The organism is Nocardia sp. N2S4-5 (assembly GCF_044628355.1).
GTDB lineage: Bacteria > Actinomycetota > Actinomycetes > Mycobacteriales > Mycobacteriaceae > Nocardia > Nocardia wallacei_B.
In genome coordinates this window covers 6,934,327-6,991,997 of the sequence record NZ_JBIUPM010000001.1, presented here as the reverse complement: position 1 = coordinate 6,991,997, position 57,671 = coordinate 6,934,327, and the positions used below count along the sequence as shown (strand labels likewise).

54 protein-coding genes (2 of these 54 only partly in view) are annotated in these 57,671 nt (G+C 68.6%); 25 read left to right on the top strand and 29 right to left on the bottom strand.

Translation table 11 applies throughout. From position 1 onward, the window contains the following. The 4 genes from ACFMRZ_RS32365 to ACFMRZ_RS32350 all read right to left on the bottom strand — a co-directional run. Positions 1 to 168, bottom strand: partial view of a tyrosine-type recombinase/integrase gene (locus tag ACFMRZ_RS32365; protein WP_400182028.1) — the 5' end (the start) only. 1,134 nt of this gene lie to the left of the window's left edge; 168 of the gene's 1,302 nt are visible here — the first part of the coding sequence; the start codon lies at positions 166 to 168; the stop codon falls past the left edge of the window. Positions 169 to 194: 26 nt separating this feature from the next. Then, the gene (locus ACFMRZ_RS32360) at positions 195 to 467 is read right to left on the bottom strand and encodes a helix-turn-helix transcriptional regulator (protein WP_400183021.1); all 273 of its coding nucleotides are present in this window, start codon (positions 465 to 467) and stop codon (positions 195 to 197) included. Between the two features lie 461 nt (positions 468 to 928). Continuing rightward, on the bottom strand, positions 929 to 1,699 hold the full coding sequence (locus ACFMRZ_RS32355) for a TRM11 family SAM-dependent methyltransferase (protein ID WP_400182027.1): 771 nt from the start codon (positions 1,697 to 1,699) through the stop codon (positions 929 to 931). A 274-nt stretch (positions 1,700 to 1,973) separates the two neighbouring features. Next, the gene (locus ACFMRZ_RS32350; protein WP_400182026.1) at positions 1,974 to 2,636 is read right to left on the bottom strand and encodes a hypothetical protein; all 663 of its coding nucleotides are present in this window, start codon (positions 2,634 to 2,636) and stop codon (positions 1,974 to 1,976) included. 472 nt (positions 2,637 to 3,108) lie between these two features. Here ACFMRZ_RS32350 and ACFMRZ_RS32345 point away from each other — a divergent pair, with 472 nt between their 5' ends. The 12 genes from ACFMRZ_RS32345 to ACFMRZ_RS32290 all read left to right on the top strand — a co-directional run bounded on the left by ACFMRZ_RS32345 (position 3,109) and on the right by ACFMRZ_RS32290 (position 18,709). Then, on the top strand, positions 3,109 to 4,032 hold the full coding sequence (locus tag ACFMRZ_RS32345; protein WP_400182025.1) for a hypothetical protein: 924 nt from the start codon (positions 3,109 to 3,111) through the stop codon (positions 4,030 to 4,032). Beyond that, complete coding sequence (locus ACFMRZ_RS32340) at positions 4,023 to 4,439, top strand: pilin (RefSeq protein ID WP_400182023.1); 417 nt, start codon at positions 4,023 to 4,025, stop codon at positions 4,437 to 4,439. The genes ACFMRZ_RS32345 and ACFMRZ_RS32340 overlap by 10 nt, the downstream gene beginning before the upstream one ends. A 3-nt stretch (positions 4,440 to 4,442) precedes the next feature. Then, the gene (locus ACFMRZ_RS32335; RefSeq protein WP_400182021.1) at positions 4,443 to 6,353 is read left to right on the top strand and encodes a hypothetical protein; all 1,911 of its coding nucleotides are present in this window, start codon (positions 4,443 to 4,445) and stop codon (positions 6,351 to 6,353) included. After that, the gene (locus ACFMRZ_RS32330; RefSeq protein ID WP_400182020.1) at positions 6,350 to 9,454 is read left to right on the top strand and encodes a PrgI family mobile element protein; all 3,105 of its coding nucleotides are present in this window, start codon (positions 6,350 to 6,352) and stop codon (positions 9,452 to 9,454) included. Before ACFMRZ_RS32335 ends, ACFMRZ_RS32330 begins: the two co-directional genes overlap by 4 nt. Next, the gene (locus tag ACFMRZ_RS32325) at positions 9,454 to 12,012 is read left to right on the top strand and encodes a type IV secretory system conjugative DNA transfer family protein (RefSeq protein ID WP_400182019.1); all 2,559 of its coding nucleotides are present in this window, start codon (positions 9,454 to 9,456) and stop codon (positions 12,010 to 12,012) included. The genes ACFMRZ_RS32330 and ACFMRZ_RS32325 overlap by 1 nt, the downstream gene beginning before the upstream one ends. A gap of 63 nt (positions 12,013 to 12,075) precedes the next feature. Further along, positions 12,076 to 13,095 carry a replication-relaxation family protein gene (locus ACFMRZ_RS32320; protein ID WP_400182017.1) on the top strand — a complete coding sequence of 340 codons (1,020 nt, stop codon included), beginning with the start codon at positions 12,076 to 12,078 and terminating at the stop codon, positions 13,093 to 13,095. After that, positions 13,095 to 14,108, top strand: a complete 1,014-nt coding sequence (locus ACFMRZ_RS32315; protein WP_400182016.1) for an NlpC/P60 family protein — start codon at positions 13,095 to 13,097, stop codon at positions 14,106 to 14,108. Before ACFMRZ_RS32320 ends, ACFMRZ_RS32315 begins: the two co-directional genes overlap by 1 nt. Before the next feature lie 339 nt (positions 14,109 to 14,447). Further along, the gene (locus ACFMRZ_RS32310; protein ID WP_400182015.1) at positions 14,448 to 15,029 is read left to right on the top strand and encodes a hypothetical protein; all 582 of its coding nucleotides are present in this window, start codon (positions 14,448 to 14,450) and stop codon (positions 15,027 to 15,029) included. A 128-nt stretch (positions 15,030 to 15,157) separates the two neighbouring features. Continuing rightward, positions 15,158 to 15,931, top strand: coding sequence for a hypothetical protein (locus tag ACFMRZ_RS32305; protein WP_400182014.1), 774 nt, complete (start codon positions 15,158 to 15,160; stop codon positions 15,929 to 15,931). A 75-nt stretch (positions 15,932 to 16,006) separates the two neighbouring features. Next, positions 16,007 to 16,393, top strand: coding sequence for a hypothetical protein (locus ACFMRZ_RS32300; RefSeq protein WP_400182013.1), 387 nt, complete (start codon positions 16,007 to 16,009; stop codon positions 16,391 to 16,393). A 334-nt stretch (positions 16,394 to 16,727) separates the two neighbouring features. Beyond that, complete coding sequence (locus ACFMRZ_RS32295; protein ID WP_400182012.1) at positions 16,728 to 18,227, top strand: cutinase family protein; 1,500 nt, start codon at positions 16,728 to 16,730, stop codon at positions 18,225 to 18,227. Between the two features lie 80 nt (positions 18,228 to 18,307). Then, a complete protein-coding gene (locus ACFMRZ_RS32290) occupies positions 18,308 to 18,709 on the top strand; it encodes a DUF6924 domain-containing protein (protein WP_400182011.1) in 402 nt (133 codons plus the stop codon). A gap of 336 nt (positions 18,710 to 19,045) precedes the next feature. Here the strand turns inward: ACFMRZ_RS32290 and ACFMRZ_RS32285 are convergent, their stop codons facing one another. The 9 genes from ACFMRZ_RS32285 to ACFMRZ_RS32245 form a co-directional block, all read right to left on the bottom strand. After that, the gene (locus ACFMRZ_RS32285; protein ID WP_400182010.1) at positions 19,046 to 19,552 is read right to left on the bottom strand and encodes a hypothetical protein; all 507 of its coding nucleotides are present in this window, start codon (positions 19,550 to 19,552) and stop codon (positions 19,046 to 19,048) included. A 138-nt stretch (positions 19,553 to 19,690) separates the two neighbouring features. Next, positions 19,691 to 20,305 (bottom strand): hypothetical protein, encoded by a 615-nt coding sequence (locus tag ACFMRZ_RS32280; RefSeq protein ID WP_400182009.1) that lies wholly within the window; start codon positions 20,303 to 20,305, stop codon positions 19,691 to 19,693. Positions 20,306 to 20,412: 107 nt separating this feature from the next. Beyond that, positions 20,413 to 21,804: a hypothetical protein gene (locus ACFMRZ_RS32275; RefSeq protein ID WP_400182008.1), complete on the bottom strand. Its 1,392-nt coding sequence runs from the start codon at positions 21,802 to 21,804 to the stop codon at positions 20,413 to 20,415. 733 nt (positions 21,805 to 22,537) lie between these two features. Then, positions 22,538 to 24,568 (bottom strand): winged helix-turn-helix domain-containing protein, encoded by a 2,031-nt coding sequence (locus tag ACFMRZ_RS32270; RefSeq protein ID WP_400182006.1) that lies wholly within the window; start codon positions 24,566 to 24,568, stop codon positions 22,538 to 22,540. A 70-nt stretch (positions 24,569 to 24,638) separates the two neighbouring features. Then, on the bottom strand, positions 24,639 to 25,376 hold the full coding sequence (locus tag ACFMRZ_RS32265) for a hypothetical protein (protein ID WP_400182005.1): 738 nt from the start codon (positions 25,374 to 25,376) through the stop codon (positions 24,639 to 24,641). Between the two features lie 105 nt (positions 25,377 to 25,481). Further along, on the bottom strand, positions 25,482 to 26,627 hold the full coding sequence (locus ACFMRZ_RS32260) for a lipase family protein (protein WP_400182003.1): 1,146 nt from the start codon (positions 26,625 to 26,627) through the stop codon (positions 25,482 to 25,484). A 102-nt stretch (positions 26,628 to 26,729) separates the two neighbouring features. Continuing rightward, entirely contained in the window at positions 26,730 to 27,917 is a 1,188-nt protein-coding gene (locus ACFMRZ_RS32255; RefSeq protein ID WP_400182002.1) for a lipase family protein, read from the bottom strand. Beyond that, on the bottom strand, positions 27,914 to 29,155 hold the full coding sequence (locus ACFMRZ_RS32250; protein WP_400182001.1) for a cutinase family protein: 1,242 nt from the start codon (positions 29,153 to 29,155) through the stop codon (positions 27,914 to 27,916). Before ACFMRZ_RS32250 ends, ACFMRZ_RS32255 begins: the two co-directional genes overlap by 4 nt. Beyond that, the gene (locus ACFMRZ_RS32245) at positions 29,152 to 29,916 is read right to left on the bottom strand and encodes a hypothetical protein (RefSeq protein WP_400182000.1); all 765 of its coding nucleotides are present in this window, start codon (positions 29,914 to 29,916) and stop codon (positions 29,152 to 29,154) included. The genes ACFMRZ_RS32250 and ACFMRZ_RS32245 overlap by 4 nt, the downstream gene beginning before the upstream one ends. Positions 29,917 to 30,704: 788 nt before the next feature. Here ACFMRZ_RS32245 and ACFMRZ_RS32240 point away from each other — a divergent pair. After that, complete coding sequence (locus tag ACFMRZ_RS32240) at positions 30,705 to 31,565, top strand: helix-turn-helix domain-containing protein (protein WP_400181999.1); 861 nt, start codon at positions 30,705 to 30,707, stop codon at positions 31,563 to 31,565. Between the two features lie 88 nt (positions 31,566 to 31,653). On the opposite strand, the gene ACFMRZ_RS32235 is transcribed toward ACFMRZ_RS32240, so the two are convergent. The 14 genes from ACFMRZ_RS32235 to ACFMRZ_RS32170 form a co-directional block, all read right to left on the bottom strand. Next, positions 31,654 to 32,184 carry a class IV adenylate cyclase gene (locus ACFMRZ_RS32235; protein WP_400181998.1) on the bottom strand — a complete coding sequence of 177 codons (531 nt, stop codon included), beginning with the start codon at positions 32,182 to 32,184 and terminating at the stop codon, positions 31,654 to 31,656. Positions 32,185 to 32,223: 39 nt separating this feature from the next. Continuing rightward, a complete protein-coding gene (locus ACFMRZ_RS32230; RefSeq protein WP_400181997.1) occupies positions 32,224 to 33,198 on the bottom strand; it encodes a radical SAM protein in 975 nt (324 codons plus the stop codon). Positions 33,199 to 33,268: 70 nt separating this feature from the next. After that, positions 33,269 to 33,508 (bottom strand): hypothetical protein, encoded by a 240-nt coding sequence (locus tag ACFMRZ_RS32225; RefSeq protein WP_400181996.1) that lies wholly within the window; start codon positions 33,506 to 33,508, stop codon positions 33,269 to 33,271. 190 nt (positions 33,509 to 33,698) lie between these two features. Continuing rightward, on the bottom strand, positions 33,699 to 34,139 hold the full coding sequence (locus ACFMRZ_RS32220; protein WP_400181995.1) for an HIT family protein: 441 nt from the start codon (positions 34,137 to 34,139) through the stop codon (positions 33,699 to 33,701). After that, the gene (locus tag ACFMRZ_RS32215) at positions 34,136 to 34,414 is read right to left on the bottom strand and encodes a hypothetical protein (RefSeq protein ID WP_400181994.1); all 279 of its coding nucleotides are present in this window, start codon (positions 34,412 to 34,414) and stop codon (positions 34,136 to 34,138) included. Before ACFMRZ_RS32215 ends, ACFMRZ_RS32220 begins: the two co-directional genes overlap by 4 nt. A 12-nt stretch (positions 34,415 to 34,426) precedes the next feature. Beyond that, a complete protein-coding gene (locus ACFMRZ_RS32210; RefSeq protein WP_400181993.1) occupies positions 34,427 to 34,672 on the bottom strand; it encodes a hypothetical protein in 246 nt (81 codons plus the stop codon). 233 nt (positions 34,673 to 34,905) lie between these two features. Then, complete coding sequence (locus ACFMRZ_RS32205; protein WP_400181992.1) at positions 34,906 to 35,862, bottom strand: nucleoside hydrolase; 957 nt, start codon at positions 35,860 to 35,862, stop codon at positions 34,906 to 34,908. Continuing rightward, the gene (locus ACFMRZ_RS32200; RefSeq protein WP_400181991.1) at positions 35,859 to 36,119 is read right to left on the bottom strand and encodes a hypothetical protein; all 261 of its coding nucleotides are present in this window, start codon (positions 36,117 to 36,119) and stop codon (positions 35,859 to 35,861) included. Before ACFMRZ_RS32200 ends, ACFMRZ_RS32205 begins: the two co-directional genes overlap by 4 nt. Before the next feature lie 43 nt (positions 36,120 to 36,162). Beyond that, positions 36,163 to 36,669, bottom strand: coding sequence for a hypothetical protein (locus ACFMRZ_RS32195; protein ID WP_400181990.1), 507 nt, complete (start codon positions 36,667 to 36,669; stop codon positions 36,163 to 36,165). Continuing rightward, a complete protein-coding gene (locus ACFMRZ_RS32190) occupies positions 36,666 to 37,904 on the bottom strand; it encodes a cytochrome P450 (protein ID WP_400181988.1) in 1,239 nt (412 codons plus the stop codon). Before ACFMRZ_RS32190 ends, ACFMRZ_RS32195 begins: the two co-directional genes overlap by 4 nt. A gap of 24 nt (positions 37,905 to 37,928) precedes the next feature. After that, complete coding sequence (locus ACFMRZ_RS32185) at positions 37,929 to 39,155, bottom strand: cytochrome P450 (protein WP_400181986.1); 1,227 nt, start codon at positions 39,153 to 39,155, stop codon at positions 37,929 to 37,931. A gap of 534 nt (positions 39,156 to 39,689) precedes the next feature. Beyond that, entirely contained in the window at positions 39,690 to 40,496 is an 807-nt protein-coding gene (locus tag ACFMRZ_RS32180) for an SAM-dependent methyltransferase (RefSeq protein WP_400181985.1), read from the bottom strand. Positions 40,497 to 40,686: 190 nt separating this feature from the next. Further along, complete coding sequence (locus ACFMRZ_RS32175) at positions 40,687 to 40,965, bottom strand: hypothetical protein (protein ID WP_400181984.1); 279 nt, start codon at positions 40,963 to 40,965, stop codon at positions 40,687 to 40,689. An 11-nt stretch (positions 40,966 to 40,976) separates the two neighbouring features. Then, the gene (locus ACFMRZ_RS32170) at positions 40,977 to 41,552 is read right to left on the bottom strand and encodes a hypothetical protein (RefSeq protein WP_400181983.1); all 576 of its coding nucleotides are present in this window, start codon (positions 41,550 to 41,552) and stop codon (positions 40,977 to 40,979) included. Between the two features lie 610 nt (positions 41,553 to 42,162). Between ACFMRZ_RS32170 and ACFMRZ_RS32165 the strand changes: the two genes are divergently transcribed. After that, positions 42,163 to 43,176 (top strand): hypothetical protein, encoded by a 1,014-nt coding sequence (locus ACFMRZ_RS32165; protein WP_400181982.1) that lies wholly within the window; start codon positions 42,163 to 42,165, stop codon positions 43,174 to 43,176. An 11-nt stretch (positions 43,177 to 43,187) separates the two neighbouring features. Here the strand turns inward: ACFMRZ_RS32165 and ACFMRZ_RS32160 are convergent, their stop codons facing one another. Beyond that, complete coding sequence (locus ACFMRZ_RS32160) at positions 43,188 to 44,225, bottom strand: NAD-dependent epimerase/dehydratase family protein (RefSeq protein ID WP_400181980.1); 1,038 nt, start codon at positions 44,223 to 44,225, stop codon at positions 43,188 to 43,190. Between the two features lie 197 nt (positions 44,226 to 44,422). Here ACFMRZ_RS32160 and istA point away from each other — a divergent pair, with 197 nt between their 5' ends. Together istA and istB are read left to right on the top strand one after the other, a co-directional pair. Then, entirely contained in the window at positions 44,423 to 45,664 is a 1,242-nt protein-coding gene (gene istA / locus ACFMRZ_RS32155; RefSeq protein ID WP_400178804.1) for an IS21 family transposase, read from the top strand. Continuing rightward, positions 45,664 to 46,479: an IS21-like element helper ATPase IstB gene (gene istB / locus ACFMRZ_RS32150; RefSeq protein ID WP_400178805.1), complete on the top strand. Its 816-nt coding sequence runs from the start codon at positions 45,664 to 45,666 to the stop codon at positions 46,477 to 46,479. The genes istA and istB overlap by 1 nt, the downstream gene beginning before the upstream one ends. 41 nt (positions 46,480 to 46,520) lie before the next feature. Here istB and ACFMRZ_RS32145 read toward each other — a convergent pair whose 3' ends face one another. Next, positions 46,521 to 47,612, bottom strand: a complete 1,092-nt coding sequence (locus ACFMRZ_RS32145) for a M20/M25/M40 family metallo-hydrolase (RefSeq protein WP_400181979.1) — start codon at positions 47,610 to 47,612, stop codon at positions 46,521 to 46,523. A gap of 292 nt (positions 47,613 to 47,904) precedes the next feature. Between ACFMRZ_RS32145 and ACFMRZ_RS32140 the strand changes: the two genes are divergently transcribed. The 9 genes from ACFMRZ_RS32140 to ACFMRZ_RS32100 form a co-directional block, all read left to right on the top strand. Next, positions 47,905 to 48,843: a TauD/TfdA family dioxygenase gene (locus tag ACFMRZ_RS32140; RefSeq protein WP_400181978.1), complete on the top strand. Its 939-nt coding sequence runs from the start codon at positions 47,905 to 47,907 to the stop codon at positions 48,841 to 48,843. 69 nt (positions 48,844 to 48,912) lie between these two features. Next, the gene (locus ACFMRZ_RS32135) at positions 48,913 to 51,009 is read left to right on the top strand and encodes a B12-binding domain-containing radical SAM protein (protein ID WP_400181977.1); all 2,097 of its coding nucleotides are present in this window, start codon (positions 48,913 to 48,915) and stop codon (positions 51,007 to 51,009) included. Positions 51,010 to 51,034: 25 nt separating this feature from the next. Further along, positions 51,035 to 52,249 (top strand): UDP-N-acetylglucosamine--N-acetylmuramyl-(pentapeptide) pyrophosphoryl-undecaprenol N-acetylglucosamine transferase, encoded by a 1,215-nt coding sequence (locus ACFMRZ_RS32130; RefSeq protein ID WP_400181976.1) that lies wholly within the window; start codon positions 51,035 to 51,037, stop codon positions 52,247 to 52,249. A gap of 26 nt (positions 52,250 to 52,275) precedes the next feature. Next, positions 52,276 to 53,076, top strand: coding sequence for a hypothetical protein (locus ACFMRZ_RS32125; RefSeq protein ID WP_400181975.1), 801 nt, complete (start codon positions 52,276 to 52,278; stop codon positions 53,074 to 53,076). After that, a complete protein-coding gene (locus tag ACFMRZ_RS32120; RefSeq protein WP_400181974.1) occupies positions 53,061 to 54,674 on the top strand; it encodes a B12-binding domain-containing radical SAM protein in 1,614 nt (537 codons plus the stop codon). The genes ACFMRZ_RS32125 and ACFMRZ_RS32120 overlap by 16 nt, the downstream gene beginning before the upstream one ends. Before the next feature lie 390 nt (positions 54,675 to 55,064). Continuing rightward, entirely contained in the window at positions 55,065 to 55,298 is a 234-nt protein-coding gene (locus tag ACFMRZ_RS32115; protein ID WP_400181973.1) for a hypothetical protein, read from the top strand. Beyond that, positions 55,299 to 56,045: a hypothetical protein gene (locus tag ACFMRZ_RS32110; protein WP_400181972.1), complete on the top strand. Its 747-nt coding sequence runs from the start codon at positions 55,299 to 55,301 to the stop codon at positions 56,043 to 56,045. 357 nt (positions 56,046 to 56,402) lie between these two features. Next, the gene (locus ACFMRZ_RS32105; RefSeq protein ID WP_400181971.1) at positions 56,403 to 57,560 is read left to right on the top strand and encodes a hypothetical protein; all 1,158 of its coding nucleotides are present in this window, start codon (positions 56,403 to 56,405) and stop codon (positions 57,558 to 57,560) included. A 32-nt stretch (positions 57,561 to 57,592) separates the two neighbouring features. Then, a protein-coding gene (locus tag ACFMRZ_RS32100; protein ID WP_400181970.1) for an SDR family oxidoreductase crosses the window boundary here: on the top strand, positions 57,593 to 57,671 show its 5' portion. It continues 386 nt past the right edge of the window; the window shows 79 of its 465 coding nt (coding positions 1–79); its start codon is at positions 57,593 to 57,595; its stop codon lies off the right edge, out of view.

The following is a 57,671-nucleotide window of genomic DNA, read 5'->3' as shown; positions in this document are numbered from 1 at the left end:
CTTCCTCAGCCCGTTCTTGGCCTTGTTCTCTGTCGACCCGAAGGCGTCCACGAGACGGTTTCTGCCGTCGTAGTCTCGGAACGTGGCCCACGCCCTCCAATTCCCGTCGTCCTGTTCCTTGGTGCCGATATCGCCGTAGGTGCCGAGTTCGGTGGCTGCTCTTGGCATTGGACTTCCCCTTTCTTCGGCGTGGTTTACGCGGCCTCGGGCTGTTCTTCGGTGTGGACCATGTGGGCCGCGAGATAGGCGTCCAGATCCGTTATCTGGTACATGCACGCGGTACCGGACGGCTTCGAGTAGCGGGGACCATGCCCCTTGGCAGCCCAGTTCGCCAAGGTTCGAGGGTGGACGCCTAGATAGTCGCCCGCTTCCTCCCGTGTGAGCCACCGTTTGCCGTCGATATCGCCCGACCGCGAACCGACACATCGGCGCGATCGACGGGATTCTTCTCGGCCGTGTATCGGCATAATCGTTCCTCCTAAGGCTTTTTCGTTCATCGCCACTCCTTCTTCCGGCGGTACCTTCCCGACTTCGGGCGGGAATGGTTCCCGGGCTTCTTTCGCGTCGCCATCGGATATCGGAGACGTCACTCATTCCGTGAAACGGGTGTGCCGATTCCGATATCGGTGAAATGTCGGCGCGGATCGTAATGGACGCTCCGTGAACCCGAATTTGTCAAGCGGAATCTTTTGCCGCGCCGCTGTCGGCCACCGATCCCCGGGACCGTATTCGTATTCGGAAACCATCGACGACACGCGCAGCGGGCAATCCTGGGCACCACAAAGGGCCACCGGCTCCCCGGCTACCGCGCCGGGCCCGCCGGGGCCGAACGGTTCGGTCGGCCGGGGCGTCGTCTGGCGTTACGAAGATCCGTTGACCCCGGGGGGCGGAGCGTCTCTCCGCTCCCCCGGGACCAGATCGTTGGAGATTAAGCTGCCAGGTCTCCGGCTTGTCCCGTCTCCTGCGACGGGATGGCTCGTAGCGTCGAGTGTGGTCGGAAGCGGCTGGCTTCAGGCGTGGTCCGGTGAGTTGCCTCGGCGCGAAAGACCAGGACGTCTTCGTGTGCGATGAGTGCCAGGGGCAGGCCCGCGGAACGATTTTTGCGGACGAAATCGCGTTGGAAGAAGCTGGGGTGCGCGACGATGTCGTTGTTGGTCAGCCGCCCCAGCAGCGCGACGGCGCGGTCGACGGGCACCAGCCCGGCGGTGGCGGCGCAGCGGGTGAGCAGCGAGGGCAGATCGACCAGCTCCGCGTGCTGCCGCCAGGGGCGGGCGGTGACCACGACGTGACCACCGGGTGTGAGGTAGTCGGCGGCGGCGGTGAGGATGCGGGTGAATCCGGACAGTAGGCGGGGCACGCCGACGTTGGCGAGGTTGCCGCGATCGAGGGTGTTGCCGTAGCGGTGGTTATGTTTGCGGACTCCTTCCCCGGCACGGACCCGCACGTGCCCGTGAATCGAGTCGCCGTACGGGGGCGAGGTGACGATCAGGTCGACGGCGCCGCGCAGCTCCTCGGGCAGCACGATGGCGAGTTTGCGGGCGTCGCCGGTGTAGACGACTGCGTCGGTGTCGTGCCCGGCGTCGGCGGCGAGGGCGAGGTTGTCGCGGGCGATCGCGGCCCAGCGGTTCTCGTACTCGATGCCGATGGCGCGGCGGCCGGCGTGGACGGCCTCGACCAGGGTGGTGCCGATGCCGCACATGGGTCCATCACCAGGTCGCCGGGATTGCTGTAGCGAGTGATGGCCTCGGCGGCGATGCGCGGCAGCATTTTCGCCGGGTGCGCCGACGAGTCGCGGGTGTAGCGGGAACCGCGCTGGGCAGCGGGGCTGGCCTGGGCGGTCGCCCACACCGACACCGGCGTCGGGGTGGTGTCCGGAGTGTGGCTGGGCGTGGTGTCGGGGGCAGACATGTGCGGATCACCTTTCAGTAGCGAGCAATGGTGCGCTGGGGGCGCGGACGGGCGGGGTCCGGGTCTCATGCGGTGGCGGTGAGGTCGTGGGGTTGGAGGAAGACCAGGACATCGATGTGCACTGGTTCGGTGGCGGCCACCTCGGCCGGGCCGGTCTCACCGGGGTCGCCCGGGTCGCCGGAACCGGCCGGACTCTCGGCGGGGCCGGGGTGTGCGGGGGTGGGGACGATCTCGTCGTCGTGGACGGGGGCGGCGACGAGGTGTTGCAGATAGAGCAGGTCGGTGTTCTGGGCGGCGGTGACCAGGTCGCCGGTCAGGTCGTGGAACACACCGTCGTGGTCGTGGTGGCTGCGGGTCAGGACCACCAGCAGTCCTCCTGCCCGGAGCCGGGATGCGGCCACGTCGGCCACCATCCAGGGGCGAAGGCCGGGCGCGCCCGGCAGGGTCGCGGCGATGATCAGGTCGGTGTCGGCGAGCTGGGTCTGCCCGGGTGCGGGTGCGAGGATGCGGCCGAGGTCACCGACTAGGCGCTCGGCGGCGGGTGTGCGGGGCATCAGCAGGGCGCGGTCGTCGGGGGCGCTGTATTCGAGCAGACTCCGGGCCAGGACGCGGGGCGGCCAGGAGTCGGCCACCTCGATCGGGGTGGGCCCGCACGCCCACAGCGTCGAGTGGGTCAATGTGGTCGCGGTGCGGGGTCGGCTCGTGCGGGCGGGCTTGCGTGCGGTCATCGGATGTACCTCGTTCCGGTCGGCGAGTGAACAGGGGTGGTTCAGCGGGAGGACTCTGTTCCGCGACCGGTTTCCGGACATCCATCGAGAGAAATTCTTTCGACCATCCCGAGCGCAGCAGCATCGGCAGTCGGCAAGGAGATCCGCGACGGCAAGGTGCCCGCTGCGGTTCGGCGTCCGGTCAAAGATTTTCGAGGCTGGGTGACACGGGTTCGTGTGGCACTGGTGTGACAGTCGCGCGCGGTGCCACACCGGCGCAACACGACACATTCACCGCAGGTAGCAGCCATTTCATGACCCGAGGTCCGACAGGGCGTGCGCCGCTGCCTCACCCGGGTTTATCAGTGCCTGAATCTGGTGGTGAATTCGCTCGGAGCTTCTTTTGAATTCGTTGTGAGGTTCTTCTGACACGGTTGTGTGGACGCCGTCACATTTCCTTGCCCGGTCGAGTTCACCGAGCACAGGAGTTGCGATGTCGAATTCACCAAGCCCGGAAGGCGGTATGGCGCCGAGGCCGCTGACAGTGATCCGGAAACGGTTCAGTGAGCTGGCGGATCGGCCGGTTGGGGGCCTGCCGCCGGGCTGGGACCGGATGAAAGCCGGGCGGCTGGCCGGGCGGCTGTTGTCTCCGCGCGTTCCGGCCGGGGAGGTCGATGCGGTCTGGGTACAGCTGATCGAGCAGGCGCGGACCAGGGACGAGACCGCGGTGCTGGTCTGCGTGGGCACCGCGTTGCCGATGCTGCACAAGGTCGCCGCGTGGCTGTGCGGGCACCCGACCCATCGCGCCGACACCGAGTCGATGGTGGTTGTGGCGTTCCTGGGCGCGGTCTCGCAGATCGACCTGACACGCCCGAACGTCGCGAGTCGGTTGCGGTGGGCCACCTTTCATCGGACCTGCCCGCCGGTACGTGAGCGCAAGCAGGCACCGATCCCGGTGCTGTGGTTCAACGACGGCCCGATCCCCGACAAGGACCACATCGTCTCCTCCCCGCCCCACGGGCATCCGGAGCAGCTGCTGGCCCTCGCCGTCGGCGAGGGCGTGATCAGCACCGCCGACGCGATACTGATCGCCGACACCCGCTTGAACCACCGGCGGCTCACCCACGTCGCTGCCGAAACCGCGACCGGCTACGAGGCACTCGCCAAACGCCGCCGACGTGCCGAACAACGCCTTGCGGTGTGGCTACGTCAGCGTCTCGCCGACACACAAACGTCCAGCGACGTCGAAACCGCTGCGCTCGACCACCTCACGCCGCACCCCGCACCAGCGACTCGGCGACGGGACTCCGCACGACCAATGTCCACACACCGGCGCGAACCAGGAGTCCTCCCCATGCCCGAGTCCGTGCCCAGCGCGGACCCCACCACCGCGGAGGAGGACCCCCGATGCGCATAACCCCCCGTTCCCCCGATACCCCGCCCTCGACCACTCAGGCCACCGGCTCGCACCACACCCGCCGCCGTTCTCACCACCGGGCCGGGAGCATCGCCACCGCCGAGGCCCTCATCGTCATCACCGTGTGTGCGGCGGCGGGCCGAGCCCACGCCGCACCGGAGGTGCTGGCTGTAGCGGGGTCGCTCAACGAGGTCGCCGACAATCTCCGCAATTGGCTGGTTGCGATTCTGGCCACGATCGCCACGACCTATCTGACCGTCGGCGGTGCCCGGTACCTGCTCTCGGGCGGGGACGCCGGCGAGGTCGAGCGTGCCAAGGCGGCGCTGCGCGCGGCGATGATCGGCTACTGCCTGGCCATCCTCGCCCCGGTCGTCGTGGCCGTCCTCAAGTCACTCGTGGGGGGCTGAGCCATGCCGATCACCGTGTCCGCCCGTCCTGCCCGGCACGGCCCGCTGCGAGGAGCGTGGTGGTGCTGGCTGCTGATGGTGCTGTCCGTCCTGATCTGTGCGGCCGGAGCCGCCCCGGTCTGGGCGAGCCCGGATACCACCACGCCGCCACCTGTGGCGACCTCCCCGGCCGTGCCCGTCCCGCGCCCGCAGACACCGGCACCGGTCACTCCGGCGACACCGACACCGCCGACCACCGCGCCGACGGCACCGGCACCGTCGCCAGGAGTGCCGTGCGCGCAGGCCGGTGGCGGGTGCGCTCAACCCTCCGACCCTCAGCAGGGTCCGCTCGCCGCTCCCGAGCCCGAGTGCGGCCTGGACAACATCAGTGGCTGCGTGGTCAAGGCAATGGATGGGTTCTTCTCCACGCTGGTGTCCTCGGCGTTGAACCCGCTGCTGGAGTTGCTGTCGACCACGTTGCTGGCGACGCCGGACCCGGCGAGCCTGCCGCGGGTCGGTCAGTTGTGGACCTCGTCGTGGCAGATCACTCTCACGCTGTACGGGCTGCTGGTGATGGCCGCCGGGCTGCTGCTGATGTCGTATCAGACCCTGCAGGAACGGTGGTCGCTGCGCGAGATCGTCCCCGGCCTGGTGTTGGGCATGATCGCCGCCGCGCTGAGCTTCCCGCTGGTCACGCAGGCCGTGCGGGCGGTGAACGCCTTGTCGGTCGCGGTCGCCGGGGACGGGGTCGATCCCGATTCGGCCGGGCAGGCGCTGCGGCAGCTGGTGACCGTGAACTCCGACAGCATGATCGGCCTGTTCGGGCTGCTGCTGGCGGTGGTGCTCGTCGTGCTGGTCGTGGGCTTGCTGGTCGGGTACGTGATCCGGGTCGCGGTGACGATCGTGCTGATCGTGGCCGCACCGCTGGCGTTGATGTGTCATGCGCTGCCGGTCACCGAGCCGATCGCCCGCTGGTGGTGGCGGTCGATGGGGGCGTGCCTGGCCATCCAGGTCGTGCAGAGCTTGACCTTGATCACCGCGGCCCGCGTGTTCCTGACTCCCGGTGGCTGGCGGATGTCGAGCGACTCCGACGGCGGGATCGTGGATCTGATCGTCGCGATCGCATTGGTCGGGGTGCTGGCAAAGATCCCGTTCTGGATGCTCTCGGCGATGCGGATCGGCTCAGGCCGCTCCCTGGCCGGTGGCATGGTCCGCAGCTACCTCACCTACAAGACCTTCGGGCTGCTCCGCCACCGATCCACCACCGCCACACACAAATCCACCTCGCGCAAGCCCGAGAGCGACGCCTCGGATCCCTACCGGCACGTGCAGACCGCCGCCAACGGGCAGATGCTGCTGCCCTTGCAGGGCCTCACCCGCACTCCCCGGAAATCACCGCCACCACTGCCGCCCGATCCGACATCCGGTCACCGAAGCCCAGGCTCGCGGCCGTCACCAACCACTGGCCGCCAGCTGGAGCTGGACCTGTCCAAACCTGCCCGGCCGCTCCCGCGCGAAGCGCCCCGACCGGACGGCCAGTACGCGCTGTTCTACGCCACCCCGGCCACGAAGCCTCCGGCACGACGTCGTCCGTCTCCGGCGAATGCCACGCCCGCGGCCGGTCCTCCGGGCGGTGTACCGGCGGTGCAGCGGGCCGCGAAGGGCCGCCAGCTGGCGTTGCGGTTCCCACCCCCGCAACAGTCCTCGCCACCGGCACAGCCTCGGGATGTCTACGCGCGCCCGAAGGTGACCGCGCAGGGCCAGTACGTGCTGCCGCTGGGCGTGACCCGGGTCCGGCGACCGGCCCCGCCTCCGGCACCGGCCTGGATCGCGCCGCCCGCGCCCCGGCCCGCCGGTCGGCAGCTGCATCTTCCGCTTCCCGATCTGCCCGTGCGCCGCCGCCTGCGGCGTGACACCGGAGGAGGTTCCAGGTGAACTCCTATCGCATTCCCTCGGATGTGGAACGGCCCGACCGCATCGTCGGCCCGTTCACCGCCCGCCAGCTCGCCCTGCTCGCCGCGACCGGGCTGGTCCTGCTGCTGGCGTGGGCGAGCACCCGTGCCGTGCTGCCGATCACGGTGTTCGCCGGGCTCGCGGCCCCGGTCGCGGCGGTCGCGACCGCGCTCGTGCTCACCACCCGCGACGGGCTCTCCGGTGACCAGCTACTCGTGGCCGGGCTGCGCCACCGGTGGCGGACCCGGCACCTGATCGCCGCCCACCCCGGCGGCGACGGCCGGGGCGCGGCGGTGCCGCGCTGGGTGACCGACCGCGCGCACGGGCCGCGCCCGCCCACCGCCCACCCGATCACCTCTCGGACCGCCACCCTGCCGAGGGCGGTCACGCCGGGCACCGGCGTCGGCGGCGGGGTCGGGGTGGTCGATCTCGGGGAGGAAGGGATCGCGGTGATCGCCGCCGCGACCACCCTCAACCTCGCGCTGCGCACTCCTGGCGAGCAGGCCGGATTGGTGAGCGCGCTCGCGGGCTGGCTGCAGAGCCTGTCCGGGCACGGGGTCCAGATCCTGTTGCGGTCGATACGCCTGGACGTGACCGGCCACCTCACCGACCTGCACGCCGCCACCGAACAGATGCCGCTCGAAGTGGCCGAGTACGCCCGCGACCACGCCCGGTATCTGGCCGAGCTGGCCGACGACGACACCACCGCCAGACGCCAGGTCCTGCTGGTGTGGCGCGAACCCGTCGATCCCGCGACCCGGCTGGCCACCTCACCGCTGGGCGGACTCACCCCGCGTGGCCGCCGCGACCGCCAGGTCTCCGCCCAGGCCCGCCACGCCGCCGAAACCCGGGTGCTCGCCCGCGTCAGCGACGCCACCGACCTGCTCGCACCCCTCGGGGTCGGGGTGCGGGCCCTGGACGAGACGCAAGCGCGAGCGATCCTGACCAGTTGCACCAACCCCGCCAGCCTCGTGCCCTTCGGCGCACCGAACGCTGCCGGGTCTGGCGAGATCATCACCACCGCAGCCAGCGAGTTCACCGGCGCCTGGTTCGACGTGACGGACTTCGACGACGAGGACAACGGGCCGGACGCGGCTCCTCGCCGCGGCCGGGTCCGTCGTGGCCGGGTGTCACGCCGGGGCGGGGCCGTGGAGTTCGCGCCGGAGTCGTTGACCATCGGCGCGCGGCATCTTCAGGTGGGGTCGGATCATGTCGCTACGATCGCGGTCACCGGCTACCCGCGCGAGGTGACTCCCGGCTGGCTCGCGCCGCTGGCCGCGTTCGGGGGCCGGGTGGACATCGCCCTGCACATCTCCCCGATCGACCCGCAGGTCGCTGCCGTGCGGTTGCGCCGTCAGATCGCCCGCCTGGAATCCTCGCTGGCGTCGGCGGCGGCGAACAACCGGGTCGGTGATCCGGCTGTCGAGGTCGCTGCCGAAGACGCCGCCGCTCTGTCCGCGCAGCTCGCCCGCGGCGAGTCCCGCTTGTTCCGCGCCGGACTGTATCTGACCGTCCACGCCACCAGCGAACGCGAACTCGCCGGGCAGGTCACCGCGCTGCGGACGCTGGCGGCGAGTCTGCTGATCGACACCTGCCCGCTCACCTACCGCGCCGTGCACGGGTGGACGGCGACGTTACCGCTGGGCCTGGATCCGGTACGGCTGCACCGCACCTTCGACAGCCACGCCCTCGCCGCGGCCGTCCCGTTCGCCTCCGCGCAACTCCCGCCCGCCGACCCGATCTCCACCACCCCGGCCGGGGTGCTCTACGGGCGCGACGGCGCGGCCGGGCTGCTGTTCCACGACCGCTTCGCCCCCGGGATGCACAACCACAACGAGGTCATCCTCGGTCGCTCCGGTGCCGGCAAGTCCTACCTGGCGAAGACCTCGATCCTGCGGTCGTTATATCGCGGGATTGAGACCGTCGTCATCGACCCCGAAGACGAATACGCCGCCCTGTGCGACGCCCTCGGCGGCACCCACCTGCGCCTCGGCGCCCCCGAAGTCCGCATCAACCCCTTCGACCTCGACATCCACCTCGACCACCGCACCGGTCACCGCACCGCCCCCGCCGACGCGCTGCTGCGCCGCAAGCTGCATCTGCACACCGTGATCGCGGTCCTGCTCGGCGAACAAACTTCCGCCCAGCGCGCCGCCCTGGACACCGCCGTCACCGCCACCTATGCGGCGGCCGGGATCACCGACGACCCCGCCACCTGGGTACGGCCCGCGCCGACGCTGAGCATGCTGCGCGACCAGCTCGCCGCCACCGGCGATCCGGTCGCGGCCGACCTGGCGGCCGGGCTCGCTCCCTACGTCGCTGGAGGCGCGTTCGCCGGGCTACTCGACGGCCCGACCACCCACCAGGTCGACGGGGAATTGATCGTGTACTCGCTGCGCGAGCTGCCCGCCGAACTGAAAACCATCGGCACCCTGCTGGCGTTGGACGCGACCTGGCGGCGCGTCAGCAACCCGGGCCTGCGCCGGGCACGGGTGGTGGTGGTCGATGAAGCCTGGCTGCTCATGCGGCAGCCGACCGGCGCGGAGTTCCTGTACCGGCTGGCCAAATCCGCCCGCAAATACTTCGCCGGACTCACCGTCGCCACCCAGGACGCCGCCGACGTGTTGTCGACCGATCTCGGGAAGGCGATCGTCGCCAACGCCGCCACCCAAGTCCTGCTCCGGCAAGCCCCGCAAGCCATCGACCAGGTCGGCGACGCCTTCAACCTGTCCGACGGCGAGCGCCGCTTCCTGCTCGCCGCCGACCGCGGCCAGGGCCTACTCGCCATCGGAGCCCACCAGCGCACCGTCTTCGGCTCCGTCGCCTCGCTGGCCGAACACCAGCTCGCCACCACGTCACCGGAATACGACCTTCCCGGCACCGACGAGTTCGGCTACCTCGACCTCCCCGCAGACCTCGGCGACAGCCACATCGACCTCGGCGCCGACGAATTCTCCGGCGGCATAGATGCCGGCGTCGGCGACCCCGGTGCCCTCGGCCCCGACCACGAGCCCGCACGGGAGACCGCCGTCCATCCGGGCGACAGCGGGAGCTGGGACCAGCCGCAACAGGAGGCAGCCTGATGCACATCGACTTTCGCGCCCAGCCGACTCCCGGTCCCGATGGTCACGGCGGGCTCATCGGGGAGCTGATCACCCGCCCTGGCGCGCACCTGCCGCACCTGCTCACCGCCGCAGGACACCACGCGATACCCCTCGCCGCCACGATGGCCGCCGTTGTCCTCGGCGGCGTCGCGGTGACCGTGTGGGTACGTCGCCGCCGCGAGCAGCGGTGGGCCGAGGGGGCGCGGCAGGTGGAGATCCTGGTCCCGCCGCAGGTAGCCCCCGACAGCGCACAGGTGTTCTGGGAACACCTGCACGGCGCGCTCGCCCGCCGCTGGTGGCAGCGGTGGTGGTGGTCCGGGCAGCACCTGCTCGGGTTCGAATACCGCATCAGTCCCGGCGAAGGCGCGAGCATCCGCGTGTGGGTGCCCTCGTGTGTCCCGCCGCATCTGGTGGAAAACGCCGTCACCGTCGCCTGGCGCGGGGCCCGCACCCACACCACCGACGCCGCGCCACCGCTACCGGTGGCCCCGGCCGGGCAGCACAGCCTGCTCGCGGGCGGCGAACTACGGCTCGCGCGGCACGCCCGCTGGCCCATCCGCACCGCCTTCCCCGGCGACCCCGCCGCCACCCTGATCAACGCCGCCTCCGCGATGGACCCCGGCACCACCGCCTGCGTGCAAGTCCTCGCCCGCCCCGTCACCACCCGACCCGACCAGCACACCTCCAGCTCCGGCACACCAACAGCATTCGCCGGGTTCCTTACTGAATTCCTGCGGGAATTCGTCGGCCTGTTCCTGCCGGGACCGGTGCGGGCCGCCAGGACACCGGCCCGCCCCCAGCCGAGGCACGGGTATGGGTCGGGTGATCGGCAGGTGGGTCTGGAGCAGTCCGCGAGAGATCACGCCGCTGCGGGCAAGGCCGTCGGGCCGCAGTGGGCCACGGTCGTGCGCTACGCCGTCACCGCGCCCGTCCCGGCCGACGCCGACAAGCAGACCTGCGCGCGGGTCGCCGCCATGGTGCGAGGCCGCGCGCACGCGGTGTCGTCGTATCTGTCGGGCGCCTCGGGCCACAACCACTACCGTCGCCGCCGCCATCCCCGGCTGCGGGAGGCGCTCACCGCGCGGCGGCTCGGGCGCGGTGATCTGCTGTCGGCCCCGGAGCTGGCGGTACTCGCGCACCTGCCCACCGACACCGCGATCGCCGAAATCCACCGGGCCGGAGCCCGCGCCCTGGCACCCAGCGAGGTCATCGCCTTCGGCGGCCCTGGCACCAAACCGCTGGGCCGCGCCGACGCCCAGCGAGGCCGCCACGTCGCGATGCGCGTCTCGGACGCCCGCCATCACGTGCACGTGCTCGGCCCGACCGGGTGCGGGAAATCGACGCTGCTGGGCCGGATGGTCCTCGCCGACGCCGACGCCGCGCGCGGCCTGGTCCTGATCGACCCCAAAGGCGACCTCGTCACCGACGTCGTGGCCCGTCTGCCGCAGCACAGTGCGGGGCGGGTGGTGTTGTTCGACGCCGCCTCCACCGGCCGGCCCCCGTGCCTCAACCCCCTCGACGTGCTCACCTTCGGCGGCGACCTCGACCTGGCCGTGGACAACGTCGGGACCGTGTTCGCCCGGATCTACAACCAGTTCTGGGGCCCGCGCACCGACGACCTGTTCCGCAACAGCCTCAAGACCGTCTGCATCCAGCCCCGCCCCGCCTCCCTCGCCGACGTCGAACGCCTCCTCACCGACGACACCTACCGCGCCCGCCTCACCACACACGTCAAAGACCCTGTGGTCCAACGATTCTGGCGCGCCTTCGACAGCCTCGGCGACTCCGGACGCGGCCAGCTCACCGCCCCGCTGCTGAACAAACTCCGCCACCTGCTGCTCCGCCCGTTCGTCAAGGCCGCGCTGGCGGGCGGACCCGCGACCATCGACCTGCGCGCGGTGCTCGACCACGGTGGCCTGGTCCTCGCACGCCTACCGAAAGGCCGCCTCGGGGAGGAAACCACCCGGCTCCTCGGCGCGCTGCTGGTCGCACGCACGTGGCAGGCCGCCACCTCCCGCGCCGACACCCCCGAGGCACAGCGGCGCGACGCGGCCCTGTACCTCGACGAATTCCACAACTTCCTGCATTCCTCGACCCCGGTGGAGGACATGCTCGCCGAGGCCCGCGCCCAGAAACTATCCATGGTGCTGGCGCACCAGAACCTCGGCCAGCTCACTCCCACACTGCGCGAAGCGGTCTCGACCAACGCCCGCAACAAGATCTATTTCGCCGTCTCGCCCGAGGACTCCCGCGACCTGGCCCGCCACACCAGCCCGCAACTGTCCGAGCACGACCTGGCCCACCTCGACGCCTACCACGCCGCCGCCCGCCTGGTCGTGAACGGCCAGAACACCGCCCCCTGCACCGTCGCCACCGAACCACTGCCCCCACCGGTGCCGGGACGAGCCCGCCACATCCGCGCCGCCGCCCGCACCCGCACCACGCCACACCTGCAACCACCCGGCCCGCCCGTTCCCACAGCAGGGCCGACGCTGCCCGCGCCGAAGGTTCCCCGCCTCGACCCGCGCCGCCGGTGACACACCCGCCAGCACAACAGTTTCCGGCGCGCTTGCCTCGCCGCCGATTGGAGGTGCCCTCCGATGACCCCCGTCCCACGATCTGCGCCGCCCCTTCCCCACGCCCCCGTGCACGACGGCACTCGCTCGGCCGGGCCGGTGCTGGCCGGGCAGGCGCGGCTGTCGGGCATCCTCACCGTGAGGGATCGGTGGCTGCTGTGGATGCTCTACGAGCATCGCGTGCTCACCACCGCCCACATCGCCGCTCTGGCGTTCACCGCGACCCGGCGAGCCACCCGTCGACTGTTGCGGCTGCACGAGGCCGGGGTGCTCGACCGCTTCCGGCCTCGCCGCCCGGTCGGCACCGCACCCTGGCACTGGATCCTTGCCCCCGCCGGAGCCGCGGTGCTGGCCGCCGAGCACGGCCTCGATGTGCGGGAGTTGCGCTGGCGCCACGACCGCGCCCTTGCCGTCGCCCACAGCCTGCACCTCGACCACGACATCGGCGTCGCCGACTGGTTCACCACCCTCGCCATCCACCCCGGACCCGCCACCCTGACCGCCTGGTGGTCACACACTCGCTGCGCCCGGCTGTGGGGAGACCTGGCCCGTCCCGACGGCTACGGCCGCCTCGAGGCCACCACCCCCGTCGCGGGCGGGGTGGAGTTCTTCCTCGAATACGACCGCGGCACAGAATCTCTCACCCAACTGAGCCGCAAACTCGACGGATACGCGAACCTGGCCGCCGCCACCGGGATCACCACCCCGCTGCTTATCTGGCTCCCCACCAGTACACGGGAAGCCGCCGCCCGCACCGCACTCGCCGCCACCGCCTCCGGACTCGACCACCCCGACACCGTGCCGATCGCCACCGCCGCCGACCACAACCCCGCAGCGGGCCCGGCCGGGCCGGTGTGGCTGCCGCTGCACCCCCCACCCGCGCGGCCTGGCCACCGGACCACGCTCACACGCCTCACCGCTGCCTGGCCGCACCTGCCCCTCACCCCTGCCCCGGCCAGCAACGCCGAGGGCGGCACCGCCGTCGACCGACGCGTCATCATTCCGCCGCCACCACCGCGCCCACCCCGGCCCGGGAGGCTGTGATGTTCCGCCTCGCCGCCGGTGCCGGAGGACTCGCGCTGCTGACCGCCGTGACGATCGGCGCGTTCACCGTCACCGTCGCCGCGATCGAGGACGCCCGCACCCACACGAGCATCACCGCACCGGACCCCGCCGCCGGGCAGTCCACACCGAGCCCAGAAGCGGTCACCGACATACCCGCCGACATCCTCGTCCTCTACCGCCAAGCAGCCTCGGACTGCCCCGGACTGGACTGGACCATCCTGGCCGGCATCGGCAAAGTCGAGACCGACCACGGCCGTAGCCGCCTCCCCGGAGTCACCGACGGCGAGAACACTTCGGGCGCCGCAGGACCCATGCAATTCCTCCAGGCCACCTTCGACTCGGTCACCGCACGCCACCAGCTCCCCGCGGCAGGGGCGAGCCCGCCCTCGCGCTACAACCCCAGCGACGCTATCCACGCCGCCGCCTACTACCTGTGCGACTCCGGCGCACCCGGCGACCTCTACCGCGCCCTCTACACCTACAACCACGCCGACTGGTACGTCCAGCAAGTCCTCGACCAAGCCGCCCGCTACCGCGCCACCCCCGCACGGGGCAGCGGCGACTGCCGCACCATCCAGGCCGTCAATCCCGCTGTTGTTCAGGTGATCTCGTTCGCCTGCGCGCAGCTCGGGCAACCGTACGTGTGGGGCGGCAACGGGCCCGAGGCTTCCGGCGGCTGGGACTGCTCCGGCCTCACCAAAGCCGCCTACGCCACGGTCGGCATCGACCTGCCCCGCACCACCTACGACCAGGTCCACGCCAGCCCCCGCATCTCCGCGAACGACATCGAGCCCGGCGATCTCCTGTTCTTCGGCACCGCCGAGGACGTGCATCACGTCGGTCTCTACCTCGGAGACGGGAAAATGATCCACGCACCCGATTTCGGAATTCCCGTCCGAATAGACAACTCACGGCGAGATGATTTCTACGCCGCCACGCGGCCGACCTCGGCCATTCCTCCGTCAATGGGAAATAATTCCCGAGGGACATGACGTTCTCCGCCACGAACCTCTCGACCTCACATATCCACCTCCCGGCGAGCGAGCCAGCCATCTCGTGGACTGATCACAACTGCCGCGCAGACGCCGCCACAGCCGACCACCTGCATTTGTGGCACGAGGACGGCGGGAATCGCGTCGTCAATCGGCCGCGCTGTCGACGCGGAACCCCGTTACGGGCGATCCGTTCGAATATCAGGGCTTGACATTCGCACGGGTATCGAGCGTCCATGTATGTGGGCCCCGCAATTCGTCCCGAATTGCGAGGGCCGTCCCGGCCGGGACATGACAACCGCACATATCGAAATGCCCTATTCCGACGATGGAGATGTCATGTCCAAAAACGTTCGACCGAAAAGCGACGCCAACGAAACCGCGTTGCGCGCGGCGCTGGCCGCCAATCCCGGGGCCACCGTCAGCGCGCTGGCCTACGACGCGGGAATGAGCGTGTCCACCGCCCGCGCCATTCTGGGGCGGATGGCCGACGACGGCACCGCCGTGCGCGCCACCGACCCCGACGCACCCCGCGCCACCTACCGGTGGTCCCTGACCGACACCGCGACCGGCCGCCGGTCGGCCCGCAAGAAGAAGACGGGCACCACGGCACCGGCCACACCACCCGCCGCCGCCCCGGCCAAGGGCTCCGACGACACCGCCCGCGCTGCCAACGGGGCGGGCACGCTGGAGAAGCTGCCCTCGGGGGCGTTGCGGGGCATGGTCGAGGACCATCTGCGGGCGCACCCGGGCGAGTCGTTCAGCCCGACCGCGCTCAAGCACGCGCTCGAGAAGGTCCACGCGCCCCGGCAGTTGTCGTCCGGCGCGATCAACAACGCCCTCGAGAAGCTCACCAGCGACGGCATCGCCACCCGCACCAGCGACGCCCCGAAGAAGTGGGCGCTCGCGGCCGGGGTTTAGCACCGCCGCTAGCGGCGGGCGTGTGCCCGTCACCGATCGCCGGGGGCCGCGACGTCGCGCGCCACGGCCCCCTGATCGGCCAATCATCCCGAAATTCTTTCTGACACAACAGGATCGAGGACCATGTCATGAGCACGATAATCTCGGCCGAGCTGATCGCGCAGTTGCGCGCCGCCCGCGACCAGGCCGCCGACGCCCGCAACCTGCCGCGTGCGCTGGAACTGGACAACGAGCTGGAACACCTTGCGCGGCTGGTGTATTCGCCGCGTCACACCTGCGCACGGTGCGGTAGTTGGGCCGATCACGTCCACGAACCGGCAACGGGTGACCGGATGCTCGTGCACGGCGACCCCCGGGCCGACGACGAGGACGTCGCCACAGCGGTCCAGGTGTTCGCGCTGGCCGCCACCGCCCTGCCGCACCATTGGGCCGAAAGGGATTCGGGGGCAGACATTGCGGTCGACCTGGGCCCCTACCGGTACGTGGTGATCGTGTACACCGGCGAATCAGCGATGCGCCCACGCGCGTTCATCGCCGATTGTGTCCACCGGGGCACGGGGCAGGGGCGGACGTTCCCGGCGATCCACGCCACACGACGCACCACCGCCGCGATCATCGAGGCGTACCGCCGGGCACGCCACATCGGCCTGGGCACGACCCCGACCGCGATCTCCGGACCAGTCACCGCCGACGATCCCGACGACCTGCTGGCCCGGTTCCGTGCCCGCCAGAACGAGATCGACGCCGAAATCGACGCCCACGACGGCAACCACGATGCCGGTCACCACGACCGGCTCGCCGCGCTGCACCGCGACGCCAGCGAATTGATGGCGGCGCTGGACAACCACCTCAGCCTCGGGGGCTCGCTGCCCCGGGCATGGACCCACGCCGCCACCGCATAGAAAACGGCCGCACCCCGGCGGAGGGTACCCGCCGGGGGGCGGCCAGTCCCGAGACTACTACCGAGGAGGAACCTCATGTACGAGAAGCTGACCGCCCGGCTGGACGAGTCCTACACCGTGCTCGACACCGGGGAGCGGGTTACCCGCATCCGCGAATACGTGTTCACCGTTGTGCCGCAAGCCGAATGCGCTCACCACAGCGGCGACACCATCTGCGGCGCGTGTGCCGAGACGTGGCAGTTCGACTACGACTTCGACGACCCGTTCCCGTTCCCCCGCACCACACACCGGTTGACCGTGCGCGATCTTATCGACGCGGGCCAGCTCCACCCCGGGGACACGCTCACCATGGCCGACACCGACATCCGCGCCGTCGTCACCGCCACCGGCGGGCTCATGTTGCCTGACGGCCGCGTGTTCGACAACCCCTCCGCCGCCGCGATCGCCGTGCTCGACCAATAACAACCGGCACACGCACACCGCACCACCCGCTAGGCCCCGGCAACAGATTCCACCCCGTTGCCGGGGTCCGGCCCATATCCCCACCCAGCACCCCGCCCGGAACCCCGAGCGCGGTGCCCTGCCCGCGTGCCCCGTCCATGATCAGCGACCCGGGCCCTGTGCGACGCCGGAACGCCCGCACGCCCGCACGCCCGCATGCCCGCATGCCCGCACGGGAAGGAAAAAGCGCGCGGCGCGCCGTGTCCATTTCCGGCCCCCGAACCCGAGTCCTCAGACAGCGGAAACGCGCCCGGCGCTTCCGCGTCCGTCCCTCAACCCGTTCGGGAGGCCCCTCATGATCGGTTCACCGTTCCGCACCGCGCGACGCGATGCCCACCCCCACCCCGTGCTGCGGCGGCTGGCCGGTGCCGCCCTGTGCACCGCCGCCGTGCTGACCGCCAGCGCGTACGCGCTACCCGCCACGGCCCCCGCCGCGCCCGCACCGGGCTGCCCGAAATTCACCACCGTCCTGGTACCCGGGACATGGGAAACCCACCCCGACCCCAGCATTGACCCCCGCCTCGGCACCGGCACCGATGCGGCCCGACCCGCGCCCGCGACCATGCTCGCCCCGGTCGCCGACGCCCTGCAGGCCCGCTACGGTCGCGATCTCGCCGTCGCGACGGTGTCCTATTCCGCGTCAATCTCCCCGACCTACGCCGCCTCGGAATCCGACGGCGAGCACGCCCTCGCCGCGCTCTTGACGCAGTTGTGCCCGACCACCCAGGTGCTCCTGGTCGGCTACTCGCAAGGGGCACAGGTCGCCGGAGACCTCGCTACCCGTATCGGGCACGGGCAAGGCCCAATACCCGCCTCGCGGGTCCTCGCGGTCGGACTCGTCGCCGACCCGCGCCGCGCCTCGACCACACCCCACCTCGGCGAGTCGGCCGGCGGCGAAGGCGTCGCCGGACCTCGCACACAGGACTTCGGCGCGCTGAACGACCGGACTCGCACCGTATGCGCCCGCGGCGACCTCTACTGCTCGGCCTCCCCGCACACCGACCCGGTCCTCACCACCCTCGGCCGTGCCTTCACCAGCACCCCCGAACCCGCACCCACACCCGGCACGGGCACCACGTCCGTCACACCGGCTCCGTTCGCTGTCGGCGGCAACGGCCTGAGCGGCCTGGGCGGATTGGACGCCTCCACCCTGACCCGGCAGGTACTCAACGTGCTGGCCGGGATGACCTCGTTCGCGGCGAACCTGCCCGCGATCGGAGCCGACCTCGCCGCACTGCCAGGGCGCCTGGCCGCCCTCGACATCGAAGGTACACACCAGCTCGCCGGTGACCTCAACAATCAGTTCCGGCCGCTGGTCACCATGGCCGCCCAGGTCGACCTCCACCTGGTCGCGCGGATCTTGACCGTGCTCGCCCCGGCCGACACTAGCGGCGTCACCGGCGCGGCAGCACAGATCGTGCAGGTCCTCGCCGGGGTCGACATCACCCGCGTCGCCGCCGACCTCGAGGCCGCCCAAGAGACCGCCTGGGCCGCGGTACAGAAACTCAGCCTCGGAGACGTCCTCGGCGCCGGGGCCGCACTCACCGGCCTGATCCCCGTCGCCGCCGACCTCGCCGCGATCGCGGCGAACGCGCTCACCGGCACCACCGCCGCCCCACTGACAGCACTCGTCCCCACCGCGACCGGCGGCACCGGAGCCGGGGCAGCCGACCTCGCCCGGCAAGGAACCCAAGCCGCACAGTTCCTCGCCTCCGGTGTGCATCAGACCGGATACTCTCCCGCGCTGCAGGCTCTCATCAAGTGGCTGGGCAGCCGCATCGACGCCAGCCACTGAACAGGCGCCACATGGCCTCGGCCTGCCCGGTTGATCCCGGGCAGGCCGAGGTCGCATGTCGGGGCCGATAGGGTCACGGGGTGAACGTGTTGCCGAGCGCATCGGTCCTTGTCCGCACCTGGTTCGGTGACGACGCCGCGTGGGAGTCGCTGACCCGGAAGGTCGAAATCCCCAGCGCGGAGGGCTTTCTCGCTTCTATCACTCTGGTGAACGACCCGATATTCGAGGCTCTGAGCACCGACGCGCTGATCGCACAGCAGTCGGGCGGGTCGATCGTTTCCTTTCTCGCCGACGAGATCACCCTCACCCACGCCGAGCATCCAATCGTGGCCGTCCGGATGTTGCCACGCCCGGACAGCGAGCCGTTTCGGGTAGTGCCCGCCGCGTTGTGGAGCGTGGAGAACAACATCAACCTGGCGAACATGGACTGGACCGACTTCACGACGTCCCTGGACGCCGACGGCGTCTTTCGCGGATTCTGAGACAATCCGCACGCACGCCGCTGAGGCCAGCACCGGCCGCGCGTACCCATCGCCCACCTCGCCGTAGGTGTCCAGAGGCGTTGCCGGGCCCCGCCGCGTCCCGTACGCCCTGGGCTGACGGGCGGGCAGGATTGCCCGTAACAACGCGGCGGGAGATTCCCCGCACCACCCCCACGGTGTGGAAACAGCCCCCCTGCCGGGCATCGGGTACCACGGGCGGCGACGACACCGGCGGCGCACACCAACGCACCCCGTGCCGATCTTCGGCACGGGGTGCGTCGCGTCGTCGGTGCCAGGCGCGGCGGTCAGTGCCGGGGCCTGGTGGCCGTGTGGGGGTTACGTCCGTGCGGGCGGGGCGAAGTTCCGGCGCGCGTCGGCGATCGCGGTGGCCGCGCGGGCGTTCGCGTACATCAATGGCAGCCACACCGGCCCGCCCCCGTCCGTGCTGGGCAGGTAGTCCTCGAGGTACGGCCGGGTATCGGCGGGTACGCGGATGTCGAGGTGCATCGGTCGCAGTGCCACGGTGACCCGGTGCGAGCCGTCGGGCAGTTCCTGCCACTGGTCGCGCGGTGCCACCGAGGCCAGCGCGAAGGCTTGCGCGGCGATGTCCGCTGTGGTGGCGATGTCGGCGCGGGTGTAGGCGGGGAGCCACTGGCCGCCGATGCGCATGGTTTCGCCGGTGAGCGGGTCGCGGACGTGGTCGGCCCACGTGCGGCAGGCCCGGCACGTGCGGCGGCCCGGATCGTGCCGGGCCTGCCCGTCCCGGTCCTCGAGCACGTCGTCGGCTGCCAGCGCGCCTGCCAGGTCACCGGCCTCGGTGGCGGCGTCGCGGGCGTCGCGCAATCGGTCCCACTCGAGCGGCTCGAGGCGCGCGGGGTCCGGGGTCGCGCCGGTCGTGGCCGGGGTCGTTGCGGTGTGCGTTGCTGTTCATAGTTGTTGCCTCGCTTCCTGTTTCGACATGTGAGAGCCGGTGGGTGTGGCTTACCGGGAGTCCGGTTCGCGGGCGGGCTCGCAGGGTGTGGGCAGGCTGCGGTGGTAGGCGTCGCGGATCGCGAGGGCGCGTGCGTCGAGCCAGACCCACAGCGCGGGCACGTATTCGCGCTGCCCGTACCGGGTGCGGTCCACGATGAACACCGCCCCGCACGACGGGCCCTCGGTGTGGTCGGCCAGGTAGAGCGTGAAAGTCATTCCCGCGTAGTCGACTTCGGTCAGTGCGCCCCCGGGGCACGGGGTCCACTCGGTGGCGTTGGCGGCGCGGTCGAACGCAATCAGCGCGGTGCGGATGTCACGGGCGCACATATGCCCGTCCTGCCCGCCGACTGTCGCCCACTGGTCCGGGCCGGGGTGGTGGGCGTGGTCGGCCCACCACCGGCACCGCGCGCAGGTGCGGCGGTCGCCGGGGTCCATCCCGTAGTACCGCACCAACAGGTCGTCATAGGCCAGCGCGGTTTCCAGGTCATCGACGGCGCAGGCGTAGGTCCGGTCGGTGGCCAAGGTGTCGCGGCGTTCGCGGCGTTTGCGGGCCGCGATCACATCGCGCGGGCGCATGTAGCGTGCGCCGCCGCCGGTCGGTTCGGGGTACATCCGAGATGTCATGTCAGTTTCTCCAATTCCCTTGTGGTAGCGGGTATTTCGTCACGCCCAGCGGGTGCCCTGGCGGCGGCACCCGGTGGCGGCGGGCCGCTTTGACGCGGCGAGCGGCGTCAGGCGGCGCGGGCGTCGGTGGCGGCCGGGGCGGTCCGGGCGCGGCGGGCACGCGCGGGCGTGGTGGCCGAGGCCGGGCTGGTCTCGGTCGTGTGGTCAGCATCCGAGGTCCGTTGGGCCGCAGCAGATTTCGTGGCCTTGCGGGCGGTGCTCGCCTTGGCTGGGGTGTCCGGCGTGGCGGTGGCGGTGGCCTTGCCCTTGCCCGTAGTGGCCCGGTTGCGCTTGGCCGCAGTGGATTTGGAGGACTTGCGGGCGGTGCCGGACTTGGCCGGGGCGGTGTCCGTGGCGGTTGTGCGGGCCGCGCGGCGCGTGGTCTGTGCGGGCGCGTCCTCGGCCGGTGCGGAGACTGGTGCGGCGGTCGCCGAGCCCTGTCCGGTGGTGGCCTTGCCCTTGCCTGTGGCGGCCGGGTTACGCTTGCCCGCAGCGGCTTTCGTTGTCTTGCGGACGGTGCCGGACTTGGCCGGGGCGGCGTCAGTGGCGGGCGTGGTGGCGTCGGCGGGCGCGGTGGCCTTGCGGGCGCGGCGCTTGGGTGCGGCGACCTTGGCCGGGGCCTTGGTCGGGTCGGTGGCAGCGGGCGCGGCCGGGGCGCGCTTGGTGGCGGGTTTCGTGGCCTTGCGCGCGGTGCTCGGCGTGGCCGGGGCGGGGTCGGCGGCGGGCGGGGCGGGGGTGTCGGTGGCGGGCGTGGTGTCGGCCGCTGCGGCGGCGGGTTCGGGCGTGGCGGGTTCGGGTGTCGCGGCGGCCGGTGCGGGATCGGCCGCATTCGCGGGGGCGGCCGGGGGCGGGGTGCTGGGTGCGGGTGTGACGGGTGGGCGGTGGCTGGTGGTCACGGGCCGGGCGGGCGTGGCCGCGACGACGGCGCGGGCGCGCTGGGGGCGCGGCGCGGTGGTGTGGCGGGGACGCCGGGCCGTGCCGGGCGTGAGGATGGCGAGGGCGCGGCGGCCGATCGCGGTAGCGACAGCGGCGACGGCGATCAGCAGCGCGACGGCGGCGCGGCCGAATGCGGCGGCGGCGCGGCACAGGGCGGCGGTGGCCTCGGCCGGGCCGGGGGCGGGCGCGGCCGGGGCGGTGACGGTCAGGGTGCGGGGGCGCGGCTGCGGGGTGCGGGGGCGCGCGGGTGCCGGGTAGGTCGGGGGCGTGGCGGCGGCCTTGGTGGCGGGGGTGGCGCGGTAGCGGCGCGGGCTGTGCTGGGTTTGTTCGGCGTGGCCGGTGGTGGTCAGCCGTTCCAGGGCGTTGCCGATCGCACCGGCCGACCGGCCGAGAACGGTCGCGATCTGGCGGGGGCCGAATTCGGTGCCGGGGTGTTCGGCCAGCACGTGCGCGACCATGGCGCGCAATTCGCCGTTGCCGAGGCGGGCGGGGGCGGTGGCCGTCCCGTAGGTGTATGCGGTCATTTCGGTAACTCCTGTCGGAAATTGGTTGCGTCGCACGATCGGCGGAATGCCGAATTCGTTGCGGCACCCCGGGGTTTTCGAATTCATCATTTCCCCGTTCGGTACCGGTCGAAGCTAGCTCGCCACGTCACGCGAATTCAACCCAGATCAGCGAAAAGACCCGGGAAATACGGCAGAAATGCCAAAATTACGGCAATTTTTCGGACACGGCAAGCGCGGCGAAACGTCCCATTTCCGGGGAAATGAATTGCATTTCGACACAGGGCGGCGACACAGCACGACAGTGTGCTCGCGCGGAGAGCGACCGACCGAGGAACCCGGGACCACCGCCAGTCGAGCTGCCGGGGCGTGGGAGTCCGGTGGGGCCGGGCCGCACCCCGCCCCCGACGTGAGTATTTGTGTTGGTTTCCATACAGCCTGGGCGAGGACAGAGGCTGCCACAGGCCGCTGACCTGCCGAGACAGTCCAGAGGGGGTGGGCCGTTCTCAAGCGGCCCCCGTATCGGCCCACCTAACGGCCCCCGTATCGGCCCCCGTATCGGCATCACCTGGACGAGGACGGTCTCGCCTCGTCGGAGCGAGGACCACCGCGCGGTCTGTGAGCACGCGTTCGACATCGAATCCACCTTTCCGCGGCCGAGTCCGGAATATCGTCGAAAGGTCCGGAGGCGGCTTTATTCATTCGAATTCTCGGGTCGTGCGCCGCCGCACATATTCTGAACCAAGTCTTTTTGTCAGCCTGAGTCCAGGTAGGTATCGCGGTGTCGGGGTTCATGGTCGCGGAGGGCCTTGGCGATGTCGAGTGTGTGTTGTGTCGGGATATCTCCGATGGATTCGAGGCAGCGTTTGAGTAACTCGACGGTCGGTTTGATGACGGTGCGTTCGCCGAGGCGGGCGTGCAGGCGGAGAATGTCTTGGTAGATCGGCTCGTTGGTCGGGTCGATGATCATGGCTGTTTCGAGCAGTGCGAGGGTTTGATCGGGGTCGGTGCCGATCAGCATCGAGCAGAGTTTCCCGAGCGCTTTGAGGCGATCGCGGCGGGCGTGTTCGCGGATCGGGGCGATCCAGTCCGCGGTGAGTTCCTCGCCCAGGATGCCGTCGGCCGCGCCCAGGATCGCGCGGCAGGCCCGCTCCTGCTCGGTTCGCCCGGTGGCGGCGCGCAGCGCCTTCACGGCGGTGTCGAACGCGATGTAGTCCACGTCCCAGGTGCCGGGGGCGAGCCGGTAGCGGGAGGTGTCGCTGGCGATGAATTCGGTGTCGGTGTCGGCAACGGCGGTGCTGATGGCTTTGCGCAGCCGGGACACGACGGTGTTGAGGGTGTTGGCGGGGCGGCGTGAGGTGTGCTCGGGCCACAGTGCGTCGATCACCGCGTCGCGGGTGGCCCCGGCCGGGTGCACCGCGAGCAGGGTCAGCAGTTCCCGCTCCCGGGGCCGCAAGGACCGGGTGATCTCCACCGGGCCGGACAGGTCGCGGGGGTGCCATAGGACTTTCAGGGGTCCGAACACCTCGACCGACAGCACCGGCGCGGGTGGCCTCGGCGCAGTCGCCTGCGGCTCGGGCGTGCCTGTGGCGGCGCCGGGGACCGGGGCCTCGGGCTCGGCTCTGGGCGTGCCCGGCGCGGTCGCGGTCGCCTCCGTGCCTGCGGTGGGTGGCGGGCCGGCGAGTGCGCGGTCTCCTTCGGCTGTGCGGGCCGCGGCGTGCGGTGTCCTCGGCCGCGGCGGTGCAGGCTTTCCGGGAGCGGCCTCGGGTGCGGCGCGGGTGCCGTTGCTCGCGTGGCCGGTGCCGTGGAGGGAACTGTGCGGTGGTGTCCGGGAGGGCGTCGGGCGGGGCGGGGCCTGTGGGTCCGGGTTGGGGCGTGGGGTGAGGCTGGCGGGGAGGTCGATGCGGTAGACCCTGGGCCGGGCGGCGTGGTAGCCGGGCAGACGGGCACGACGCCGCGCGCCCGGACGGGCGTGCTGGCGGCCTGTGGTGGCTGCTGGGGGTTCGGGGGAGGGTGGGCGGAGGTGGGATTCGACGGCGGCGGCGACGGTGCGGGCGGCGGGCAGGAGCCGGTTGCGGCGGATCCGGAGCGTGCGGTGAACGATCGCCGTGGCCGATGCCGGGTGGTACGGCAGGCGGGCCATCACGGGCAGTGCCAGGGCGGTCTCGTAGTCGCTGCCGGGGCGGGAGTCGATGAGCAGGATTCCGCGCAAGGGGCCGGGGCTGGTGAGGGCGAGGAGCCGACGCCGGGCCTCGTGCGGGTCGTGCAGGCCGGGGTGGACGACGAGCAGACGCGCGTCCGCGCGGGCGAGAATCGAGGCAGTCACCGACCCGGGGTCAGGAGCCCCGCAGTCGGCGATCACCGTGACACCGCTGCCTTTCCAGCTCGGGACGTCGGCGGTGGGCTGGTCGCGGGAGGTGCCGGTGAGCATCGCGGTGGTCCAGGCCGCGCGGGGGCCCGGGTCGTGCCCGGGTGTCGAGGCGAGGTAGGCGACGCCGCCGGGCAGGTGTTGCAGGTGTTCGGTCAGCGCCGACGCGGCGCGATCGCCCGCAGCGGCGGCGCGGGCCATGCTCGCCAGGCCCCGGTGCGGGTTGGCTCCCGTCGCCTCGGCGAGGTGCCCGCCCGCTGGGTTCGCCTCGACAACGACGGCGGGTTCGGGTCCGGGCCAGGCCCGCGCGAGCGCGACTGCGGTGGTGGTGACTCCCGATCCGGGCGCGGCACCGGCCACCGCGATCAGCAGTCCACGGCCACCGGTGCGGGCGGAATACGCTGCGGCCGAGGACATCACACCGGCACGGGACAGGCCGGGCCCGATGGGAGGGCGGCAGACGGCATGGTGGCGAAGAGCGCCGGCGTCATGATTGCGCCTGGAAGTTGATGATCAGCAGGCCCCCGCCCGGAGTCGGGCGGGTGTTGACCACCTGGAGGTAATCCATGCGTTGCCCGTCCGGGTGCATTTCGACGATATGGACGTTCGCGGTGTTCGCGCCGATCGGGGTGATCGCGACACAGTGCGTGGTGCCCGCCGGGACCGAGGCGATCCCGTCGGCCAAGGCTTGCACGGTGATCCCGGCCTCGGGAGCCACGACCCGCAGCGCCTCCTCGGCGGACCGCCCGATGTAGTAGGCGGCTTCGAAGGCGGCGATCACGCCCGCGACCGTGGTCGTGTCGCCGCTGCGATCGGTGACCACCGGCCCGGACAAGCCCGCGCACGCACCGCCCGCCGCCGTGGTCGTGGTGGCCGCCGGGACCGCCAGCGACGCGCCTGTCGCGGTGGCCGGGCCGGGCTGGTGGGTGGGGCGCGTGACGGCGAGCACCCCGATGGTCACCGCGACCAAGGCGGCAAGGGCCGCCCAGCCACGCACCGGCAGACCGCGCCCTCCTCCTCGCCGCGCACGGGGCAAAGGTTCTTGCTGGCGGTCCGGTTCGGTCAGCCGATACCAGTCCGTCTCGGCAGCTGCTGGCGGCACTGGATCGCCGGTGGGTGTCGGGGCGGCGTCGAGGTCGAGTTCGTGGTCGTCGCCGAGTCCGGACTCCGGGGGGATGAGCGGCGGGCCCCACTCTCGGCCGGGACCGTTGTCGTTGCGGGCCAACCTGTTTCACCTCCGAATCGGCAGCAGGGATCGAGCGTCGCCGGACCTGCCCGCACCCGTCCGCAGAGGGTGGGACGGGACGCGGCAGGTCACGCGGCGATACGGTCAGGCAGGTGCGGCGCGGCCAGGATCGGCGGGGCCGAGGGTGGCTGGTTCGGCGAGGTCCTCGCCGAGGCGGGCGAAGCTTTCCCCGATCGCGTCGACCGCCGTGCCGGTGTGATCGGTCGGGTACTCGCGCCAGCTCACCTGGGCGCCGCGCTGGCGGTAGGCGATCATCGTGCGCCGCCCGGCCTCCACCGGAACGACCTGGTCGTTGCTGCCGTGATAGAGGTGCATCGGTACCGTCGGCGCGATGTGGGCGAGGGTCTCCATGGCCAGCACGTCTCGCCAGCGTGGCTCGTTCCAGGGATCCGGGCGGTGACACCAGTGCGCCAGCGGCTCGCGATACCAGTCCATCAACTGCTCACCGGTAAGGGTGTCGGCCTGCTCGGCCAACGCTTGCCCCTCCTCGTTCAGCACATCCCGCAGCCGCAGATCCGGATACGCCTGCGCCAAACCGATCACCCCGGCCACGCCGAGCACCGCATACGCCCCCGTACTCACCGTGGACGCCACCGCAGCGAGGTCCGAAACGACCGCGCCCGCGCAGACCCCGCGCAGATCAAGCTCCGGCGCGTACCGCGGAGCCAGCTCGCCTGCTGCGGCGACCGCCCGGCCGCCGTCGGCGTACCCCCACGCCACTACCGGCATCCATGGCGGCTCGCGGTCGTCGGTGTCGAGGTCGGGGACGAGCTGGGCGGCGCGGGCGAGGTCGAGGACGTGCTGCCCGCCGGCACGAGCGGCGAGGAAGGTGTGCGGTCCCAGCCCGGTCACGCCGAGGCCCTCGCCGTCGGGCACCGCCACCACCCACCCGCGCGCCAGCGCCTCGGCGAGCACAACGACATCGGGGTCGTCGGGGTTGGCCCCGACGACCAGCGACCGCGACGGCGCGCACGGCCCACCCAGCCCGCGAAACGGCGGGTAGTACACCAGCAACGCCTCCACCGCGAGGCGCGCGTCGCTCGTGGTGTCGGGCAGGATCACGATCCCCGAAGCAGGGATCAGCTCACCGCGGGAGTTGGTGGACACGTACAGGATCTGCCAGGCCGCCGAGGCGTCCGGCAACGGGGGGACGAACGCCGGGCGCATCCGTACCAGACCACCTGGGCGGCGGGCCTTTTCGAGGATCGGCGCTGTGTAGAAGTCGGTCATGATGCCTCCAAAAGTCGTGGGATTGCTGGTGTCGCAAGATGTTTGGTTGCAGGTGGCACCTGTCCTGCCCGGTGGAGGGGGCACCGGGCAGGACAGGGCATCTCAGGCAGGTCTGGGGTGCGCCCGCTCGCCGGGCTCAGGCTCGAGGGCCGAGTCGGTGAGGTGTCCGGCGAGGACATCCAGGACGTCGCCGATCGCGGTGCGGGCGGTGCGGAGGTGGTCGGTGTCGTACTCCCGCCACTGCATCGGCGCGCCCCGTGAGCGCAGGTCCCGGGCGTGGCGGCGGCCGAACTCGACCGGCACGATCTTGTCCGCGCGACCGTGGTACAGGTGCACCGGCACGGCCGGTGCCCCGCTGGCCTTGATCAGTTCGAGCGCGAACACGTGCCGCCACACCGGGTCGTCCCACGGGTCCGGCCGCGTGCACCACGCCGCGAGCGAGTACTGGAACTGCGCACACAGCTGCTTGCGACTCGAGGCTTCCGCATCAGCCAGCAGCAGCCGCGCGGTCTCGGTGAACACGCGCTGCAACGGCAGGTGCCGGTGCGCGCGAGACAGGCCGAGCAGGGCTGCGAGCCCCAGTGCCGACCAGCGGCTCGCGTCGATGTGCCGCAGCATGGGGCCAGGCTCGGTCACCACGGCCCCGGCCGCGATCGCGCGCAGGTCCAGCTCGGGCGCGTAGCGGGGTTGCAGCCCCCCGGCGCAGACTGCGGCGCGGCCTCCGTCGCCGTAGCCCCACAGCAGGATCGGTGCGCCGACGGCGTTCACGGCGGGGATGCGGGCAGCGGCACGGGCCAGATCGAGGATGATCTGCCCGGCCGCGCGTCCGGCCAGGAAGGTGTGCGGGCCGTGGCCGAGGACCCCGAGCCCTTCGCCGTCGGCGACCGCGACCACCCAGCCGCGTGCCAGAGCCGCGCTGATCTGCTCGGCCTCGGGTTCGGTGCCCTCGGCGAGCAACTGCGACGGCGCGCACGGCCCGCCGAGACCGTGGAAGCTCGGGTAATACACCAGCATCGGGCCCGCGGCGAGATCCCTGGCGCCGTCGGGAGTGATCACGGTGCCCGACACCGGGATCGCCTTGCCCTGGGAATCGCGCGACACGAACAGGATCTGCCAGGCCGGTCCCGCACAGGCCAGGTCCGGGGTCGCTGTGGGGCGCAGGCGCAGGATCTCCCCGAGCCGATGCTTTCTCGTCAATGTGGGCGGGGTGTAGAACCCGACGTCGACGTCGGTCATCGCAGCGCCGATGGTGGTGCCGGAAGTCGTTGCGCCGGTGGATTTCTTCGTCATCGCGGTCCTCCGCTGAGGTCATGGGCCAGCGCGACGAGCCAGGCGATGCCGGAGGCGAGCTGGCCGGTGGCGGCGTAGCCCTGATGGAAGACCGCCGTGGCGGCCATGCGCGCCCACACCGCCGGATCGGCCAGGTCGGCGTTGTCGGCGGCCAGCTGGCCCCACGCTGCGGACAGCTGGCCCGCCAGCTTCACCACCTCGCCCGGGTGCGCAGTGACGGTGGCGGTGATCTGGTTCCAGCGGTCCGCGGCCTCCTCGGCCTGCTCCGGGCCGGGGGCGGGCACGCGGGGATCGGCGGCCTCGATCAGCCGCTGCGCCAACGGCGCTTGCGGGGTGTAGTCGACGGTGGCCGGGCCGACCTGGATGTCGTCGAGCACGAGCGTGGTCCAGGCCGAACCCAACGCCGCCGACAGGGCCTGCTGCAGGCTGGTGAGGGCGGCGAGCGGGTTCGACAGGTCGGCTCGCGCCGCGAGCAGCGCCCCGACCCGAAGCAGCGCCGCGTGCTCGGGGGCCGAGCACGCCAGGTCCCCGTCGACGCAGATGTCGGCCACCCTTCCTGTGAGCGCCCCGTACTCGGCGCCGTCGTCGGCGATCCCGCCACCGGACGCGGGCGCGGAAGGGATCTGCACCATGGCGACCGCGCTGCCACTGCTGCCTGGGGCCGGATCCGGTGTCTGCTGGCCGGGCCGTCCCGGAAACGCCTGGGTGCCCGCGCGGCGTTCGGGGTTGGCATACAACGCGAGCGCGGCGACCCGGTCAGCGGGAACCGGGCCGTTCCCGGCACCGACAGCCCGCGCAACTTGCGAAACGACCTGCGCGCCTTGGGAATACCCGACCATCGCCAGCATCGTTGCCGGGCAGCGGTCCACGACTTGCTCGGCAGTGCCGGCAAGTTCAGCGACCGCTTCGGCCACCGAGGCGGCGTAGGACTCGGGCCCGCCACCCGCCCCGGGGAGGCCACCGAAACCGGCCTGGTACGGGATGTAGGTGTGCTGCACCACTGCCGGGGCCGCCGCGGTCACCGGGCCCAGCAGTGCACCGAGGACACCGGTGTCGTCGGTGCGGCTCGCCGCCGGGGACGACTGCCCGGTGCCCTGCACCGCGAGCACCCACAGCACCGGACATCCCGCATCGGCCGGAGGCGGCGCGGCTGCGCCCGGACCGGACACGACCACACCGACCACCAGACCCGTCAGCAACCCGGCGGCGGCACGGGTACGCAACCGGCGCGCGCTCATCGCTGATCCACCCCCACCGCCGCACCGAACCCGGCACCCACCGTGCCACCGGCCACGGCCCCGGCCACCGCCGCAGGCAACCCGGCGATCAGCGCACCCGCCGCCGCTCCCGCCGCCGCGCCCAGCGCCGTCCCGGCCACACCCGAGGTGACCGTGCCGATCACCGGCACCGCGACCACCGTGCCCACTGCGGCACCGGCGATCCCGCCAACTGTGCCCCCGACCAGACCACCCACCACCGCCCCCGCCGCTGCGGCCGGAGCGGCAGAGACCGTGCCACCGATCGCACCGCCGATCCCGGCCCCGGCCGCCGTGGCTCCGGCGACCCGGTCCGAGCGGCCCGCCGAGATCCCGACCGAGTCCAGCGCGGTCGCGACCTGGGCCTCGGCCGTGGCGGCGGTGCCGTTGATCGCGTCGCGGACCTCGCCGGGCAGCCACGGCGGAGTCGGCACCGCGAACTGCCCCACCCGAATCTCGTCAAGGGGCGCGGAGATCGGCGCGACCGGCTCCACCGGCACCGGCAGATGCAGCTCCTCCACCCGCACCGGCGGCACCGGATCCTGCGACGGCGCGGGCCGCGGCGCAGGCCCATTACGCACCGCGGTCGGTTGCTCGACATACGCCTCCGGGGCCGGAGGCGGCGGGGGCGGCGGCAGCGGGGCGGGGGTGCCCGGCTGCAACAGTGGCGTCACACCGGGCTGGGTGGCAATCGGACCGGAATCGGCCGCGAACGCGGCACCGGAGACTGCCAGGACAATCATTACCGGCACCGCCCCCGCGACCATCACACGCGCCCACAAGATCCGTTTCCGGCTGAGGAGGAGACGGGCGGATGCAGGGTTTTCGGGCACGCCATCAGCAGGAACTGTACGCCTCGGGTTCGGTGGGTTGATTTCTTTTTTCGGCATGACAAATAAGCCCTTCCGGGATGGTGCCAGGAGTGGAGGAAGGCGTGGTCATTCCACGCCGGGGAGGTGCTCCTGGCTGCCGGAATACGCAGCCAGGAGCACCTGAGAGGGGGTTGGGACGCTACAAGGGCGGCAGGAGTGGAGCGATCAACGCTATCGCGTTGTTCGCCAGCGCGACCACATTGGCCGCGATCGATGTCCCGATGTTGATCAGCGACAGAATGGTGAAGGGATCCACGAGGTTTCTTTCCTTTCGTGAGTGATGGACCACCTCCATCCAACACACGAAAGTCGCTGCCGCGCTAGGTCTTCGAGGGATGTAGATAACACCCCTCGAAGGGATGTAGATAACATCCCTCCGGCACCAGAATTGCCGCGATGTTCTCCCGCCAGAAGAGGATGTCAGCAGCATCCCTGCAATTGCCTCGCCGTCGAGCAAACGGTCCGCGCGGCGGACGTCACACCCTGCCGCGACGCTCCCGAAATAGCTACCAATCCGCTAATAAAATTTTCAACCAGAAAATGATTGCTTTGCTGATCTAGGTTTGATAGTCATGAAGTGGTCTCGGGGGACCAACCTTTCATCCTATCTGCCCGGCGATCCTGGGCGGAAGACTCAATTTGTAGGGGGTTTGACCACAGTGAACAACACTTCCGATCGGTCCGGTGCCCCGGACGAGCGTCACGAGCGCGACGGGGCACACCCTGAGACCGACGCCGTGATCAGCCTGGGTAGCTGGATGCGCACCGTCCGCGAACACTACGGCCTCACCCGGCCCGAGGCCGAGGACAAAACGGGTATCAGCGGTTCCTACATCAAGGACATCGAGAACGACCGCACCATCCCCCGCCTGGAGATGGTGCAGAGCCTCATCAAGGGATACCGGCTCGACGCCGCTCAGGCCCGGCTGACCTGGGACCTGTTCCTGCCACCCGTGCGCTTGCCGTCGGTCGCCGAACTCCGCGACCGGATCACCACTTTCGACCGCCTCCACATGCTCCACCAGCTCAGCGACCAAGACATGGCCCTGGTCTTCCTCGACCCGGCCTGGAACATCCTCGTCGCCACCCACACCTTCTACGACATGCTGCCCGACACCGGCCTGCACCCCGACAGCAACGTCGCGCTGTGGTCGCTGCCTCCCGCTCCCGCGCCCTCGCCGGCCGCACCGCTACTCGCCGAGCCCGTCGTCGAGGGACGATGGCTCGTCGGCATGCTCCGCGGCACGATCGCCCGCTACCGCACCAGCCCTGAGGTGATCCGCCTCTACCACCAGCTCTCACTCAACCCGCTGTTCACCCACCACATGAACACCAGCATCGACGTCGCTTACGGCCGTGACGAACAGCGCCCCCTCCGCCTGCGCTGCCCCACCGGGCGCGAACCGTTCGCATTCACCCTGCAAACCACCGCCATCAGCGACATCCCCGAAATCCGCGGCTTCCTCGCCTGGCGCACCCAAGATCCCTACCTCGACCCGCCCGACCTGACCATGTTTTAGCACCGACCACATCGCGGTGCCGCCGCCACCGATCCTTCATCGTGGCGACGGCACCGCGCCCCGCACCTGTCCTACCGGGGGCGTGTGGTCAGAAGCGGAGTTCGGGGATGGTGTTGAGGTCGATGCCGTGGCGGGCGTAGATCTTGATGGTGTTCTCGCCGGTGAGGTCGGCTTCGGTGTATCCGAGGAGTTCGGCGGCGTGGATGACGTCGGCCTTGGTGGCGGCTTCGATTTCCAGGTAGGGCGGGATGCGCGGCCAGGTGTCGAGTTCGAGTTGTGCACCGTCGAGGGTGAAGCTGACGCGCTGGGTTTCCTGGTAGGACTTGGCGGTGAAGCCGAGCATCTCGAGCAGGGTGTTGGTGGCTTCGAAGTCGTCCACGCCGACTTCTACTTCGTGAGTGCCGTCGATGGCGTCGCTGGTGATCTCTTTGACGGCGAGGGTGGTGCCGGTTCCGTTGTCGCGCAGTCTGATCCACTTGGATTCGTCGCCGGGTGTGATGTCGTAGACGTAGCGGCGCATGAAGCGTTCGCCGAACTTGTGCCCGCCTTTGTCCCGGATGCGGCGCTCGATAGCGGCGGGGTCGATACCGAGGATCTTGGCTTCGTGCTCGATGACCACGGGTGGCTCTCCTACTCGGGTAGACGTGTCGACGCGACGTTATCCTGCCCGCCGGGCGGCGAGCCGCCGATAGTCGGTGTCGCGCAGGGTGCGGATCTCGGCAGGCAGTGGGCTGGCAAGGAATTCGTGGAGGGGCAGGCACAGGTCCATGCGCTGGATGCACACGCCGACCTGGAATGTGCCGGTCCGGTCGTAGTAGAGGCGCACGCCGTAGAAGCCTTCTTCACAGTCGGTGCCGTTGTTGAACCGGCACCCGGCGCACGTCGCCGGAAGCCGGACCGGGCGAATCTGTTTGACGTACACGCGGCGCTGGTCGGGGAGCCGGTAGGCGGTGCGTGCGCCGGAAACGCCCGCGGTCACGTAGTGCGCCTCGGCGACGGCCCCGCGGTCGGTGAGGATGCGTTCGATCGCGTCGATGGAGACGGCGCCCCGGTCGAGCGAGTTGAGCAGCCGCACCGACAGGTGCGGTAAGTACTCGTCCAGGAGCCGATGCACTCGGGCAGCGTGGGTGTGGTCGGGGACCACGATGTTGGCGCTGGCGTTGACGCCGTGGGTTACGCACGCGGCGATCGACCGGTGGAGTGCATCTATTTTGCGTTGTGCGAGAACAGGATTGCGGTAGCGGGCGTGCTGGACCTCGGCGAGTTCGGCGGCGGTGGTGCCGAAGATCGAGAAGTTCACCCGAGCCAGTCCGGCCGCCGCGCAGCCGGGGATCACCCGGTCGCCGCGTTCGCCGTTGGAGGTCATGGCGACCCGGTAACCGGCGTCGACGGCGATCTTCGTCAGCCCGGCGACGGCGGGATGCAGAGTCGGCTCGCCGCCGGTCAGATGCACCTCGGTCAGAGCCAAAGCATCGCCCAGCAGTCGCAGCACATCAGCGAATGCGTCATCGTCGGGAACCGCAGCGGGCAGGAATGTCGCACCGTTGGTGGCGGTGTAGATCGACGCGCGCCCACTGGCCCCTGTCGCGAGGAAATCTTCGGGCAGCCGTTGCCGGTTCGGTGTAACTCGCATACGGACCCCCGCACACCGCTCGGTCGCAGACCGGCGTGGCCGCCGCGACTCGTGACGGGCCCGGGGCCGATCACCGTGTTTCCTCGGCGATCGCTGCGGTGCGTTCGTCGCGGATCTTCCTGCGTAGGAGCACGCAGACGCCGATGAGGACGAATCCGACGAGTTGCAACGGCAGCCACAGCAGCCACGGGGCGGTGTAGGCGACGCGCACGACGTTCGACAGCGCGATCAAGCCCACCCCGACGGTCACGGCCAGCACCATGAGCATCCGCCACAGTGTCAGGCGCATAATCACGATGCTGTCATTCATTCGTACTCCTGGATTGTTCTGTGAGACTGGTTGTTTCGTCCCTCGAAGGGCTGGACTGCGGTTCGCCGGACAGGCGCGGGCAGCAGGAGCCTTCGAGGTGGTCGTTGCGCAGTTGCGCGTAGTCCGCGGCCCGCGGCGAGGGCCCTGCGGCCGGCACAGGTCGTGAGCATGAGAAGTCCTGCGAGGTTGTCTAGTGCCAGGTGTCGGGATCGCAGCCGGGGAAGATGCGGCGAATCCCGCCGCGTGGGTCGGGGACGTCGCCGTGCCACCGGGGGATGAGGTGCAGGTGCAGGTGATCGATGCTACGGCCTGCTGCGCGGCCGTCGTTGACGCCGACGGTGTAGCCGTGCGGACGCCACCGTCGCTCGACAACGCCGCGCATGACCTGCGCCAGCTGGTAGAGGTCGCTCGCTTCCTGGCGGTGCAAGTCGAAGAACGACTGCACGTGCCGGAACGGCACGATCTCGAGATGTCCTGGGGCAGCGGGAAAGTTGTCCCACCGCGCGTACACGCTGGCCCAGCTACCGGCGATCGTGTTCCGGCTCGGATCCGACGGGCAGCAGTACAAGCATCCGCCGACCCCGGCCGCGGTGTCCGCGCTCGCCAACGCGTCCCGTGCTGTGGATGTCATGGGCGCACTTCGGCTTTCGATGTCGTGTCTTCGGCCTCGCGTGCATCGAGCCCGCTCACCGTGATCGCCCAGTAGATCTCTCGTTGGGTGGTGCCCCCGCGTTTACCGGTGTCACGCAGGAGTCCTTTGTTCGCGAGCCGACGCATGACGACTCGCGCGGTGTCGTAGCCGATTCCGATCTTGGCGGCGACTTCCCGGCACGTCCGCATTTCCTCGTCACCGAGACAGTGCAGGATCTTCTGCTGGTACGGTCCGGAACCCACTGGTGGCGGCATGGACAGCTCCCTTCACGTGTGTCGCTGGTTGTTCGTTTCGACGGTGTGCCGGACGGCGGCCCAGAGGTTGCGGTGCTCCGGCCAGCGCCGCTGGGCGTCGGCGAGCGGGATCGACGGCACGCCGACGTTGATGGCCACGCCGCCTCGGACTTGCAGGGAGTGCACGTGGATGCCGCCGTGTGCGTCGCCGCGCCACACGACCCGTGTGCTGTCGATTTCGGCGGTCCGGTTCCCGAACCTGGTTCGTGGCGTTGTCACGAGTTCGCCTTTCGGGCAGAGGCCAGCCCGGTATCTCGTCCACCAAGACCACTGGCGGTGGGATACGGCCGTCGGGGATCTCCTGCCAGATCACGTCGGGGCGCATTCGGTGATGGCGCTCGATCTCCCGGATAGATGCGAAACAGGTTGTCGGCGCACGCTCGAACGGCCCTGGTCCCAGCGCACGCCAGTACCCGTCGTGGCGGAGACACGGCAGGGTGCGGGCGTATCGGTCACCGGCCACCGCCCTCGGCAGTGCGGCTGGCGGTGGTGGGGCTCACGGATTGGGCGCAGTGCGGCGGTGGTTGGGCCGGGCCGGGTTCGAATTGGTCGATTCCGGTGGCGATCATGGCGATCAGCCAGTCCGTGAAACCGGCGTAGTCGGCACCGGTCGCGACGCGCACAAGACGGCCCCGGCGATCTCTGTACATGCGTGCGTCGGGGGCAATGCGCACCCGGACCTCGTCGAACGAGACGAACCCGCACCCCAGCGCCGCCGACAGGGTCAGTGGGTCGTGCATCTTGCTGCTAGCCCGGCCACGGGCGAACCATCGCTCGAGGCTGATCGAGATCCAGCGCGCCCATTCCGGGACGTCCGGACGCGAGACCAGCCGGAACAATTCGGAGTCTCGGGTGACCGCGATCTCGTCGGAGTCGGTCCAGTCCGACAGCACCAGGCACGGCGCGAATGCCGCACGGATCGCCAGTCCGGCCGCTGCTGGATCCAGCCGAGCGTTGTGCGAGGCCAGGCTCGGATTCCTGTACTGGTCGAGCCAGAATCCTTGCTGGAACACCGTCAGTTGTTCGGCGCGGTGCGGTTCGGCAGAGAGCACGGTGGCGAGGTTGGACATCGGGCCTTGTCCGACCCACAGTGCCGGTCCGGACTCGCATGCTCGGGCGACCGCGCCGATCACGTCGGCCGGTTGCTGCGGCACATCGGCGATGTAGTCGTCGGCGAGGAATCTGCGGGTGTCGCCGAGGTCGTGGCCGGTGACGACTCGAATGTCGGTGCGGCCCAGCGAATCGGCGAAGCGTCGCAGCCCGCGCGCCCGGCGCCCGCCGGTCTCGTCCGACGAGATCAGAGTCACGTCCTCGAGCAGCATGGCCGCGACAGCGATCGACACGAGATCATCGCAATCCCAGAACGGATCGGTGCAGATGACTGCCGGTCGTGAACTGTTGCGTGTCACCGGTTCTCACCGGTCTCGGTAGCGCGGTCGGTGGTGGCATCGGCAGGGGTGATTGCCCATTTCCGGGCCTTGTGGCCGCCGCGTTCGCTGCTCTCGGCGACCAACTTGTGCCCGTCCAAAGCGCGCATGGTGTTCATGACCACCACTGTGCGCAGGCCGGTCGCGGCGGCGACTTCGGCGCTGGTGCGGGGTGTGCCGTCACGCAGGCACTCCAGGATTTTCCGCTGATTCTTGCCGTACCCGTGTCGGTAGCTCATGGTTCGTTTCCTTCTGGCTCAAAGGTGTTGCGGTACTTGCGAATCACGTAGTGGAACGGCGCTTTCCGCTTCTCTTCCGTTCCGCCACGCGCATGGTGACCACTCCAGACAGCGCGCGGTGTGCGCGGCCGGTCGGCTCGAATGCGGGAACCGACCGCACATGGAATGCGGCAGACAGAGATCGAATCGTCTCGGTGATCTCGCTGCCGCTGCCGATCATCGCGGCCAACTCCTCGACGGTGCGGGCACCGTCGACGGTATCGAGTGCCGACAGCACCGACCGTTGCGGCTCGGCGGACCGTCGCCGGATGTCCTGATCGCCGAGCGCGGCCCGGCCGGTGCGGCTGAGAATCCACGCAGGCTGCTCCCGCGCGTACCCGTTGTCGGTGAGCCGGTGCACCACCGCCCGGATACCGCCCGCGGAACGCCCGATCGTCTCGGCCAGCTCCTCGATGCTGCGCGGACCCGCCGCCGCGCACAACGCCCGCAACAGCCGGTACTCGAGTTCGGGCAACTCCGGAATCCCGGCCTGTGAGGTGTACACGCTCACCCGCCGCTGCCCGCCAAGTGGACCGGCAGTGCGCGATGGCCGTTGACCACAAGGCTCGGAATCGGTTGCAGCGGGCCGTGTTCCGTCGCGAGCCGCATGGCCGGGAACCGGCCGAACAAGGCAGGCAGGGCGATGCGGGCTTCGAGACGGGCCAGGGGCGCACCGAGGCAGAAGTGCGGGCCGTGCCCGAACGCCAAGTGGTCGTGGACTTCCCGGCGGGGATCGAACCGGTCCGGGTGATGGTGGACCGCGCGGTCTCGACCGGCGCCAGCGAGGGAGGCCAGGATGACCTCGCCCGCGGCGATCCTGGTGCCGTCACCGAGGACGATGTCGTCGATGGCGAACCGGAACGGCATGTGCACGATCGGCGGCTCGAGGCGCAAGGTCTCCTCGATGACCGCCGACCATTCCGTGCGCTCGGCCAGCACATCAGTGTGCAAGCCGGGGGTGGTGAGGACGGCGGTGATGGCGTGGTCGAGTAGGTGGGCGGTGGTTTCGTGTCCGGCGGTGATGATCAGCATGAGCGTGTCGGCGAGTTCGCGTTCCGACAGTCGCTCGCCGTCGGCGTCGTGGGTGGCCAGTAGCGCGGTGGTGAGGTCGTCGCCGGGGTGGGCGCGTTTGTCGGCGATGAGGTCGGCCAGCACCCGGTACAGGCGTGCGAGGTTGTCCTCGGCCCGCGCCGGAGTCAGGGTGCTGTCGAGGATCGCGGTCGTGCACGCACACAACTCGGCGGCCGGGCCGGGCGGCACCCCCATCAAAGCGCAGATCGCCCGGATCGGTACCTCGTCGGCGAAACCCGCACGCAGATCGACGGTTTCACCGCCGGGGACCTCGGCGATCCGGTCCAGCAGTTCGGCGGTGATCGCTTCGATGCGGGGCTCCAGGGCGTGGAGGCGGCGGTAGCTGAAGGCCGGGGCGACGAGTCGGCGCAGGCGCGTGTGGTCGACGCCGGTGGCGGTGAGCATGCTGCGGACCGCCACCCACGGCCACATCACCCACCTCGGGGAGACCTCCCCTGCGATGAATGCCGGCCAGTGCCGGTAGGCGTCCTTCGATACCCGTGGATCGGTCATCAGCTGCTTGAGCAGCGTGGTGTCGGTGACCGCCCACGCGAGCACCCCGCCGGGCAACTCGACAGGAGCCATCGGGCCCGTCGCTCGCAGGGCCGCCAGCTCGGCAGGCCAGTCGGCACCGGTCAGCACCAGCGGTATCCGCTCGTGGGAGTGTGTGGTCATGTTGTCCTCCAGCAGGTTTCGGGGCTACCGGGCGATCTGGGGTGGCATGGCGAGATTCATGGGCGCGCTCGGCGGGAACCGGACCCACAGGGCGGCCAGGGCGCGGTGGAACGGGCCGGGCCGCCACACCGGCGGGCGCTCCGGCACGGGCTGGATCTCGAGAGCGTCGAACAGCTGGCCGAGGGCACGGTGGATAGCGATCCGCGCGATGGTCTGCGCGGGGGCCGGGCATTGGTGGTCCCCGCCGCCCCAGGACAGGTGGGACCGGTTGCCCCACCGGTCGCCTGCGGTGACGGCCGGGTCGTTGTTGCAGGCCGCCATGCTGATCACGACCGGCTGATGCGCGGGCAGCCACACCCCCTCGATCAGGATCGGGTGGCGCGGGTACTTCATGCAGAAGTTCGGCAGCGGCGTGTCTTCGAACAACACCGTGTCGATCGCATCACCCAACTCCAACGCGCCGCCGAGGACCCCGCCCGCGAACCGGTCATCGACCAGGACCAGCCGCACGGCGTTGGTGATCAGGTTGGCCATGGGCTCGGTGCCGGGACCGAGCAGCAGCGCGGTCTGCGCCACCACCTCCTCATCCGTGAGCCCGGCCGGGTGGGTGATCAGCCGCGACATCATGTCCTCACCGAGGGTGGCGCGTTTGCTGCGGACGACCTCGTACAGGCCCGCGGCGAACCGCTCCCCCGCGCCGTGGACGCCGTCGAGGATCGCCGCCATCTCCGCCCACGCTTTCCGGGCCGCCACGTCCGGAAGACCCAGCAGCTCGCACATCACACCGAACGACAGCGGCAGCGCGTACCCGCCGACCAGCTCCGCCTCACCCGCCCCGCAGAACCGGTTGATCAACTCCTCCGCCGCACGGTCCACCGCCTTCTCCACCGCGAACCGGTCCACCGAATCCAACGCCGCCACAACGGATGTGCGATACCGGCGATGCTCCTCACCCGCATTCCGCAAGGCGTTGTCGCGGTGCTCCAGCAACGGTTTCACCGGACACCCCTCGGGGACACCGCGCTGCCACACCCGGGGGTCGGCCGGGAAATGCTCGTCGTCGGCGAGGATCTGGACCGCGTGCCGGTACCCGATCACCAGCGTCGCGGGCACCCCCGGCGCCAGCCATACCGGCACCAGTGGCCCGTGACGCTCGCGCATCGCGCGATACGCCTCGTGTGGATCGGCCGCGAACTTCGGTGTATTCAGGTCCCACCGAGGTTCGGAGGCCATGCTCAACGGTGACGTCACGACGCCCTCCGAACCCGGTGCGCGCGAGAGGCTTTCGCGTACTGGCGAGAAGTGGGCGTGTGTGTCTGACACGCCGTGCCGTCTCCTGCTGCGCCGAAGCCGACACGTACCACGGTCGAAGGCGCGACCGAGCCACCTGCACCGGTCGGCGGCGTCGGGACGGGATCCACGCGCCACACGGTCGGGCGCGTTTCAGCGCTGTTCCCACTCAATGGGTTCACTACTTCCTCGATCTCGTTATCAGGCAACACAATTCGCGTACGCGGAAGGGTTATCGGTCGTCGTTCATTTCACGGAGGGCATCGGCGACCAAGCGGAGGCGGGCCGGACTGGGTCGATCCACCACTGCACCGACAACCCGCCACGAACACCGTGGTGAGAGCGATCGCCACCGGTCGCGGTACCGCGATCCACAGAACGGCCAGCAGAGAGACGCCAGCAGCGCCCACGGCACAGCCCTGAGCAGGCGGCCATCGCTCGGGAAACTCATCGTCTGGTCCGTTCGTGTCGTGAGGCTTCTCTGGCCTCGTGCCCTCAGGCTTTCTTCGCGACCGCGGCGTAGAGCCCGACCTGCGCATCCAGACGCGCGAGGCCCCCGTCACCGTCGCCGAGGTCGACCGGGTCGGGCCGCCACCGATGCGGCGGCACCAAACCCGGATCCGAAATCTCGAGTCCGGCGAAGAAGCCGCCGATCTCCTCGCGGGTGCGGAACTGGCACGGGATCTCGCCGTCGCGGTAGATGTTCTGGATCTTGTCGAAGGTCTCGGAGTCGAAATCCGTTGTGGCATGGCTGATCACGAGAAAACTCCCGGAAGGGACGGACTCTAGGAGAGCCGCGACGACGTTGTAGGGGTGCCGGTCGTCGGGCACGAAGTGCAGGACCGCGTTCAGGCTCACCGCCACCGGCTGATCCAGCCGCAGTGTGTGCCTCACCTCGGGCGCGGACAGGATCTGCTCGGGCCCGGTGAGGTCGGCATGGAGATAGGCGGTGCAGCCCTCGGGCGTGCTGGTCATCAGCGCGCGAGCGTGAGCGAGCACGATCGGGTCGTTGTCCACATACACCACCCGCGCCTGCGGCTCGACCTCCTGAGCGATCTGGTGCACGTTCGGCGCGGTCGGGATACCGGTCCCGATATCGAGAAACTGGCGGATACCTTCGTGGGCAACGTATTTCGTGGCCCGGTGCATGAACGCGCGATTGATACGCGCGGCCTGGCGCACGGACGGAAAGACCTTCTCTACCTGTTCGGCCTGCTGGCGGTCCGGTTCGTAGTTGTCTTTGCCGCCGAGGAAGTAGTCGTACATGCGGGCAGGGTGGGGAAGGTGCAGGTTGAGGTCCACGTCGCGGGTTCCTCCCTTTCTCGGGACACACGGTGGTCAGGGGTTGGTGGCACAGCAGCGGCCGAACCGGTCAGATCGCCGAGGCGGCGACAGCGCGCGGCGATGCGGGCGAGCACAATCCGCTCCACGCCATTGGGTTGGAATCACCAGGCGCGCGTGTCGCAGCGGATCGGCCGCACGGCAGCCTCGTTCATGGGGTCCGTCGCACGGACCGGCCGTAGATCCCCGGGCCGACCACCGCCGCCCAGTAGTCGTGGCGCACCGCATCCCACAACCGGGCCCACTTCGGCCACCGGTCTCGCGCTTCCACCAGATCCGGGTAGGGGCCGTGGTCCAACGACACCACCGGCAAGTTCTCCGACGTGTCGTACACGCCGTTGATCTGGATGTCGTGCCTGATGAGCGTCCAACTCGCTTCGAGCCCGTCACATTCGGTGACGTGCTGGTGCGTCGCGCCGTCGATCACCACCGGCCCCCGGGCTATCGGTGCGCCGCGCCGCGCATGTCGTCGATAAGACCGTCCAGGTCCTGCAGCATTGTCCGCGTTTCTTCCGACATGTCTGGCGGATCATCGGCTATCGGCTCCCACGCAATTCCGCGTGCCTCAGCGCGGGTTTTCGGAGTCGTGGTCGCGAGCTCGAGCTTCTCCGCGTTCACCAGGCACCGGATCGCGGCAGCCTTCCGCGGGCACTCCACCCCACGACACTCGAGATGGAGCCGGAAAAGCCGGTGCGCCTCGGCCGGCGCCAGCTCCCAGTCCGGAAGCCCATGCGCCTCCGGGTCGACCATCGGCGGAATCGACCGCGACCACGTCTCCCCCGGACAGACCGTCTCCAGATCGAACCGCTCACAAACCCGCGCCGGGCTGTACGCAACAGCCTCCAGGTCGTACACGACGATCGCAGCAGCATGAACACCTGCGGCGATCGTGATCGCATAACCGACCGGATCGGTGTGCCCCTCCGGCGGCCTCACGGTGTAGACGTAGTGGTAGCCGAGTTGCTGGGCGTGCCGCTGAATCTCGTTCCGACGGCGCGGAGCGTCCAGCAGGGACATGTCGAACCCCAGCGCCTTCGGCCGCTGATCGTGGACGACGGCTGAACAGCCCTCCCGATGTCTAGTCATGGTCATGTCAGACCCTCCGGAAATTGTTGTGCTGATGAGGTTTTCAAGACGCCGAACGGGTGACGACCGAGTCGACCGGTTGGGAGATTCGAATAACGGAATTCAGTTGCAATCGACCCGGGTGCCGTTCCACCTTCGCCTGATGCCGTGGCCCACCGATGGCCCACAATTGGTTCATTTCAACCCGAATCTGGCCCATTTCGCCCCGGCCCTCCCGCCACAGGTTGCAATGGACATATGTTGATCGTGGGTGGAGGTGGGCGACATGGATAGGCAACCGCGAACCCGCTTGGAACAACTCGTAATACAACGACGGCTCGGTATAGCCGACTTTCTCCGCGAGTTCGCCCGATACGCCGAAGACATCGGGGAGGACGTCGACGTCTCGAGGTCCGCTGCGAAACGCTGGTTGCAGGGCGACGGCGGTACCCCTCGAACATCATCACGACGCGTCCTCGAGGCATGGTTCGGTGAACCCATCGCTGATCTGTTCGGGCCACCCCTGTCACAGTCTCGACATGTCACTGAACAGGAGTTCGCGGTGAACGCAGCACACGAGTCGGTGAGCCACGCAATTGATGCGGCTACGGCGCTGGACCCATCAGCTCTGGAACATCTTCAAGCGGCGGCAGGGAATGCGGCGCGGGCCTACTACGTCACACCGCCACTGGAGATGCTGACTGATCTGGTCGCGTTGCGCGACACTATTTACGTCCAACTCGACCGCACCCATAAACCGCTTCAACAGGCAGAGTTGTATCTGCTGGCGGGCCAGGTGTGCGGACTTCTGTCGTCGGTGTCGTGGGATCTCGGTCTTCTCGCTCCGGCTGAAGAGCAAGCGCGCGCCGCGTACACCTATGGCAACGTGATCGATCATCCGTCGCTGCAAGCATGGGCTCGCGCACTACAGGTCACGGTAGCGTTCTGGTCCGGATTCCCGCGTCGCGCGGCCAAGATCGCCGCCGGGGCGCTCGAAATGGCCCCGACTGGCACCGCACGCGCACGACTGCACAGTGTCAACGCGCGGGCGCTCGCGTTGATCGGTGCGCGCGGTGAAGTTAGTGACGAATTGAATTCGGCCACAGCCGAACTCGACCGCGCGGGTAACGACCCCTTCCTGGACGAGATCGGTGGCGAGTTGGCGTTCGATCGGGCCCGGCGCGGACTGTGCGCGGGCGCGGCCTACGTCGCTCTCGGTGACGGCGACCAAGCCGAGTATGAAGCTGCTGCAGCGGTCGCGCTGTTCGCGGACATCCCGGCGGAACAACGGTGGGGAGCGGGCGAGCTTGGCGCTCACGTCGACCTAGCTGCGGCGCGTTGCCTCCGTGGCGACTTGGCGGGTGCGTCGGCTGCACTTCAACCGGTTTTCGACCTTCCGCCGACGCGCCGCACGGAAGCTATCGCGCAGCGTCTTCACCAGCTCGCGCGCGTCCTGAGTACCGCCCGGTACCGCGGTGCGAGCGAAGCGGTCGAACTCGGCGGGGCGATCGAGAACTTCACCGCGATCTCACTGTCACGGACGACAGCGATGCGAGCGCTGCCACCGTCGCAATAGGACGAACCGCGCTATTCCGCGCCGCAGTGATCGAGCTGCGCCGCATCCCAGAGCGCGAGTAGCGTTTGCTCGCGCGCATATGAGATTCCCAGTTCACTGGCGCGCTCGTGTTCGATGGCTGTGCCGCCGCTGGTGAGCCATGCCCAGGTGTCGGCCACGGTGTCCCGAATCGAGCGTGTGGCGAACCCAGCATCGCGGGCGTGACGTGAGTCCACTGCCCAGGCGCCCTTGTACGTGCGCCACAGCGGCAGCTCAGTCCATTGCCGAACGCCCTGACCCACGAGCCATTGCTCGTCAGTGATCCATTCGAATGTGGCGTCGCCTTCGGTGAAATCGCGGCATGCGGCGAGCAAGTGTTCCATCGTGTCGCGTCCGGACGCCGTAAGGTTGTAGACCCCGGCCAGGTTCGGTGTGAGTGCGAACGTAGCCACGTCTCGGACATCAACGGGTTGGATGGAGCGGTCTGGGCGGCCAGGAGCAAGTACGCGCCCGCCGCGCTGCATCCGCCGAAGCCACCATTCCAGCCGGCCGACGTACTCGCGCGGCCCCAGGATGACACCCGGACGGAGGATGCTGGTTCGTTCCGCTCCGAACGTCTCGGAGACTGCGCGTTCGCAACCGGCTTTACCGAAACCATAGGTCGACGGGCCAGGGTCACCGTCGTATCCGTAGTTCGGTCCGGCGTCAGCTGGGCATTCCAATACTTCCGATTGTTCGTTCAGCGGCTCGATCGGCCAACCCGCGTATACCGATACCGTCGACACCAGCACATAGCGGGAGGCTGCTGGTTCCAAGGTACGAGCCATCTGCAACGTCTCACGCGGCACGAAGCTAGAGGTGTCGACCACGAGATCCCAGGGGCCGGCATCGGCCAAGCGCTTCAGATCCTCGGAGTTGGTCCTGTCCCCACGAATCGTTGTCACGCCCTCGGCGTCGGTTCCGGTCCGGCCGCGCCGGAACGTCGTCACTTCCCAGCCCTGCGCGACCGCCTGCTCGGCGATCTCATGACCAAGAAACCAGGACCCGCCCAAGATGAGAACTCGCGTCACCCTGCCATTCTGGTCCAAGGGTCACGCTGCGGGTCAATAGTGATCCAGTCGTGCAAGGAGTGCGGCGAGCAGCGCAGTGCGTTCGGGCATCGCGTTCACTGTCGGCAGCACGTGAAAAATGACCACCGCGCGGCAACTCAAAATGGACCACCTGGTCGGTGACCCTGGCTCTATCCGAGCCAGGGAGGACCGAAGGGATGCTTGCTGTGGAGGATTGGGCCGAGATTCGTCGTTTGCGCCGGTCAGAAGGCATGCCGATCCAGGCGATCGCCCGGACGATGGGCGTGTCCCGCAACACCGTGAAGCGGGCCCTGGCCTCGGACAGGCCACCGAAATACGAGCGCCCGGAGAAGGGGTCGATCGTGGACGCTGTCGAGCCGCAGATCCGCGAGTTGCTGAAGACGTATCCGACGATGCCGTCGACGGTGATCGCCGAGCGGATCGGCTGGACCCGGTCGGTCCGGGTGCTCTCGGGCCGGGTCGCGGAGTTGCGGCCGGCGTATCTGCCGCCGGACCCGGCATCGCGAACGACGTATATGGCCGGAGAGATCGCGCAGTGCGATTTCTGGTTCCCGCCGATCGAGTTGCCGGTCGGGTTCGGCCAGGTCCGAGGCCCCAAACAGCTGCCTGTGCTGACGATGGTTTTGGGGTATTCGAGATGGCTGATGGCGATGCTGATCCCGTCGCGGCATGCCGAGGACCTGTTCGCAGGCTGGTGGGCCCATATTCACCGATTGGGTTCAGTGCCAAAGGTTTTGGTCTGGGACGGCGAAGGAGCGATCGGGCGCTGGCGTGGCGGCCGCAGCGAGCTGACCGCCGAATGCCAGGCATTCCGGGGAACCCTGGGCACGAAAGTGCTGGTCTGCAAGCCCGCTGATCCGGAAGCCAAGGGCATGATCGAACGAGCCCACGACTATCTCGAGCGTTCGTTCCTGCCGGGTCGATCATTCAGCGGCCCAACCGATTTCAATACTCAGCTCGAGGAGTGGCTGGAGTTGGTGAATCGCCGGACGCGGCGGGCATTGGGTTGCGCGCCGACCGATCGGGTCACCGCTGATCGTCACGCGATGCTGGCGTTGCCGCCGGTGGCGCCGGAGACCGGGTGGCGGCGCTCGGGCCGGCTGCCGCGTGATCACTACATTCGCCTGGACTCCAACGACTATTCGGTGCATCCGGCGGTGATCGGGCGCCGGATCGAGGTCCTCGCCGACCTGAACCGGGTCCGGGTGTTCTCCGGCGGCCGGATCGTGGCCGATCACGAACGGATCTGGGCCTGGCATCAAACCCTGTCCGCCCCGGACCATGTCGAAGCAGCGAAAGCGTTGCGGCGCGGCCGGATCGGTGTCCTGCGGCCAGCGCCTGAACCCGAGGTTGAGCAGCGTTGCCTGACCGATTACGACGCCGCGCTCGGCGTCGATATCGAAGGCGGGGTGGCCTGATGCCTCCACGGGCTCGAACTATCGCGAAAACATCTACCACGACAAGGGATTTCACGGCCGAGCTGACCTTCCTCACCCGGGCATTGAAGGCGCCGTCGCTGCGGGAAGCCGCGGAGCGGCTGCCCGAACGCGCTCGCGCCGAGAACTGGACTCACGAGGAATTCCTCGTCGCCTGCCTGCAACGCGAGGTCTCCGCTCGCGAGTCCCACGGCGGAGAGGGCCGCATCCGCTCCGCCCGATTCCCCTACCGGAAGTCATTGGAGGAGTTCGACTTCGGACACGCTCGCGGTCTCAAACGGGACGTGATCGCCCACCTGGGCACTCTCGATTTCGTCACCGCGAAGGAGAACGTGGTGTTCCTGGGCCCGCCCGGCACCGGCAAAACCCACCTGGCCATCGGATTGGCGATCCGAGCGTGTCAGGCCGGACACCGTGTCGCGTTCGCCACCGCCGCCGACTGGGTCGCCCGCCTTGCCGAAGCCCACCACGCGGGACGGTTGCAAGCCGAGCTGATCAAGCTCGGCCGCTACCCGCTTCTGGTCGTCGACGAGGTCGGCTACATCCCGTTCGAGAACGAGGCCGCCAACCTGTTCTTCCAGCTGGTCTCGTCCCGTTACGAACGCGCCTCGCTGATCGTGACCAGCAACAAGGTCTTCGGCCGCTGGGGAGAAGTCTTCGGCGACGACGTCGTCGCCGCCGCGATGATCGACCGCCTCGTCCACCACGCCGAGGTCATCGCATTGAAAGGCGACAGCTACCGGCTCAAGGACCGCGACCTCGGCCGCGTCCCCACCGCCGGCACAACTGAAGACTGAACCATCAACCAAGCGACCAGATGATCCAAATTGGCGTTCCGTCAGATGGTCCGGATTGGCGTTCTGTTGACATTCACCTCGACATGTTCGCTACGCGCATGCGGGTGGCCACCGACCGCGCCCAGTCCGTCGAGTGTCTGCACACCGATCGCGGCCGTCACATTACCGTCTGATCCGCCACCGGACCGCACAGCTTGCAAGGGCGCGAGACCCAGCTCATGTGCCGCAGCTGCGGCTTCGGCGTAAAGCGAGCGGGCGATAGGCTCCTCGAACGGAGGCCGGTCAATGCCGCCGGACACTGTCACCTTGGCGCCCAGCAAACACGGGGCCAGCGCTGCCATCGCCCGGTCGACCCGCTCAAGGCCCGATGTGGTCCACGACCGCGCATCCACTGCGCACAGCGCTGATTCGGGGACGGTGTTTACAGTCGTTCCAGCCGCCAAAACTGTTGGTGTTACGGATGTTTCGCTATCGGCTAAGCTCGAAATCGCCAGAATCTGATGCGCCAGCTCGACGCCCGCGTTGATCCCCAGCTCCGGCTCTAGCCCAGCATGAGCGGCCTTGCCTGTGATCTCCACGCGATAATTGGCGATCCCCTTGCGGCCGGTCTTCACCGCGCCGCCATCAGCGCTCGGCTCACACACCAGCACTGCCCCAGCCCTCCGGGCTTGCTCCTCAATCAACTTCCGTGATGTTGTCGAGCCGACTTCCTCGTCGCTTGTCAGAAGGACGCTCACATGGGAGGAGTCGGCAAGCAGTTCGATCGCGGCGATTGCCTGGACGATACCGGCCTTCATGTCGAACGTGCCCGGACCAGTCGCGATGCCATTCGTGATTGAGAACGGCCATCCAGCGGTGGTACCAACTGGCCAAACGGTGTCGAAATGACCCAGTACCAGAACCTTTGGATTCTCGGCTTCGGCCAGAAGGTGGACGTTCTCGCCGACCCGCTCCAGACGAACAGCGCGGCCGACTGCGGCCGACAACCACGGTTGAAGCAAGGACGCGCATGCTTCGAGCCTGGCTGAGTCGTTTGAGGGCGACTCACAGTTCACGAGCACACGAAGCCGGTCAAGCATAGTGGGGAGCTTGCCTTCAGCGGATTGAAGTAGTGCGCGGTCGATGATGCCCATCTACTGATCTTCGTACGAACGCGCTCCATTCGAAACTCCGACCCGGCATGCGGAATGCCGCCTGTCTCCGCCTGGCTGCTGAAGGAGTGCTCAGCGGAGGGTGACGAGCCTTCGGCGAATCGTGAACTCGGATTGCACTGGCCTGTCTCGCAATTGCGTTCACTAAAGGTTCGTCAAGCGGTATTCTGAACCTTCTTGCTCTCCATAGTTCTTGTCTTACAAGGGGTTCGGGTGGGGCCTACACGCAAATTACCCATGTCCCAGCCCCACGGGAATCTGGAAGGAGCCCTGGATGTCGAGCAGCATTACTCAGCCGGTAGACATCGGCAACCGCATCGAGATCGGCTCTGATACCGCTAACGCGCTCCTCTCGGTTCGCGCACATGTTCCGCCCCCAGATCTCGATGGTGGGTTGCTGCGTGCGGAGGTGCGGCAGTCATATCAGGCACTCGATGTGCCTGGGCTGGACCGATTGCGTTCGGTCGCTGGACAGTTTCTCACCGGGTCCGACAGCGATGGATTTCTCGTTGTCGGCTGTGCGGCAGTGCTGGAGACGGTCGGAGACCCGGATATTGCACTCGATCTGCTGACCATCGTGCTGACTGCCCTCGGTACCCCGCTGCGGGTGTTCGACAATTGGGAGTTGTGGAAGCCGATCACCTCGCGCTTGGACGTCGAGCCGATGCGGGCGTTCGGCATCGGGCACAACCCGCTGCACCTGGACCTGGTCAACGCCACCAACCCGCCCGACATCAGCGGACTCTTGTGCTTGCAGCCGGATCCGCTCGGTGAAGGATTCAGCTTGGTCTCGCAAGTCCGGCCGGCGGTCGACCGACTCGCCTCCGAGACGCGGCGGCTGTTGGCCGAGCCGGTGTTCACCGACGGGGCCTTCTACGACGTGTCCGGGATCGGCCGGGAGTATCGCCCTTTCCCGATCCTCGATGGTCTGCCGCCGGAGGAGGGGTTCGTCCGATTCACCGCGAAGATGCTCGGCGACCGTGACCCCGAGGACCCTGCAACTCAGGCAGCGCGGGCGCTGGAGCGTGAACTCGTGGCCGGTCAGCAGCGATTCCGGCTCGAACGCGGCGACTTGCTGTTGATCAATCAGCACTTGAACTGTCATGGCCGCGAACCCTTGGGACACGGGCAAGAGCAGATCCCCGAGGGCTCTCGCCGCGTCCTGCGGCAGGTGTTCATCCGGACTTCCCCACACACCCTCGCGGGCAGGTGAGCCGTCATGGAGCCGGTCCTGGTGCCGCTGACGGTACAACCGCGAGCATTGCCAACCGTTGACTTGCGTGTGTGGCTTGTCGATCTGTCCTATACCCAGCAAGGTGTTTCGGCCGAGACCATTCCGCAGGCGATCGCCGGTCTGGCGACCTACGCGGCGACCCGGATGCAGTTCACACACCCGGTGCGGATCTTCAAGTACCCGGAAAAGGTCGCTGCCGCACTGTCTTCCGAGAAACCGCCCGAGGTGATCGGGTTCTCGAACTATGTGTGGAACTCCAACCTGTCGCGGGCTTTCGCGCGGCGGATCAAGCAGTGTTTTCCCGAGACCACGGTGGTCTTCGGGGGTCCGCATTATCCGACTGTTCCGGTCGAGCAGGAGCGGTTCCTTCGTGAACAGCTCAGTGGCGCAGTGGATTTCTATATCGATCGTGAGGGCGAGCGGCCCTTCGCCGAGTTGCTGCGCACGCTCGCCGAGGAAGGTTCCGGCGCTGTGCACGGCCGGATTGCCGGTGTGCATTCCATCGACCCGGACGGGCAAGCGCACCTGCCGCCTCCGGGGCCGCGGCTGCCGAGTCTCGAGGCGATCCCCTCGCCGTACTTGGCGGGGATGCTGGATGAGTTCATCGACGGGCAGCTGATACCTACCGTGCAGACAAATCGCGGGTGTCCGTTCTCGTGCACGTTCTGCGTCGAGGGCACCCGGTATCACCTGAAGGTCGCGAAGAAGCCGGGCGACCGTGTGGCCGCCGAGCTGCGCTACATCGCCGAGCGGATGGTTCCGCTGTTGGCTGACGGCCGGGGCCGTAACGAGTTGCTGATCACCGACAGCAATTTCGGGATGTATCCGGAGGACCGCGCGACCTGCGAGGCGATCGCCGCGTGCCAGACCGAGTTCGGCTGGCCTCGTTATGTCAGCGTCACCACCGGCAAGAATCGACGCGATCGCGTGCTGGACGCGGTGAGCCTGGTCAACGGTGCGATGAACCTGTCCGGAGCCGTCCAGTCCCTGGACTCCGGCGTGCTGGCAAATGTCCAACGCGCCAACATCGACGCCGAGCAACTCATGCAGGTAGCGCTCGCTGCGGCCGAACGCTCCACCGGCGCCTACAGCGAGGTGATCCTCGGGCTGCCCGGCGACAGCAAGACCGCGCACTTCGCGACACTGAGGCGACTGGTCGACGCGGGGTTCGTCCGGATCAACATGTTTCAGCTCAGCCTGTTGCCGGGCTCGGACCTGTGCACCGACGAGTCCCGCGCTCGGCACCGGATGACTACTCGCTTCCGCGCCATGCCGCGCTGCGCCGGTCGCTACGAGCTGCTCGGGGACACCGTCGCCACGGTCGAGGTCGATGAAGTGTGTGTGGGGCTGCCGGAGATGCCGTACGACGATTACCGGCAGTGCCGCCTGATGAACCTGCTGATCGCGGTGTTCTTCAACGACGGCGCATTCTCGGCCTTGGTGCAGGGCCTGCGCGCCTGCCGGGTTCCGGTGTTCGACTGGCTCACGACCATGCACCACGTCGTCGTCACGGGAATCGGCGATCGCGACGCTGATGCGTTCACCGCGCTGGCTGCCGCGTTCCTTGCCGACACCGACCGGCAATTGTGGGCCGACCGGGCAGCTCTCGAAGCGCATGCCCGCACCGGGATCGACCGGTACCTCGACGGCGAGGAGGGGGTGAATCTGATCTACACCTACCGTGCCAAGGCATTCGGTGAGACCTTCGACCAGGCGTGCGCGCTGGCGAAGACCGCGTGGCTCGCCACGGTCACCGCGGCCACCGAGGAACCGCTGGCCGCGGACTTCGCCGCCGAGGCGACCGAGTACCACCGTCTGCGCATGGCCGACGTGTTCGCCCGGCGCGGCGTCACCGGCGAGACCCAAAGCGCGCGTTTCGATCTCGATGCCCTGATCGCCGCCCCCAGCCCTGGCCCGCTCGGCAGCTGCCAGCTCGACGCCCGCGCCACGCGGCATTTCATCCTGACACCCGCTCAGGTCGCCGTCATCGACGGATACCTGGAAAAGTTCGGTGCGGATCCGCGCGGGGCGGGGCGCATGCTCACCAAGGTCAAAATGGCCGACCTGCTGCGCCGCCCCCACTTGTCGAACGTCTGCGACGAGCCCGGCATAGTGTGCGAGATCGCCAACTCGCGCACATGCTGACATCTACCTTTCAGGAGCCGCCGCCGTGTCCAGCCCGCTCGCAGATCGCCCCGACATCCTGACCCGTGTCGCCACGCACGGCCCGGTGCGAGTGATCGTGGCCGGCGGAGGCACCGGAGGACACACCTATCCGGCCGCCTCGGCTATTCGCGCACTGCGCACCCTCACCGCAGAGTCCGGCACCGAGGTTCAGATGCTGTGGGTCGGTACTCCCGATTCCCTGGAACAGCGCGTCGCCACCGAACACGGCGTCGAGTTCACCGGTGTCCGCGCAGGCAAACTCCGCCGCGACCGCAACCCCCTGCGGATGCTCTCCCCAGCCAATGTCAAAGACGCGCTCCGCCTGCCAGGTTCGGTGTTCGCCGCCCGCACGCTGGTCGCCGCCCACCGGCCCCACGCTGTCCTCACCACCGGCGGATACGTGTCCGCGCCGATCGGGATGGCAGCGGCCCTGCGCCGCCGACCGGTGCCGCTAGTCGTGCACGAACAGACCACCGGGCTGGGTGCGGCGAACGCGCTGCTGGCCCGGTTCGCCCAGCGCATCGCCCTCAGCAGCGACGCCTCGCTGGCAACCCTTAACGACAAGCAGCGAGCACGCGCCGTAGTCACCGGCAACCCGATCCGTCCAGGACTGACCGCCGGAGACCCCGACGCCGCGGTCAAGGCTCTGGACTGGAGCGGATACGCCCCAGAACTGCCGACCGTGTACGTGACCGGCGGCGCACAGGGCGCCCGCCAAATCAACGACCTGATCATTGCGGTGCTCCCGCAGCTGCTCGAGAACGCGAACGTCATCCACCAATGCGGACGCAACTCCTACACCGAGGTCAGCGAGCACGCCGCATCACTGCCAGACCCATTGCGGGCCCGCTACCAGGTGCGTGAGTTCATCGGCCCGGAGCTGGCCGACGTGCTCGCTCTCGCCGACCTTGTCGTGTCTCGGTCCGGGGCAGGCACTCTCGCCGAACTGACCACCCTCGGCAAACCGAGCATCTTGATCCCCTATCCGCACTCGGTCGGCGGCGAACAACTCCGCAACGCCCGCCATCTCGCCGACCACAACGCCGCCCGCACCGTAACCGGCACCGACGCCACCCCCGAGACCTTCCGTCGGGCCTTGTTCCCCCTGCTCGCCGACCCCGCCGCACGAACCGCCATGTCCGAGGCGGCCCGCACGCTGGGCCACCCCGACGCCGCCGACGCCCTCGCGCTCGCCGTGCTGGATCTCGCAGTCCCATAACCGATCTCGCCCACGAGGAGGAGCGCGTGATCACCAGTCTGATCCCCGACGGCACCGTCAAAGCGTGGAGTGATCAACGCGCTGATCCGCCCGCCCAGCTCGCGGCGATCCGGCAATGGCTCGACCCCCTCGACGCACAAGACTGGGTGAGGACCCTGTGCGAACGAGCGCTCGCCGACGACGATTTCGCCGCGCGGCTCGGCGAGAACGCGGTGGAGCACCCCAACGGATTCGACATGCTCCACCTCACCGGCCCCCTACCCACAGCAGCGACCCTTCCCGACTACCGTGTGCGCCTGCACATCTGGTGGCCCGAACGCCGAGACGGCACCGAAGACATCCACAACCACGCCTGGAACTTCGCCTCCCGCGTCATCACCGGCGCACTACGGTTCACCACCTACACACCAACCGACGACGCCAGCGCGCAGCGATTCTTCAAATACGCCTATCGCTTCGGCTCCGACGGTGCATATACCGACCAGGACGTCGAGACCGTGCGACTGCGCCCGGGCTTCGACGCCACCCTCACCACCGGCACCTGCTACACCCTCGACCACCAAGCACTGCACCGCATCACCCCGATCGGAGACCAGCCCGCCGCCACCCTCGTCGTCATGGGGACAACCGTGCGCGCAGGATCCGACATCTACACCGAACAACCCCGCCACGCCAACGGTGCACGGATCCCCCGAGACCCCCTCGGCACCAACGCTGTTCGCGAACGCCTCACCCGACTCACAACCACGATCGACCGCGGCCACGAGAGGGTCGACCAGACCCGGGCCAGCCAGTGGGACAGGACAGAGCCATGCGGGTGCTGCTGATATCCGGCCTCGGACCAACCATCAAACATCAGGACCTACTGGCCGGGTCCGCGTTCACCACCGAACCGGATACCCGCACGGCGGCAGGACGACTCGCAGGAACGCTCTCACGATTGTCGGTGCACGATCCAAAGCACACCTACCCGCTGCTGCGGCCTTACCATCCCACCGCGCCGTCGCGCGCGCCGGTGGCAGTGCCGCCGGGGCCTCGCACACGCACATTCCCGCACCTGACCACGCTGACCCTGCAGGCGATCCTCGCAGACGCGGACATCGATCTCGTGACCCACGACGCCGAAGCGATCTGGGCCGGTGAAGGACGCACGCCCCCAGGCGAGTTCGACCTGGTCCTGCTGTCCACCACCTTCATCTGGGAAACCGGCAGTCTCACCCGCGCCATCGACTGGATCCGACAGCGGTACCCCACCGCCACACTGATCCTCGGAGGCCAATACAGCAACCTCAAACACCGCCACATCCTGGCCCGGAACACCATGGTGGACTTCATCATTCGCGGCGACGCCGAAATCGCCCTCCCGCAGCTGATCAACGCAATACAAGGGCGGGGCAACGTCGCCGAGGTCCCCAACCTGTCCTGGCGCGACCACGACACCGGCACGATCCACAACACCGACCTCAGCTACATCGACCTCGACGCCATGCCCTCACCCACCGTGAACGGGCCCGCGGCCGTCGTGCCCTACGAGTCCATGCGCGGCTGCCCCTTCGCCTGCCGGTTCTGCTCCTTCCCCGCCGCCTCACCCCGATGGCGATACAAATCCGCAACCAAAATCGCCGCCGACTTCGCCCGCTACCGTCACGACAACGGCACCCAATACATCAAGGCGCTCGACAGCACCTTCACCATCCCACCACGCAGACTGCGCCAACTGCTTCCGCTACTGGCCACAACGGGTGTCCGCTGGGAGGGATACACGCGGGCGAACGCGATACGCGACCACGCCACCGTCCACGCACTCGAAGACAGCCACTGCGCGGCACTGGCCATCGGATTCGAGTCCATGTCCGACACCGTCCTCGGCTACATGAACAAAAACGTCACCGCCGCCGCCAACCGCACCGCGCACCAACTGCTCGCCCGCAGTGGCATCGAACATCGGGCATCGTTCATGGTCGGTTATCCGGGTGAAACGCCCGAGCACTTCCACGACACCCGCCAGTACCTCGTCACCGAGTACACCGGCCGATTCTCCCTCTACGTCTTCTCCCTCACCGACGAAACTATGCCCGTCTGGCAAGACGCCCAACGATTCCGACTGCACGTCGGCAACCCCGACCGACCCGACACCTCCTGGCGTCACATCGGCATGGACAGCCACACAGCACAAGCACTGCAACGCGAGACACTCACAGACATCCGATGGCACAACGACGACGCCGTCCTCAACCTCTGGCAAGGCAGATACGAAATGCCGCTCGCACCAACACGAAGCGACACCGAAAACCTCCGCATCGAGAAGTTCATCGAACGTCTCGCCATGCTGCCCGTCGACTTCCCCGAACCAGAAGCACAATCTCGACGCAGCGCAAACATGGTCAGCCAACTCAGCCAACACGGCATCTTCTGCAGGGCCTGAGACGAAGGCTCGGCTCGACCCAGCGCACCGCGAGACCGCGATCGAGGCTCCAAAACTCAGTTGATGTCCTACGATGCTCCTGCTACCCGGCTCTTCCTGCCGCTGAGTCATCGCCCCGAGAGTGCGTGTTCTGCAAACTGCGCCAGTCCGGATTGGAGGCGTTGTGAGGCGGACGTGTCCCCGCGTCCCAGTACGATGCACGCATGTGTTGTCTGGTGATGGCACCGATCTCGTCCGACCTGGAGGTGCCCTACGACGTGCTGTCGTCACACTATGTCGACATCACGCTGACCGCCACGATCAGAACCGAGACCGACTTGCTGCGGGCGGGCTTGACCGTGGAGGGTGCCAAGGTGTGTGCCCCGAGAGATCACGCATGCGGAGGTCCAGGTGACAGGTGAGGAGCGAGCGCGCCTCGGGATGGTCCGGGTGGAGGTGCTTGGTCACGCCGACTACATGGAGCCGGAGCAGCTTTCGGTGCTCGAAAAGCTACCCAACTACCTACTCGCCGAAAACGTCGACTCTGACCTCTACTACCGCGAGCCCGGCGGGATGGGGCTGCCGCCGCTGGTTACAGCCGACAAGGTCGACCATCAGTTCACACATCCCAGCATCGAGGGCTAGGTGAGTACATTTCTCGACCTTCTCCTAAAAGCATGGCCGCCGATCGTCACGTTTATCCTGGGTGCGATTGGCGGGCTCCGATGGCCGAGATTCTGGCGACGGGTTCGCCAAAAGTCGGACGTCCAGTATTACATCGAGCAAGATCCGCAAATCATCTATGCGAACACGCCCGATTGGGTTTCGTTTCCGCAGTTCGTTGCTCGACGGCGCGAGGCGGTGCCACCCGCGCCTGCGGAGAAGGCGACCGAGATGCCACAGTGGGCAGCGCAACTCGACGGGTACGCGGCTCACAATATGGATCTCCTGGTCACGATCACTGCTTGGGAGGATCGCGACATCGTTGTAAGCGCGCTTCGGGTAGCGGCTAAGAAGCGCAACCTGCCAGACGGTTTCGTGCTCGTCCGGCCGGTCGGCGGCGCGTCAATGGAGTTCAAGCGAATGGAAGTCACGTTGTCGACGTGGGCAACCAGCGTGCTGTCGAAGGTTCCTGGGGGAAAAATTGTTCAACCGTTCGCCTTTCAACTCGACCGCGGTGAGTCAGCGCAATTCCACCTTATCGTGGAGGCGAACGGCGATGAGAGCGACGTCGAAGCCTACGAATGGACGGCGACCTTAGACCTTATCGTCGGCGACAAACACCGCCAGGTGAGGATCGACAACGATGGAAAGCCGTTCGTCCTCGTAAATCGGGGCAAACGTCCTGAACTGTGGTGGATAGAAAACTCGTGGAGAGAACCGCCGGTCTAGCGAGAACCGCTTTGTCGAGGTGATCCTCGATGATGCCTGGCCTGTCGGAACAAGTCGCCGCAGACGTTCTCATTCGGTTCGGGCCGGGCTGTTTGACTGGAACCGGGGGGTCTCGGATAGAATCGAATGGTTATGGCCGCGGCGGTGTCGTCAGGACGAGCAGCGGGGCTGGCCGAGTCGCCGAAGAGGTGGCCGCAGACAGCTATGTGAAGTTGAAACGTTCTCTGCAGCACCCCTCGCTGAGACAAGGGCACACCCCACACCGGGACGGCCGCCGGCAGAAACGTCGTAGCCGATCAACTCAGCCTCCCCACCTGTACAGTGCGCGGGAACGCGCTATACGCCAACAGCGCCGCAATGGTGACCTTCATGCAGGCGCTCGGCCGCGAGCAGATGTCGTGCTGTGCCCGCACGGCAAACCACGATTCGACCGGAAGGCTTCTGACCGCGACGCGATCTGACATCATGACTGATGTGAAAGAGCACGTCGCTGCCGGATCTCCATCCGACAGTGCTCAAGTGGACAACGCCATGCGAGTTGTCGAAGGGCGGTTCTTCGACTGTCCGGATGGTCTTGTGATGTCGGCAGATTGCCTTGGCCAGTCTTACCCGACTGTGATTGGCGGCCAGCCACTAATGATCACCGTGCCTCGACTACCGGCCGACCTGAGTAGCTCACTTCCGGCCCTCGAGAGCCCTGAGTACCACTATGAATATCCTCGGCCTGACAATGCTGGAGAGCCAGCCCACTGGGGGGAAGTTACCGCAGCGCGCGGAGGTACCCCGCTAAGCGCTTTAATCGCGTCACTGTATTACAGGTTCACTACCATCGGATCTGACGATGATGTGTCGAGTGTTTGTGAGGGGATCGACAACGATCTGGCTGATTGGTGGGCGCGAATGTCGATGTGGATAGACACCTACACCGAGCTGAATCTCCTCGGGCACGGACGCCGGTCTGCCCTTGTCCTTGGCCATCGCTACCTCGCCTACACTCGTCATGCCGATGGCGTTGTCCGACCAGTGAATTGGACCATCAAAGCGACCATCTCACTGCCAGAGTTGATCGAGGTGCCGTCCTCGGACATCTTGGCTCGATGCTTCCATCTCGCCGGGACCGGCGCAATGTTGCCGCCTGAATGGCAATATCTACGCGACGCACGCTCTTGGTTGGAGACTCGTCAAACACGACGGGCCGTGATCGATGGATGTACTGCTGCGGAGATTGCACTCGCCAATCAGGTACACAAGCTTCTCGCTGATACCGGCGCGTCAGTGAGAGATGAACTCCTGTTGCGCTGTAACGGGATCTCCGACGTCGCCAAACTAGTTCGCAGGTTCGGAGGCTCGACAGCGTCCCGGAACAAGATAGAGGAGAAGCTAGCACAGGTTCGCAACCGTGCTGCGCATGCGGGTGAGGAACCTCCGCTTGACCAGGCCAGCGAGGCTATTGAGATAGCGAATGAGGTCGTCAACTGCGCTCGGCCCCTCGAGAATCTTCACGAACAGACGTGAGAGCTCGGCGGCGCCGACGTTTCTGATCAACAATGCGGGGGTCATGCTCCTGGGCCCGTTCTCCGCCACCGGCACGAGGACTATCGCACCATGATCGAAGTCAACCTGCTC

Coding starts and splice junctions, on each gene's coding strand:
- ACFMRZ_RS32360 (WP_400183021.1), bottom strand. CDS start 467: ATGCCGATACACGGCCGAGAAGAATCCCGTCGATCGCGCCGATGTGTC.
- ACFMRZ_RS32355 (WP_400182027.1), bottom strand. CDS start 1,699: ATGTGCGGCATCGGCACCACCCTGGTCGAGGCCGTCCACGCCGGCCGC.
- ACFMRZ_RS32350 (WP_400182026.1), bottom strand. CDS start 2,636: ATGACCGCACGCAAGCCCGCCCGCACGAGCCGACCCCGCACCGCGACC.
- ACFMRZ_RS32345 (WP_400182025.1), top strand. CDS start 3,109: ATGTCGAATTCACCAAGCCCGGAAGGCGGTATGGCGCCGAGGCCGCTG.
- ACFMRZ_RS32340 (WP_400182023.1), top strand. CDS start 4,023: ATGCGCATAACCCCCCGTTCCCCCGATACCCCGCCCTCGACCACTCAG.
- ACFMRZ_RS32335 (WP_400182021.1), top strand. CDS start 4,443: ATGCCGATCACCGTGTCCGCCCGTCCTGCCCGGCACGGCCCGCTGCGA.
- ACFMRZ_RS32325 (WP_400182019.1), top strand. CDS start 9,454: ATGCACATCGACTTTCGCGCCCAGCCGACTCCCGGTCCCGATGGTCAC.
- ACFMRZ_RS32320 (WP_400182017.1), top strand. CDS start 12,076: ATGACCCCCGTCCCACGATCTGCGCCGCCCCTTCCCCACGCCCCCGTG.
- ACFMRZ_RS32315 (WP_400182016.1), top strand. CDS start 13,095: ATGTTCCGCCTCGCCGCCGGTGCCGGAGGACTCGCGCTGCTGACCGCC.
- ACFMRZ_RS32310 (WP_400182015.1), top strand. CDS start 14,448: ATGTCCAAAAACGTTCGACCGAAAAGCGACGCCAACGAAACCGCGTTG.
- ACFMRZ_RS32305 (WP_400182014.1), top strand. CDS start 15,158: ATGAGCACGATAATCTCGGCCGAGCTGATCGCGCAGTTGCGCGCCGCC.
- ACFMRZ_RS32300 (WP_400182013.1), top strand. CDS start 16,007: ATGTACGAGAAGCTGACCGCCCGGCTGGACGAGTCCTACACCGTGCTC.
- ACFMRZ_RS32295 (WP_400182012.1), top strand. CDS start 16,728: ATGATCGGTTCACCGTTCCGCACCGCGCGACGCGATGCCCACCCCCAC.
- ACFMRZ_RS32280 (WP_400182009.1), bottom strand. CDS start 20,305: ATGACATCTCGGATGTACCCCGAACCGACCGGCGGCGGCGCACGCTAC.
- ACFMRZ_RS32275 (WP_400182008.1), bottom strand. CDS start 21,804: ATGACCGCATACACCTACGGGACGGCCACCGCCCCCGCCCGCCTCGGC.
- ACFMRZ_RS32270 (WP_400182006.1), bottom strand. CDS start 24,568: ATGTCCTCGGCCGCAGCGTATTCCGCCCGCACCGGTGGCCGTGGACTG.
- ACFMRZ_RS32260 (WP_400182003.1), bottom strand. CDS start 26,627: ATGACCGACTTCTACACAGCGCCGATCCTCGAAAAGGCCCGCCGCCCA.
- ACFMRZ_RS32255 (WP_400182002.1), bottom strand. CDS start 27,917: ATGACGAAGAAATCCACCGGCGCAACGACTTCCGGCACCACCATCGGC.
- ACFMRZ_RS32250 (WP_400182001.1), bottom strand. CDS start 29,155: ATGAGCGCGCGCCGGTTGCGTACCCGTGCCGCCGCCGGGTTGCTGACG.
- ACFMRZ_RS32245 (WP_400182000.1), bottom strand. CDS start 29,916: ATGATTGTCCTGGCAGTCTCCGGTGCCGCGTTCGCGGCCGATTCCGGT.
- ACFMRZ_RS32230 (WP_400181997.1), bottom strand. CDS start 33,198: ATGCGAGTTACACCGAACCGGCAACGGCTGCCCGAAGATTTCCTCGCG.
- ACFMRZ_RS32225 (WP_400181996.1), bottom strand. CDS start 33,508: ATGAATGACAGCATCGTGATTATGCGCCTGACACTGTGGCGGATGCTC.
- ACFMRZ_RS32220 (WP_400181995.1), bottom strand. CDS start 34,139: ATGACATCCACAGCACGGGACGCGTTGGCGAGCGCGGACACCGCGGCC.
- ACFMRZ_RS32215 (WP_400181994.1), bottom strand. CDS start 34,414: ATGCCGCCACCAGTGGGTTCCGGACCGTACCAGCAGAAGATCCTGCAC.
- ACFMRZ_RS32200 (WP_400181991.1), bottom strand. CDS start 36,119: ATGAGCTACCGACACGGGTACGGCAAGAATCAGCGGAAAATCCTGGAG.
- ACFMRZ_RS32190 (WP_400181988.1), bottom strand. CDS start 37,904: ATGACCACACACTCCCACGAGCGGATACCGCTGGTGCTGACCGGTGCC.
- ACFMRZ_RS32170 (WP_400181983.1), bottom strand. CDS start 41,552: ATGTCCCTGCTGGACGCTCCGCGCCGTCGGAACGAGATTCAGCGGCAC.
- istA (WP_400178804.1), top strand. CDS start 44,423: ATGCTTGCTGTGGAGGATTGGGCCGAGATTCGTCGTTTGCGCCGGTCA.
- istB (WP_400178805.1), top strand. CDS start 45,664: ATGCCTCCACGGGCTCGAACTATCGCGAAAACATCTACCACGACAAGG.
- ACFMRZ_RS32145 (WP_400181979.1), bottom strand. CDS start 47,612: ATGGGCATCATCGACCGCGCACTACTTCAATCCGCTGAAGGCAAGCTC.
- ACFMRZ_RS32140 (WP_400181978.1), top strand. CDS start 47,905: ATGTCGAGCAGCATTACTCAGCCGGTAGACATCGGCAACCGCATCGAG.
- ACFMRZ_RS32120 (WP_400181974.1), top strand. CDS start 53,061: ATGCGGGTGCTGCTGATATCCGGCCTCGGACCAACCATCAAACATCAG.
- ACFMRZ_RS32105 (WP_400181971.1), top strand. CDS start 56,403: ATGGTGACCTTCATGCAGGCGCTCGGCCGCGAGCAGATGTCGTGCTGT.